Here is a 50601-nt window from a genome sequence, read left to right as displayed (position 1 = left end):
AATCGGCATTGACCGCGTGTTTAGGGTTAAGCCAGAGCATTAACTCATAGCCATCTTTTAACCGCCCGTAGCCCATATGGGTTTTTGCAACAATGACGGATATTTCACACTCTTGCCATGGAATACGATAGAGCACTTTATCGTGCCAAACGTAAACCTCTTGGTTTTGTTTATGAAAGCGTACCGGCATGGCGATGGGCTTGAAAAGTCCTACCGCTATAGTGACTCCGATCAATGCCAAATAAATTAAGTCAATAACATAGGTATCTGACCATGACAGTCCATCAATAAATCCCCAACCTTTTAACCCGATCCATATCAGGGTAAATAGAAACACCAGCCCCATAAACTCCCCCATATCTTCAGCGTCTTTTCTTCGGTGAACGATGGGGATTTTTTTATTGCCGGGGTTTAATGGTTCTTGCTGAATTAAATGACCATTAGGGTAATGTTCCACACCGTGTTGGGTAATATGGAAGTTGGGAGTAATACCAAAGTCTTCTGGCCCGACCCAATGATTGGGGCCGACTTGTCTAATCTCACTCATGATGGGTTATTCCTCCGCGAACAGCTCGACTGCCGCTCGATTGAGCGCCAGTGCGGATAAACTGTCGTGAAAAACGTCTAATGCCAATTGCATCGTTTACCTGTCCACTCATGGACCTGTTCTGGCCATTTGTCTTTCAGAGGATTACACCAAAGTGCAAAATCAGCGGGTCTGAGCAGAAAACTAAGTGGCAAAACAAGAATAAAGGTAACAATTGCAAACAGCCGACTCCGACCTTCTTCTTCAGCGAGTTCAAAGTTAACACCCATCTGTCTTGGCTCTTTACTGATTTGGTACCACAGTGGCTGTTCATCAGCCATATAACGGCGAACGTATTCCCAATAGCCATACATAGGCGCATGACTGCCCATATGGCGAAGTAAACTGAGATATTGATGGCGTTGACCAGTTAAATCGGCATTGACCGCGTGTTTAGGGTTAAGCCAGAGCATTAACTCATAGCCATCTTTTAACCGCCCGTAGCCCATATGGGTTTTTGCCACAATGACGGATATTTCACACTCTTGCCATGGAATGCGATAGAGCACTTTATTGTGCCAAACGTAAACCTCTTGGTTTTGTTTATGAAAGCGTACCGGCATGGCGATGGGCTTGAATAAACTTAAGCCCATACAAATGGCGAGAATTGCCAGAACGGTGATATCGACGTAACTGAGTGACCATGTATCTCCAGCGGTGTAAACCATCGAAGTCTTGACAAGCAGCCAGAACAAGGCAAAGAAAATTACTGCAAATATATTTGCTCCTCTGCCATGGACAGACTGAACACGCATATCAAGAAAATCTTTATGGCCACCAGCAGAAAACAGTTCAAAGAATTCACCTAAGTCTTCTTTTTCTCCGGGTTCAGTTGTTTCATGCACCAAAGTTATTTTCTTATTCCCTGGATGAAGCGGCTCTTGTTGCATTAAATGGCCATTAGGGTAGTGATCCACGCCGTGTTGGGTAATATGGAAGTTGGGGGTAAAGCCAAACTCCTCTGGCCCAACCCAATGATTGGGACCAACTTGTCTAATCTCACTCATGATTTAGTTTTCTCGATTTCAAAAGACTCCAACTCAGTGCTGCTGCGCCAGAATTCAAACAAATGTTTGTCATCACTGATGGTTATTTTCGGATACTTTAACGAAACAGGATAACCAGCGGGGTTATGATAAGCGAGCGCCAGTTGATAAAAACGATAGTCTGTTTCCAGTTCTGTTTCATCGACCTCAAAGCTCAGCGCGGCAGTGGTGTCATTAAGCAGAGTGATCTTGCCGTTAAGCTGATTGGTTTGCCAGCGATTTTCTCGACTGTGGCTCACCAGTAGATCCTTAGTGTCCTTCTGCGCATAACCCTGCAGATACACACTGACATCGCTGGTTAATGGCACAAAACCCGGCAGTAAGATATGCAGCGTAAAACGGCTCAGACCATCGGTTTGACTAACATTGAGTAGCTGTGGGATGGGTTTAAATAAATAGTCGCCAAACGCGGTCAGCTCTTGTTGCATCACTCTAATCGCATCCTCTAGCTTGGCATCTTGGTCAAAAAGCTTCAGTCGTTGTTCCAAGGTGTTGAATTTGGACTTACCGTAAGCATAATTGCCACGGCCCCAGAAAGAGCCTTTTAAAAACAGTTGGGTTTTATCGTCCATTACAGAGGCTCTGATTATCTCTAGCGTCAGCGCTGTGACACCCAGTACCACAGCAGCGACCGCCATAACCGGCGCCGCCGCAGGCACCAGTGCCACCCAGGCGCAATACGCCGCCATGCCATTGACCAACAATGTTACCCCTGACACCACCGTGGCTAAGGCATTTTGGTTACCAACCAGATCAGTGCCAAGTTGATACCCGCTGCCCAGGGCGGCAACAACGCCCCCGATAACCGGCAACCAACGAAAAGTCACTTCAGTAACAATGGTGGCCCAGTGTCCTATGCGCTCTGCGAATTTTGTCGAATTTAAAAAGGTAAGTTTGGTTCGTTTTATCTGTGAGACTAATTTACTAGAGATGGACTTACCAAGCAGTTTAGCACCATCTTCCTTCATAAACTCAGTAAAGACTTGCTTACCGCCGACTTGGCCAAAGCGTGCCCCAGCAAAGTGATCGAGCGCGGCAAAAGAACTGGTGATCAATCCTAAATACCCATTTGACTGTTCTAGAAAGACTTTTAAGTGGCCATCTTTTTCTGCCGTGCTGTTCATCTGTGTGGTGTTGTAAACCTGAACTAAAAAGAACAGGCCGACGGCACTGCTTTGCACATTGGGGGTAAATACCTGCTCTGTTTGGCGATAGAGCTTCATCAAGGCGGTTTTTTCACTTAAGAAATCATTGCCGTTAACCTGTTTAAGCCAATATTTCGCGTGCTTTTCAACCGTAGTGAGCTTTTTACCCGGGGCAGACGTCTGGTTGACCGCATACAGGTTGAGCGTTTGAGTGCTGGTTTGTTGTCGTGGAGCGTTGGTGATATGCCCGGTTGCCGCAAAGACCATCACGGCATACGAAGCCTCAATATCAAACATCACATCAGCCAGATTGCTGGTTACCAATGGGAATTGATAGTTATAGCGGTAAGTAAGCAGGCTATAGGTCTCCTGCCAAAGCACAACCGTCTTGCCTTCATGACTTAATTGAACCAAAGGGCTGGCGATAGACTGTATCAGTCCATCGGTGGCCACCGTTGCAGGCATATCACCCGATTCAATCAGCCCACTTCTTACACTGGCAATCGCTTCAATACTAGAATTGCTGTTGGTTGTTCCGTTAAGCTCTTTTAGCCATTTAGAGCCTTCTAACACCAATGGCTTGGCAAAGCCTAGCGCGGCTAAGAAGTGCGCCCCAGCCCCTTTTTCCTGTTGTGGTTGCTCAGAGACCACGGCAAGCAAGGTTTTACTCCAGCGTTGAGCCAGTGCAACGCCTTGATCGGTTGCCTCAAGATTGTTGGTCATCGCGAACAAGAGGCTTTCTTTAAGCGCGATTTGTTCTTTATCACTGTCATCTAACCAGGCGAGCGCGATATCTAGCTGTTCATGATCTAACCAAGTCAACCAATCTTCAGACAAGGTTTCAAGCTGCTGCTTGAGTTTGGGCATCGCATCTTGGTATTCCTTTAGGTAGCCTTCCATCTCATCAACGTGCAAGCACTTTTCTAACTCTTGCTTTCTTGAAGAACCTGCTGCCGCTTGGCGTTGTTCCATTTCTTGATCACTGCGCTTACGGGCAGAGAGTGCGGCAGCGTAATGACCCGTTGGTTGATATTGTGAGACTTTCGACGCGGCCTGTGTCATCTCGTTGTCGATGATGTGCTTGGTTAATTTTGCCATCTGGAGAGGATGTTGCGACGTGCTCAAACTCGACATGGTGAGCTCGTAAGCAATAGAGAACTCACGGCACAGATCGGTAGCGATACCAATCGCATCAACCAGACAGACCGCGTAGTTATTTTTAGGCGTTTGTGCTTCGTATGGTACGCGTATCCCATTGATATCAGAGACCGGCTCTAATGCAGGAAACGTCCATTTTAGAACACTCTCTACCACTTGCGTATTGGCGAACAAGTTCTCAATATCATAAAGCGGTCTGGTATCTGGCGCGTTGCCTGCCGCAGCTTGTGCAAAGTCGATACGCTGACCGAGTTTGATAATGGTATCTGGGTTGGCTTGTAAGTTTGATAATCTTAACTCTGATAGTGGCGTAATGCTAAGCCACATGGTGGCTTTTGTTTTCTGTTTTTGCTTAAGGATCGGTAAAGCGGATTTCACTTCTGGAGGCATCTCGCCAAACACACAACGAGCATCTTGTGCGATACCCTCTTGATAAAGCACTTCGATAAGGTACTGATCGTCCTCGTTATAAAAGTAGACGGTATGATCGATGAGCTCTCGAGCAATATAATGATGCTCTTGCATATTGGCTAAGTCGACGCCAACTGACAAGGTCTCAGGGAGTTTTGCTGAGCTATCCTTATCTGCCACCGCATAACGCATCGGTTTTACTGTGAACCATTCATCTCTGAGTGGACACTCTTCGACGACATTGTCTAACGGTTTTGAACTGGTGACGATGGCCGCATTGGTTGCGGGATCTGAAGTACCAGAAACAAGTACCGCATCCTGTGGGATATGAATGACATCACCGGCACGAATGTTATTCGGATCAGAAATGTTAGGATTCGCGTTCTGTATCGCTTTTAAGGTTATGCCGTTTGCGCGCGCGATACCGGTTAAGGTATCTCCTGATTGAATGGTATAGTTCATGGATAGTTCTCCACTGAGTCTCGTGGATTTTGAGCAAGTGAGACAGATAATTGATTGGCGAGTTTTAAACGTTGCTCTAAGGGAGCTTTAACGTCATGCAGACAAGCCGTTACTTCAGGATAAAGTGAGCTTTTACCTAACACATCGCCAAGTCGGCAAACGATATTGAGGTAATATGTGGCTAATTGTTCGTTGACTTGACCAAGCGGTTGTAAGTCAGCCAGTTGCTGCAAAACAAACGCGTGCGTTTCTAGTTTGCTTGCTTGCAGTCTGTCAGGAAAATATGCCTCTATGTGCTGGATAAGTCGCCATGCTGTGTATGCTGTGCTCGCATCACTCAGGCCCTGCCACTCTTCATCGGTAAAGAAGGCTTCTTTTAACGCTTGGGGTGTTTCCAAACACGATTTCGCTTCACCGTATTGCTGGTTAAAAAGGTTTGGTAGCCATATGTTTTTCATTGGCCCCATCCAAGACTCAAAGCGTGTTTCATCTGCCGCTTTGAGTAAATAAAGCATAATAATGGGGTCATATAAACGAGCTAAATTATTTTCTAACCCACCATGCTGACACAAAATGAGTTTCTTCCAGTGTGTTTCGAGATCATCTATAGAAGCGTTGGATTCGAAAATAACCCCATACCGATAAGGCGCAGTGTCATGAGCCCAATCTTGAATTTGTTTTGACCATGTAACAAGGTATGGACCAATATCCGATACGTTTTGCCAACGTGTATTACGCAATAGAGCTCGATACTCGATGGGAGTCGTCAGCTCTCTGCCTAACGTTGCGATGTTAAACTCAAGTTTCGGCAGCAGTGCACCATCGAGAACCATCCAACGGGCTAGCCTTGATACTGGTGGAAGCTCGGTAGAGTATTGGAAAGTTTTCATGACTGAGCCTCCTCACAAGCTCGGCAAATTGGACTGCCGTTTATTGCTGCCTCAAGAACCGTATTTCGTTGTTGCTCTGTGACCAGTGGTGGTTCCATCTCTTGCGGTGCTTGCTGCAACTCTAACCCATTCGGTAGTGCGGCTTGCTGGCCTCCATACCCGCTGCCGCTACCCGGGCTACCGCCCGAGTTTATATTGATTTTTGGCCCAACCAGACTGACGCCAGACGCGTCCAGTTTTACAAAGCTGCCGCCGGCTTTGAGGGTGGTTTCAGAGCCAGCATCTATCACCACTTTATGACCAACCTTGATGTGAATTTCATCACCTGATTGAATGGCGTGGAGCGCACCGACCTTTTGGTGCAAGCTGCCCTCAATAATCGAGGTGGCATCTTGTTTGACTAGAGTTCGGCTTTCGCCCTCCACGGTGAGGTTGTGGCTGTTTTTAATCTGAGTGAAGTGGTCGTTATCGATTGTGATATGTTGGTCGTGCTTGACATGAGTGGTCATGTCATTCAGCACTATCGAGTCAAAATCCTTCTGTGCATGAAGATAGATTTGCTCTTGGTCTGCTTGGTCTTCAAAACTCAGTTCGTTAAAGCCTTGCCCTTGGTGGGTCTCACTGCGCAGGACGGTTTTGGTTTTGTTGTTGGGCAGAACATAGGGCGGCTTATTGACCGCATGATAGGTGCGCCCCGTGATGATGGGCTGATCAGGGTCACCATTGAGAAATGAGACAATCACTTCGTGGCCAATACGAGGTAAAGCGACCATGCCGTACTGGCTGCCCGCCCAACCTTGAGAGACTCGCACCCAACATGAACGATGTTCAGGGTTTCTCTCTTCGCGATCCCAGTGGAAATGGACTTTTACGCGACCATGTTCGTCACAGAAGATTTCTTCTCCCTCTGGGCCGACGACCGTCGCGATCATGGGGCCATCGACTCTAGGTTTGGTCTCGGGCTGCGCTTGCCAATTGAGATGAGCGGGGATGGCTTGCCATTGGTTGGCGTAGGTCGTCTTGCCTTGAGTGCCCTCTTCCTCGAGTGCTTGAGCCTGTTCGCCTTGGTGATTGACTTGAACCAGCAGCCAAGCGCGATTAAAGGATGTGTTGAGGTGGTCACTCAAGGTAAATTTATACCCTGAGCGGAGCAAAAATTCGTTGCTTTTGCCTTTGGCTAACTGGGCGTCACGGCGCAGATAACTCAAGCGAGTGCGGGTGAAGGCGATGCCATTTGGGTCATCTTTGTAGCGACCTGGCGCATCAAAGTGCACGTAAGTGGGTTGTTGATAATCCATCTCCGTGCCGTGAGCCAATTGGCTAAAGGAATAAGCCGGGTTTTTAAAGCTGTAGTCTTTGAGTTCTACCTCACTGACGTGGGCCTCGGATTGATAAGAAAAATCTTGGATATACGGCACATCGCTGACACCACCCGCTAGCCCGTTGTACGGAATAGGCTGAGGTAAGGAGGGCAGCAGCACAGTGGCATCACTGAACAGCAAGGTGTGTTTTCCGGCTTCATGAATAAAGCTGTAGACCATGCCTTCTTCCGCGGCGAGGCGGTGGAGAAAGTCGAGGTCACTTTCACGGTATTGGACACAAAACTCACGTTGAGCCGGCTCGCGTTGCAGTGAAAAGGCATAGTCATGAATGCCCATCTCCTGCAATAGCGTCTCGATGATGTCAGGCGTGGTCTTATGTTGGAAAATCCGGCTGTTGTGGCGCAGCGAGAGACGTTCCAGCGCAGGTACCAGCGTCAAGGCATAGCGAGTATGGTGATGACCAATGTCGCCCTGGGTGAACGCGCGCGCTATCCCATGTACGCGTTGCACCAACACTTGGTTGCGGTACATGCGCAGCTCGACCTGTCGATCCACTACTTGGTCTGCGGTTAAGTCATGCCGACGGCTGGCTAAGGTGATTTGATAACAAAAACCGTAACAAGGTCGATGATGAAACACGCTGGCAGACAAGGACTCTTGCCCATCGAACTGAGTCACAACCAAGGCATCATCGCCGAGTCCTTCTATATCTATGGTGTACGCCAATGTCGCCATACGTCTCTCCTATCGTTAACCCTAAACACAAAAAACCTTCACCACAAATCACCGTGAAAAGGATGGTCTGAGGTTAAGGTTTTCAGGTGGCCCCATGGGGAGCCACCGAAAATCAAAGTGATTAAGCTTCGATAGGTTTACGCCAATCGTCTGAACCTGACGTACCTGCGTTGACGTGATCCCAAGTGATCTTACGGTACGACATTGAGACCGTTAGATTTTGCGTGAAGTCGGACATCGACGGATCTTGACAGTGTGGCATCTCACACTGGATATCGACGATAGACGCGTTTTCTAGCTTAGTGGTGAAGAAGTTCTCTTGTTTGCCTTCGATAGAGGTGCGGTACCATTTAAGCTCTACGTTCTTCATCTTCTCACCAGAAGAAAGCGCGTTGTACAGCAGTGGTACGGCTTTGTTGAGAGTGACGGTAAACTTGAAGGGTTTATGGACGCGTTGACCAGAAGGTTGACCAGATTGTGGATCGGTCGGAACCGAAATGACGTGGTCAAACTTCTGAACCAGCATCTCGTCTTCGTGACCTTCTACATAAGAGTCACCGATAGAGTCAGCCGTACAAGCGCCCGCCGTGATCAGACCCTGAGTTTCACCGTCGATAGAAATATAACATGGAGTTGGCATAGTAAAATCCTTAGAGGTTGTGTGTAATAACACTTACTCTTAATCAAAAAGCGTGCCAAAATGAAAATGTATATATTTCAACAATTTAAGCGTTTATTAATATACAAGCTGAGCAACTTTTTGCTCGAATCGAGCAAGATCTTGCTCAGGTCGAGCAAAAAGTTGCCCGGAAGCAAGAAATGCACCGAGGAGACTGTGAACAATCACAAATGATGAAAAATCAGAAAATACCCCACTGCTACAGAGGGGTCGTTCGCAACAGTATGGTTTGCTATCCAGTACGTTGCGAACACGTTAAGTGATAGGAGTTAAGCTTTAACGCTGGCTTTTCAGATTCAACATCGTCCAATCGAATAATGGCTAGATGACTCGAGAGAATTGTTGCTGCCTTGCCTTAGCTCTTAGGTACTTATCGAAACACATACAGATGTTACGGATAAGCAAACGGCCACGCAGTGTGACGCGAATTTCTTGGTCATTCACTTCAACCAATTCATCATTGATAAAGGTCTGAAGTAACCCTAAGTCTTCTTTGAAGTACGTATTAAAGTTCACACCGAATTCTGACTCTATCTGCGTTTTATCAAGTTTGAAGTTACAGATAAGCTGTTTAATGACTTCACGGCGTAGTAAGTCATCACTATCAAGAGCTACGCCTTTCCATAGAGCATGGCGCTGATCGTTGACTTGCGCATAGTATTTCTTGAGCTCTTTCTGGTTCTGAGCGTAAGCATCACCAATCATTGAGATAGCAGAAACACCAAATCCGACCAAATCCGCTTCACCTTGTGTGGTGTAACCCTGGAAGTTGCGGTGCAACACACCATTTCGCTGAGCAACCGCTAGCTCATCATCCGGCTGGGCAAAATGATCCATACCGATAAACTGATAGCCTGCGTTAGTGAGCGTCGCAATGGTATCTTGCAAGATAGCCATCTTCTCTTCAGCTACCGGTAGATCTTCATCTTTGATTTTACGTTGAGCAGCAAAGAGTTGTGGCATGTGAGCGTAGTTAAATACAGAAAGACGTCCTGGGGTCATCTCCAGTACTTGCTTCAGAGTCGCCGCAAATGACTCTTTTGTCTGCTTAGGCAAACCGTAAATAAGGTCTAAATTTGTCGAACGGAAGCCAAGCTCTTTCGCTCGCTCAACCATAGCAAAGATAAACTCCTCATCCTGCTCTCGGTTAACTAGCTTCTGAACTTCTTTATTGAAATCCTGAACACCGATACTCAGACGGTTAAACCCTTCGCTACGCAAGTGATCCAGCATATCCAGTTCAATTTCTCTTGGATCAACTTCGATACTGATTTCTGCTTCAACCTCAAAGAAGAACTCACCACGGAGAATGGCCATTAAACGGCTAATCTGCGCTTTGGTTAAGAAGGTTGGTGTACCCCCACCAAAGTGAAGCTGAGTCACTTTTCGCCCTTGCAGTAGTGCCGCACGCGTTCTAATTTCCAGTTCCAGTACATCAAGGTACTCATCCGCTTTATGAGCATGACGAGTAATCACCTTGTTGCAACCACAGTAGTAACAAAGCTTGTGGCAGAAAGGGATATGAATGTATAGCGACAAAGGACGCTCAGGATACTGCGTACAAGCCATATCATAGTCAGCGACAGTGAAGGCCTCGTGAAACTCCAACGCGGTTGGGTATGAGGTATAACGAGGACCAGAGTAGTTGTACTTATCTAGAACGGCTTGATCCCAGACAATTTGTTGGCTTGCGACGACAGGCTGCGACATGATGGTAGTTCCGTTTGGGCTGTAAGACTTAATTTGGCTTAAGAAGCCATTGTAGTTAGCAGGCTATTTTGCCACACCTAGATGATAGTCGTCGGGGGACTGGCTGCATTTTGAGTGGCAATACTCAGAATTGATAACTCGATCACTACCCTTTTAGGATAGGTGATCGAGCTATAATACCAATCTAGATCATTTGAATATTGATCTGATTATTCAGCGGTTGAACCTTTTTCTGCAGTTGCTTCAATTCTTCAACAATCGCATCCTGAAGACGAGACTCTGCTTTGTGACGTTCTAGGTTTTGTTTCATGCGATCTTGCTTAGCAAGTTTCTGGCGTTCTTCTCCACGCGCCATATCTTTAACGATATGGAACAGTTCCGATGTCGCCGGATACTCTTTATCAAAATCAACCCTATCTTCACCCTGAACATAATCCATGATGTTGTATAGGCGGATACTCACCTCAGATAGGTCACACTGCTCTTGGATGCCCGCTAAGCAAAGGACGTGGACGCTTTCAAAAATGTTGGCATTACGTTTTTCAATTGCAAGCTTTTGATGCTGCAATTGCAATTCCTTTTGCTTTTTAAGCTTGAGCAGAAGGTAACCCGCATATGATGCTAAGCCGAGAATAATCACTCCGCCCGCGATGGCTAATAAGGTTACATTCATTGGCTCACTTATCCTTTAAATTGGTTCAAATCCAGATCTTCAAACTGAGAGAGTAAATCGTCATCCGATTGTGCTTTCTTGTAGCTTGCTTCCACCATTGGTGATTCATCCGCTGGTTGCTCTGAATCATCTTCATCATAGATGCCCAATTGCTTCATCAACACTTCAATGCGCGCAAGTTTCTCATCAACGTATTTCTGTAGGCCTGCACCTAGGTTTTCACCTTCATCAATACGGTCAAGCAACACGTTCAGTTGAGCGTCATTTTCTAGCATCTCTAGCTCTTGTTCAGCATTGAGACGTCGCTCTGATTTGGTTAGCTTCTTCTGCGGCTCGGCAATCAAAGGAATCTTTTTCTTGCTGCCTAAACGCGGATCACGCTGCTGACCAGCTGTTTGTGACTTGTGCTGTTTTTCGTCAGAGTTGCGGCTGCCAGTCTTTAGGCCTTTGCGCTTTTTATCTCTTTTACGTAGACGTCCTTCAACGTCTGATTGTGTGCGGTTACGTACAACGATAACGTCGTTGTGACCACCAGATCTCTTTTTCTTACTACGGCTCATTACTGGGCTTTCCTTAGTAAAATTACATCATTACCAATAAATTCAAGCTCGAGCTGATCCCGCTCTGCCAGATAGCGAAACGTATTGCGACTAAAAAAGACCACATGCGTAGGATCATTTTTATAGTGCCATGAGGCAAACGCTTCAAAATCAATGACCATTTTGGTCATTAGACCAATCCAGCCACCTGGCTTAACTAAATTCAACCATTGCTGCCACACTTGGTTAGGCTGATATAAGTGCTCTATTACTTCAGTGGCAGTCATAAAGTCATACGTTTTACTCAACACCTCAGTATCAGGGTGATAGTAAATATCGTACAAACTCATGGTATGTCCCTGCTCTTGCAACATTAATGATAATGTTGGTCCCGGGCCACAACCAAAATCAATTCCGTGAGAACTTGGCTCAATACGCTCTAATATGGGGTCACAGACCCTAGATAAAAAGCGTCGATACCCTTCATCGGCTGGATCATTCTCATGCAAATCGTAGTGGGCTTTTTCTTCTTTTGCATCTAAACGATGATCAGGATTAACGAAAACAAGCTCACACTGCTGACAGCGAAGATACTCTCGTCGCTTATCTGCATAGTAGTGTTCAATCTCCAAGCTTTGGCAAAGGGGGCAGTTATGCATTGTTCCATCCTCAAACGGGGATGCGAAACATACCAGAAAGTCTCCTTAGAGTGGAGCACTATTGTGCAAATATTCATCGATTCATGAAAATTAGGAATAAAAAAAGCGATAGAGCTACTCTATCGCTTTCTAAATGCCTTTCGGCCAAACTGTGTTGCACTTATTTTAGTGCATCAATATTCCATTTGTTTTAGGTGCTTTCCCTGCCAAAAGTGTTGTTTGCCACCATCCTGGTGAGTTTTGGCTTTCCTTTTGACTTCCTGCTACCTGAGCTATTCCTTAGCCTGATCCCTTCCATTGTCTTTAACCATTAGACAAGGTGACCATCCTTATCAAGTAGGTGTCCTACCTACCCTGTATCCATTCTTCAACTACCAAGCGTCCATTACTTGCTTCCATGGAGACTTCCTAGTCTGGTATCCGATATCAACGTCCTGCTGATGAACACACTTTAGCGTTTTACTCTCATTGAACAATCCACTAACAAGAAAAAATACGATTATTTTCTTGTAATTTTTTTATTCATTTATTTTTCAGTTACTTATAAAAACATATGAGAGAAATGAAGTGCAACATATGGTCGATCTCTCACAAACAATAGGGATAGATCATCCATTGCTCCGCGAAGCCGGATGTGATCTGACGCAAACGAAAAAGCCCAGACTCAAGTCTGGGCTTTTTCTTTACAACTATATGCTCGAACGAATAAGTAGGGCTTAGTGTAGGCCACCAACATATTTAGAAAGTGTATCGATATCTTCATCCGTTAGCTTCTTCGCGATATCACGCATCATAGCGTTCATATCGTTAGCGCGATTGCCATCACGGAACTTCTCAAGCTGGGCTTTGATGTAATCTGCATGCTGACCAGAGATCTTAGGGAAGCCAGACAACTCAGTACCATTACCACGAGGGCCATGACACGCAATACATGCAGTTAGACCACGCTCAGCATCGCCAGCGGCGTAAAGCACCTTACCTTTCTCTACAACATTTTCAGGTGTTGAGTTCGATGAGATAGGTAGTGATGCGTAGTAAGCAGACAGATCTTTCATATCTTGCTCTGACAGCGGCATAGCCATGCCACTCATGACAGGGTCGTAACGACCTTGCTTACCACCACTAGTCATACCCAGTTTCAGATCTTTAAGCTGCTTTTCAATATATTTAGCATGCTGACCTGCTAGCTTAGGGTACATTGCGAGTTGACTGTTGCCGTCAGCACCATGGCAGGCAACACATGTTTGGGATTTTGCTTTACCAGCTTCAATGCTGCCTTGGGCCCACACAGAGCAGCTGGCTAAAAGACTCAAGATTAGCGCTAATTTCTTCATGACATTCCATTATAATTATCAAGCTTCCGGTACCACTCATGGTACAATAGGCGACCTTATGCCGAGCACGGTTATTTTACACAATTTCACAAAAAAGTAATCAATCGACTACACAAAGTCGAGATGGAGTTAACAGTGAGCGTAAAAATTCATTATCAAAACACGCATTTCATCACTAGTGCACCTGATATTCGTCACTTGCCGGAGGATGAAGGTATAGAAGTTGCGTTTGCTGGACGCTCCAATGCGGGCAAGTCGAGCTCTTTAAATCGCCTGACTAACCAACGTAGCCTCGCAAAGACCAGTAAAACACCAGGTCGTACGCAACTTATTAACTTATTTAAAGTTACTGACGGCTGCCACATCGTCGATCTTCCAGGATATGGCTTTGCACAAGTTCCTCTGGAAATGAAAAAGAAGTGGCAAAAGTCTCTGGGTGAGTACCTACAGAAACGCCAATGTTTGAAAGGCCTTGTGGTGCTGATGGATATTCGTCACCCAATGAAAGATCTCGACCAACAGCTGATTTTCTGGGCGGTAGACAGTGGCATTCCTGTTCAAGTCCTGCTTACTAAAGCTGACAAGTTAAAAAGCGGTGCTCGCAAAGCCCAAGTGTTGAAAATAAAGAAAGACGCTGTCGGCTTTGGCGGAGATGTTAGTGTCGCTGCTTTCTCATCGCTTAAAGGCATTGGTGTTGACGTATTACGTAACAAACTTGATGAATGGTTTGCACCAGCACTAGCAGAAGCTCTGATTGATGAGATTGTTGACGAAGAAAATAGTGACAACGAAATCGAATAAGCCCGGATTGTCGTGATATCTAGCCCTGCCTCACTGGTGGGGCTTTTTTATTTGGGCTATCTGAATCCGATAATAAAAGCCCCACCTTGTCAGATGGGGCAACGGGAGAGAATAGGTATTATTAGTTATTATTCGCTAAGGATCTGTTATCTGCCGTTGCAAATCAACTTAATCTCTCCAACTAGGATCCTTCATCAATCAAAAGACAATCAACAACAAATCATTGATTTAATTAACTTTATTCAAGGTAGATCTACATTTCACGACGCAGCAAGGTTTTGGTTTTCGAGTCAAAATAACCAAAGTGTGACTGGTAATAAGTTACATATTTTCTTTTAGTTACAAAACTGAAGATAGAGATGGTTTGCTTTGATGATATAAGACAGGAATAAAGGCAGCAGAAATGTTACTTGGATAGAGCCACAAAGTTTTACTTGGCCCAATAAAAAACGCCCCAGTCAAAAGCTGACTGGGGCGGCTGAATCAGCCTAATCCAATAACGTGAAACAAAAGGTCTGAAAGATAGAACATCTTACCTCTGTACCCTACGTCGATTAATGTACAACAATTGGTCAGAAATGAAAACTACTTTTGTAAGTTTTTTTCATTAAAATTTTGTTTAGCAACATTTAGGCAGAATGACTCGATACTTTATTCATGCCAAAAAAAAGCCAGCGTTTGTGCGCTAGCTCATATTAATTCCATTGAAATGGCTATTTTTTGTCTAGTGGGCTTGTTCCCAGTTATCACCATGACCCGCTTCAGCCACAAGAGGCACTGCAAGTTCAGCTGCTGATTCCATTAATTCCTGTACTTTACTTTCAATTTCGGTCAAAGCTGACTCTTGAACTTCAAAAACCAGTTCATCGTGAACTTGCATCAGGAGTTTTACTCGACCATCACCTTCAGCTTGAATCCACTGATCGACTAACAACATTGCTTTCTTGATGATATCGGCCGCAGTTCCCTGCATTGGAGCGTTGATTGCCGCTCGCTCTGCAGCTTTGCGACGCATGCCATTACGAGACTGAATTTCAGGTAAATGCAAACGGCGACCAAAAATGGTTTCAACATAGCCCTGCTCTGCTGCTGCGCTACGAGTATCTTCCATGTACTGCATGACACCTGGGTAACGTTCGAAGTATTTGTTCATGTAGTCTTGCGCTTCGCCACGAGGGATACCAAGTTGCTTCGCCAAACCAAAAGCACTCATGCCGTAAATCAGACCAAAGTTAACCGCTTTAGCGCGACGACGTTGTTCAGAACTCACTTGGTCTATTGTGATGCCCATGATCTCCGCAGCCGTAGCAGCGTGGATATCTTTACCTTGCTGGAACGCGTCCAGTAGTGCTTTATCACCAGATAAGTGAGCCATAATACGCAGTTCGATTTGCGAGTAGTCGACTGCCATGATCTTGTACCCGTGAGGCGCCACAAATGCCTGACGAATTCGACGACCTTCTTCATTACGAATCGGGATGTTCTGTAAGTTAGGATCCGTTGATGACAAGCGACCTGTCGCAGTGACAGCTTGATGATAGGAAGTATGCACACGGCCTGTCACCGGATTAATCATCTTCGGTAGCTTATCCGTGTAGGTCGACTTCAACTTCGCTAAGCCACGATATTCTAGGATTACTTTAGGTAACGGATAATCTAGAGCCAGCTCTTGCAGTACTTCTTCATTAGTTGATGGCGTACCAGATGGCGTCTTCTTAATAACAGGCAGAGCCATTTTTTCAAATAATAGAACCTGCAACTGTTTAGGAGAGTTCATGTTGAACTCTTGCTCAGCGATCTCATACGCCTTCTGCTCTAGTTCATCTAAGCGTAGGGCGATTTCCTGAGACTGGGCTGCGAGTTTCATATCATCAATGAGAACACCAGTACGCTCAATACGAGAAAGAACAGGCACCAACGGAACTTCTATCTCTTGGTAGATCGATTTAAGCTTAGCGTCTTGTTCGATGTTTTCCATCAAGCGGTTGTGAAGACGAAGTGTGACATCGGCATCTTCGGCTGCATATGGTGAGGCTTGATCAAGCTCAATCTGGTTGAAGGTAAGTTGCTTTTTACCCTTACCAGCAATCTGTTCAAATGAGATACAGCTATGCTGAAGGAAACGAAGTGCCAAGCTATCCATATCGTGCTTGCCGCCAACGCTGTTATAAACGTATGACGCTAACATGGTGTCATGCTTGATGCCTTTCATCTCGATACCATAACGAGCGAGCACGCTAGCATCGTATTTCAGGTTTTGTCCCACTTTCGCTTGGTTATCGTCTTCTAGTATTGGCTTCAACTGCTCCAACACCCAATCACGGTCTAGCTGCTGAGGTGCGTCAAGGTAATCATGGGCAACAGGAACATAAGCAGCTACGCCCTCTTCTGTCGCAAACGACACACCGACTAAATTTGCGACCATGTAATCTAGGCTGTCAGTTTCTGTGTCGAAAGCAAAGACTTCCGCTGATGTTAGTTTCTCTAGCCAAACGTTGAATGTCGCTTCATCCAGAATCGTCTCATACTGACTACGATCTATGGTCACTGCCGATGTATTCATATCTGGCACTGAGCTTGCTGATGCACTATTAATCTGAGCACCTGACTTTTCGTCGGCTGCTACGACACCCGTACCACCATCAAGCAGCTCATTTAACCATGATTTAAACACTAACTGACCGTAGAGCTTAATCAATTCATCTTTATTCGGTTCCGCCTTGAGAAGTGATTCAGGCGTGCAATCTAACTCAACATCCAGTTTGATGGTTGCCAATTGGTAAGAAAGCTCAGCATTCTCTTTGTTATCAATTAGCTTCTGCGCCATGGTCTTAGAACCACGGAACCCTAAGCCTGCGATATCATCAAGGTTTTCATAAAGTTTATCGATACCACCGATCCCTTGTAGCAGTGCCGTGGCCGTTTTATCACCAACACCAGGAACCCCAGGAATGTTATCCACTTTGTCGCCCATTAGAGCGAGGTAGTCGATGATCAACTCAGGTGGAATACCAAACTTCTCAACCACTCCTTCACGATCCATTACCACATTAGTCATGGTATTGATCAAAGTGATGTTGTCATCCACCAGCTGAGCCATATCTTTATCACCAGTACTGATAAGTACAGGCATGCCCGCTTGTGATGCTTGGTAAGCCAAAGTACCGATGACATCATCAGCCTCAACACCAGGGATACAGATCAACGGTAGGCCCATTGCTCGAATAACGTTGTGCAGAGGTTCAATCTGGCAACGCAGATCGTCTGGCATTGGTGGTCGGTTTGCCTTGTACTCTGGATACATGTCATCACGGAAAGTTTTACCTTTCGCATCAAAAACCACAGCAATACGGTCAGAAGCAAATTGACGCATCATGCTGCGCAACATATTCACCACACCATAGACAGCGTTGGTAGGAATATCACCATTGCTCATCGTGCCTGGATAAGCATGGAATGCGCGATAAAGGTAAGAAGAACCGTCGATTAGGATTAACGGATTATCAGGAATATGAGCCATAGCTTGTACGTATCCAAAGAGAATGCAAATAAGATCTGCCTAGGATGCCATGACTGCGAGAGTGAATCCATTTTAACTCTTTGCGACCGACTCACACATTTGCACATTCCTTTTTCAACACAACGCCAAAATTGTGGATAACTCTGTTTATATAATTTACCCACAGGATATAAATGGTTAGTAAAAAGACAACCGACACAACTTAACTTTATGTAATAAAAGAATATTTAATTAGATCGATCATTCCCAACTCGATCTAACAATGATCCTTGACTGTGGAAAAGACTATTGGTGTCCTTTTGTTCATCCAAAAATCTTAGCTATAAAAAAAGCGACATCTTTCGATGTCGCCTAGCAAAAAGGGGTCAAAGCATATTCAGGTGAATGTCTCTGCTTTGCCATAAAGCTATAAATTACACTGGAAGCAATGTGAGCAATGTCGTGTCAAAAAGAACTCGTGCAAGTTCGATTAAGTTCTGTGTCATCACCAATTCCAATGTTGAATTTGGCAACTCACCGTCCTTGTGAACTTCTCTCATTCCCTAAGACGAGATAAATAATAACCATTCTCATTTAATGAGTCAACATCTAAATGAGAAAAAATCTCATTTATTTTATTAACTCACTTGAGTACCTTCAAAAAGTGAATTCGGCTCTCGAGCAAAGGATTTTTTTGTTCAAATTTTTCAATGAGATAACCATTCCTAAGCAAGAGTCTTAACATCGCAGGAAATTGATTTCTCGATTTCACTTTTAGCTGCTTATAACCCTGCTCTGCTACCCACTGTTCTTGAATTTCCAACAGTTTTTGCGCCACACCTTTATTACGAGCCAGCGAAGAAACACCTCCGAACCAGCTGTAAAAGGTTTGCTCATCCAATTGATAGCCAATTTTAAAGCCAAGTAGCTTGTCCCCTTCTTGCGCGACCTGAATCAGAGATCGAGCTTTACCTTCCAAGCGCGCCGATAAGCTTTCGAGCGTCTCTTTATGAGCAAACTCTTGGATCTGCTCTACAACTTGGACACACTCTGCGAGCGTTCCCTGACGATAAACTACACTCACTATCAAACTCCTAAACGAAAAAGGGCTGACAACTGCCAGCCTTTCGAAATTACAAACTCATCACAACTATTCTTGCTCTTCTCGTAAGAAAGTCGCTGCTTGAGCATTTTCTTCCGCTAGCCACTCTGCTACGTCTTTGGCAAAGTAGGTCAGAATGCCATCAGCACCTGCGCGCTTAAAGCACAACAGAGATTCCATCACCGTCTCACGCTCTTTCAACCAACCATTGGCAAAGGCCGCTTTGTGCATCGCATACTCACCAGAAACCTGATAAGCAAATGTTGGAACTTGTAGTTCAGACTTAACACGACGAACAATATCAAGATAAGGCATGCCTGGCTTAACCATAACCATATCGGCGCCTTCGTTGACGTCCATCGCGACTTCGTGAATCGCTTCATCACTGTTCGCCGGATCCATTTGGTAGTTCTTCTTATTGCCACCTTTAAGGTTGCTCGCACTACCAACCGCATCGCGGAATGGGCCGTAGTAACATGATGCATACTTCGCAGAGTAAGCCATGATCTGAGTATTGATGTGACCTGCCTGCTCAAGCGCTTCTCGAATTGCGCCGATACGACCATCCATCATGTCAGAAGGCGCGACGACATCTGCGCCTGCCTCTGCGTGTGATAGCGCCTGTTTAATCAGAACTTGAGTGGTTTCATCGTTAAGTACGTAACCCTCTTCATCGATGATGCCGTCCTGACCATGTGTGGTGAACGGATCAAGAGCCACATCTGTGATAACACCGATTTCTGGGATGTGCTCTTTTAGAGAGCGTACTGCACGTTGCACCAAACCTTCTGGGTTGTACGCTTCCGCTGCGCACACACTTTTTGCGTCTTGATTCACAACAGGAAATAGAGCAATCGCAGGCACACCCAACTGAGCAAGGTATTGAGCTTCTTCTAACATCAAATCAATAGAAAGACGTTCAATGCCTGGCATAGATTCCACGGTTTCGCGGCGATCTTTACCCATTAAAATAAACATTGGGTAAATCAAATCATTTACAGACAGTTGGTTTTCAGCCATTAGACGGCGGCTAAAGTCATGCTTGCGCAGACGGCGCATGCGACGGCCAGGGAACTGACCTTGAATCGAAACTGACACTCTATTCTCCTTGTCTGGTGAAAGTGCTTGGATTGCATAATATCACTCCTTGGTAGTGACGCTAGCAACAAAGCAGAAAAATGCAAAAAATGACCAAATGCTCACACTGCCGTATACTGGCATCCATTCAATGAGTTCCAGAGACAGACCATGATCGATACCCATGCGCATATCTATGCCAGTGAATTTGATGCAGACCGTGATGACGTAGTTAAACGGGCCCTAGCCCAAGGCATTGATAGAATATTGTTACCTAATATCGACTTAGATTCGATAGAGCCAATGCTCGCCACTGAAGCGCAATACCCACAGATTTGCCGTTCGATGATGGGACTCCACCCTTGCTATGTCGATGGTAATGTCAAACAGACGCTAGATATCATCTATTCATGGTTTGAGAAACATCGCTTTATTGCCGTAGGCGAGATCGGTATTGACCTTTACTGGGATAAAACCTTTAGAGCAGAGCAAGAGATGGCCTTCATCACACAGCTCAATTGGGCTAAAGAGATGAAACTGCCGGTTGTCATCCATACGCGAGATTCGATCAAGGAAACCCTGGCCTTACTAAGTCAGGAACAAGACGGTTCCCTATCAGGCGTGTTCCACTGCTTTGGTGGCAGCCTCGAAGAGGCTAAAGCAATCAATGGCCTCGGATTCCACCTCGGCCTTGGAGGCGTGTCTACTTTCAAAAATGGCGGAATGGACAAGGTGATACCTCATCTTGATATGAACTATGTCATCCTTGAAACAGACTGCCCTTATTTAGCACCCGTTCCTCATCGTGGTAAGCGTAATGAGCCCGCTTATACCGCTTTGGTTGTCCAACGCATCGCTGAGCTACGTCAAATCAGTGTCGAGCAGGTAGACCAGTTAACCACACAAAACGCAACAACCCTGTTTGCCCTTTGAATCAACATCTCTTAAACGAAAAAGGCTTGCCGATTGGCAAGCCTTTTATGTCTTTGGCAGAAGATTAGACTTCTTCTTCCTGTTCATCAGTCTCGTCCTTGCGAACATAGAAACGAGCAAAGAATAAACCCACCTCGAAAAGCAAACACATCGGTATTGCCAGCAAGGTTTGTGAAATCATATCTGGTGGCGTTAGCATCATACCAACGACAAATGCGCCGACCACAATATATGGACGTTTTTCACTCAAGCTTTTCGGTGTGGTTGCACCTGTCCAACACAACAAAATAATTGCGACTGGAACTTCAAATGCAATACCAAATGCGAGGAATAGAGCCAGTACAAAATCGAGATAACTCGAAATGTCTGTCGCAAACTCCACCCCACCCAACGAGATAGCGGTGAAGAATCCAAACACTAACGGAAATACCACAAAGTAGGCAAAAGCAACACCACAGTAAAACAGTAGTGAACTTGAAAACATAAGTGGCATGATGAGTCTACGTTCATGTTTATATAAGCCCGGTGCAACGAAAGCCCAAACTTGATAAAGAATAAACGGTACCGCGAGAAAAATAGACGCTATTAATGTCAGCTTTAACGGGGTAAAGAACGGAGATGCAACATCAGTTGCAATCATCGTTGCCCCTTCTGGTAAACGCTCTACCAAAGGTGCAGAGATAAACTCATAGATATCATTGGAGAAATAGATCAGCCCTATGAACACCACCAACACGGCTAGAATTGCACGTAATAAGCGATTTCGTAGCTCCAATAGGTGACTGATCAAAGGCTGTGTCTGCTCAACAGAAGACATGGAAACCTCTACTCAAAAAAATCGAAAAGGAGCTGCAATTAAACAGCTCCTCCTAATGCGAGACTATTCGGCTTTTTTATCTGCCTGTGGTGATGGTTGAGGAGATAAACTCTCAACCTTCTCCCTGGAGTCATTGGCGCTTGGAACGGATTCAATACTCTCATTCACTGTCTCAGACTTATTCAATGCTGAGTCGCTTTTGCTCGCATATGGGCGCTGTACATCTTGCGCAGCTTGCTTCAATTGCTCTACCGAAGCCTTCAGATCTGGGGAAAGGTCTTCCATCCCCATTTGTTCCGCTTTACGCAAGTTTTCTTGCAGTTCTTGTACCTTAAGCTCGTGAGAAAGCTCGTCTTTCACACTGTTCGCCATATTCTTTGCTGCGCCTATAAACTTAGAGACACTGCGAATTGCATGAGGCAAACGCTCCGGACCAAGAACCACCAGCCCAACGACAGATATTAATACCAGTTCCCAAAAACCGATATCAAACACGAGTTACGCCTGCTCTTTGTCTTTCTTAGTTTCAGCAGTCGCGTCCGTTTTCTGCTGCTCTAGGTTCTTTTGTTCGAAGTCAGCGTCTTTCTTAGCTGCATCATCTTCACTCATCGCTTTCTTAAAGCCTTTTACTGCGCTACCAAGATCGCCACCAATGCCACGTAGTTTCTTAGTACCAAACAGTAGAACAACGATGACAGCAATAATTAGAAGTTGCCAAATACTAATACCACCCATTCTTTTTACCTCGGGTCTTATTAAACAAAATTATTTCAAGAGTTTAACGTCTATCGACGATAAGCTCGCCAACTAAGCAACCAAAATGTGACGCCACCTAGTGCACTCACCATTGAAAGTTGCTCATATGTGCTGTTGACCAATATTGCCGAGCATACGACTAATGTGGCACCAACACCAAATAAAAATTTTCCTGTCGCTTGCTGACGCTTGCTGGAACGATAACCTTGATATAGCTGATCGATACGCTGATTCATCATCTTGCCCTGACGCAAGCTGTCATACAGAAGCTCAGGCAGCTCTGGCAATTTTTCTGCCCAGAACGGCGCTCTATCTTTCACCGCATTAATCACCGCCTGAGGCCCTACTTGGTTCATCATCCACTCTTCGAGGAATGGTTTAGCGGTTTCCCACAAATCCAATTGAGGGTATAGCTGTCGACCTAGGCCTTCCACATAGAGCAAGGTTTTTTGTAGCAAAACCAACTGAGGCTGAACTTCCATATTAAATCGTCGTGCTGTATTGAAGAGATTCAATAGCACATGACCAAATGAAATTTCGCACAAAGGCTTTGCAAATATAGGTTCACATACAATACGGATAGCAAATTCAAACTCATCCACATTGGTTTCACGTGGAACCCAACCTGACTCAACATGCAGTTCAGCAACTCGGCGATAGTCTCGGTTAAAGAAAGCTAAAAAATTCTCTGCTAAATAGCGTTTATCTTCACTATTAAGCGTACCGACAATGCCACAGTCTAAGCCTATCCAACGAGGATTCTCAGGGTGCTCCGGCTCAACAAACACATTGCCCGGATGCATATCAGCATGAAAAAAGCTGTCTCGAAATACCTGAGTAAAAAACACGCTCACACCACGTTCCGCTAGCAGCTTCATGTTGGTGCCATTCGCTTTCAGACCTTCGATGTCCGATACTTGAATGCCGTATATTCGCTCAGAAACCATGACAGTTTTATTACTGAAATCAGTAATCACTTCTGGAACGTAAAGTTCTTCACTTCCTTCAAAGTTTCGTCGCAGCTGAATCGCGTTCGCCGCTTCACGTCTTAGATCAAGCTCATCAAGTAAGGTTTTCTCGTACTCACGCACGACCTCGACCGGTTTTAAACGACGTGCTTCAGGAAGTGCTTTTGCGACTATACGCGCCATGCGGTACATCAGTTTTAGATCTGCATCAATGACCGGGCGAATATCTGGCCTAATGACCTTTAATACCACTTCTTGGTTAGTCGACTTAAGCTTAGCCGTGTGAACCTGAGCAATGGAGGCCGAAGCCAGCGGTTTGATATCAAAATCATCAAACCAAGTGTCAAGTGCACCGCCTAGCGCCTGCTCTATTTGCTGTTTAGCTAGCTGACCATCAAATGGGGAAACCTGGTCCTGCAATAAGGCAAGTGGATCGGCAATCTGAGGAGGAAAAAGATCGCGACGTGTCGACATCATCTGACCAAACTTGATCCATACGGGGCCAAGCTCTTGCAGCGCTAGTCGCAGTCTATCGCCAAGTGGCTTGTCTGGATGTTGATTCTTAATCCAGAACAGACTTTTTCGTGCTAACAGAGGCGCTTTAGTTAATTGATGATTGGGTAGCAACTCATCAAGACCATATTCCAATTGGACTCGGATGATTCGGTATAAGCGACGCAGCTCAGTTAAGGTCATGCACGCTCCAATAGCTGATTAAGTTTCGCTTCCACACGTGCAGCTTGGCTTCTGACATCATCAACTTGATCACAGAAGTGAGCAATTTCAAGTGGCGCAGGAGCTATTTTCCATTCTTCAGTTAAGACTTGAGCAAGGTGGTTTTGATGCTTAGTCGCTTGTGACTTAATCATTTGACCCACGTTGGCAGCGCCTTTCACGACAGTGTGAGCAACCACATCACCAGTCACTCTAGACAACCACTCTTCAATGTCAGGTTTGCAATCCGTCATAAGCTGAGAGAACTTCTGTGCCAGTTGGATATCACCTTCAAGAATCAACTTATCTTGTTTGATCAAACGAGTAATGTTGGATTGCTCACGCAATTCTGGAAGCACAGATAGATTGAGGGATAAGTAACAATCTGGCTCGCCTTCATAGTTTGCCAACACATCAATTTGCTGGCTAAAGATAAAGGTTAGTGTTTTATTCAGCTCTTTGAGATGAACTTGAATAACCTGACCTTTTAAACGGGCAAGACGACGACCCAATTCTGGGTCATCCTTAATTAGAATGTTGAGCGATGTTTCAATCACTGCCGTTACAAGTGGTTCAAATGGCATAGCGGATAACCTTAGAATTTGTAACCACGGTGCAGCGCAACGATGCCACCAGTCAGATTGTAGTAACTGGTTTGCTCAAAACCGGCTTCGTCCATCATCCCTTTTAGCGTCTCTTGATCTGGGTGCATACGGATAGACTCTGCAAGGTAACGGTAACTCTCTGCATCGTTGGCCACCAGTTCACCCATTTTCGGCAATAAATGGAAAGAGTAACTGTCATAAACCTTTGATAGAGGTTCAAATACTGGCTTAGAGAACTCAAGCACAAGCAGACGACCACCCGGCTTTAATACACGGTACATGGAACGCAGTGCTTTATCTTTGTCCGTTACATTACGTAAACAGAAGCTGATTGTAATTGCATCAAAATAGTCGTCAGGGAAAGGGAGTTCTTCCGCGTTAGCCTGAACATAATGAACATTACCAACAATGCCATTGTCACGTAACTTATCACGACCCACGTTAAGCATTGAGTTATTGATATCCGCTAGAATGACATGACCCTTTTCGCCGACGATACGTGAGAATTTAGCCGTCAGATCACCTGTACCACCACCAAGGTCAAGAACACGCTGACCAGGACGAACACCACTGCAGTCGATCGTAAAACGTTTCCATAAGCGATGGATACCACCTGACATCAGGTCATTCATGATGTCGTACTTAGCTGCCACAGAGTGGAAAACTTCAGCAACTTTTGCGACTTTCTCTTCTTTCGCTACGGTGGTGAAACCAAAATGCGTGGTTTCATTAGATTCTAAAGCTGTATTCGATTGCACGCTTGTATCCGTCATTGTGATTCCTCTTCGTACAGTGCATTGAATTAATACGACCTAAGCACTGCGGGCGATTAGTTTACTTTATCCTCATCCGTATGTCTTTCAGCGAACGAGTCATTTTTATCCAAGCTTGCATTTTCTGTGAATTGATCATGATGTGCGAGCTGAGCTAAGTCATTTGAGATGGATTTTTTCACCTCCACTCCGAGCTGCTTAAAGCTTTCTGCCTGACGAATCACATTACCTCGTCCGGTAACAAGCTTATTCATCGCCCCTTGATAATTCTGATTCGCTTTGTCGAGCGCACCACCTAAACTCTCCATGTCGTCAACAAACAAACGCAGCTTGTCATAGAGCTTACTAGCCCGTTCAGCAATGATTTGTGCATTTTGGTTTTGACGCTCATTACGCCATAAATTATCAATGGTGCGTAAAGCAACCAACAAGGTCGTCGGACTGACTAAAATGATGTTCTGCTCCATTGCATCTTTGACTAGGCTTGGGTCTGCCTGAATCGCAACTTGGAAAGCAGGTTCGACGGGAATGAACATCAATACGTAATCTAAGCTCTGGATACCTTTTAGTTGATGGTAGTCTTTCTGGGATAACCCTTTGATATGAGCACGAATTGCAAGTAAGTGGTCACTTAAAGCACGCTCCCTATCATGGTTAGTTTCCGAGTTGAAGTAACGCTCGTAGGCGACCAGTGCCATCTTCGAATCCACCACGACTTGCTTATTCTGCGGTAAATGAACAATGACATCTGGCTGATAGCGTTTTCCAGCCTCGTTCTGTAAGCTGACTTGAGTCTGATACTCATGTCCTTCACGTAATCCCGATTCCGCTAACACCCTTGCAAGTACCACCTCACCCCAGTTGCCCTGCTGCTTGTTATCACCTTTCAAGGCTTGAGTGAGATTCAACGCTTCCTTACTCATCTGTTCATTGAGACGTTGTAGATTCTTAAGCTCATGAACTAAGGTATGGCGCTCTTTCGCTTCTTGATTGAAGCTATCACTAACCTGTTTCTTAAACCCTTCGAGTTGCTCTCTTAGCGGCGTCAGCAAACCATCGAGGCTTTGACGATTTTGCTGATCAACCTTTGCGGTTTTGGCGTCAAACAACTGGTTAGCAAGATATTCAAATTGCTGCTTTAAACGTTCTTCTGCTTGTTCCAGTAACTGTAGCTTCTCATGATTAGATTTATTCTCTTGTTCATGACGTGCTTCCTGCTCTCGCAACTGTGCTTCAAGCTGAGATTTTTGTTCACGAAGACGATCTAAATCATCAGCGTACTGCTGGCGTTCTTGTTTCACCGCTTCAAAGTAACGCAGCTTCTCAAGCACCGCCATCAACTTTCCGTGAGATTGTTTAATTTCAAGAGCCGCTCTATCACGCTCACCATCGAGTTCATCAAGATCTTGCTGAGCTTCTGCCAGCTCCTTCTCTAGTTGTGCTATTTGCGTACTCGCCAACTGTTGATTCGATTCTACTTGTTGTTCAAGGAGCTGTTGGTTAAAACGCATTTTTTGTTTGACCCACCAGCCAACGTCCAACCCACTGGTTATTGCACTGATCATTCCACTAACCAGCACGCCTTGATGCTCAAGAATCCATTGCATAATAATGATTTAACTCTTCATATTTCGATAGTTTCAATGGTATTTGACCACTGGATAAATGTCCAGTTTGTCGGCTAGATATCGAACAGCTAGACTAGGCGCTCCGCACTCTGTACCACACCAATGGCTAACGATATACAAGTCATTGGTTTTATTAAGGAACATCATGAACGAGCGTCGCGCTTTAGGATTAGGTTTATCGGCTGTATTACTCTGGTCAACGGTAGCCACTGCTTTCAAACTCACTCTGGCAGAGTTCTCTCCAATTCAAATGCTTACCATCGCAAGCATTGTCTCTGCCATTGCGCTTTTGGTTATATGTACCGTTCAAGGCAAGCTCAAACTATTACCAAGCACGTTCCTCTCTAACCCTTGGTACTACATACTACTTGGCCTGATAAACCCTCTTGCCTACTACATTATTTTGTTCAAGGCCTATGATTTGTTGCCCGCATCTCAAGCACAGGCTATCAATTACAGCTGGGCGATTACTCTTACTCTGATGGCCGCTGCTTTTTTAGGGCAAAAGATTCGTAAGCAAGATTGGCTTGCCTGTACCTTTAGCTATCTTGGAGTCATTGTGATTGCCACTCAAGGCGATGTTCTCGGTTTGAATTTTGACAGCCCACTTGGCGTTGGTTTAGCACTACTTTCGACTCTGTTGTGGGCAAGCTACTGGATTCTCAATACCAAAAACAAAGCGGATCCAATTGTTGGCGTGCTATTAGGTTTCCTAGTCGCAATCCCTTGTGCTATTGGTTTAACCCTGTATGAAGGCCTTTCCTTTGCACAGATATCGACTCAAGGCTGGTTTGCGGTGACCTATGTGGGGCTTTTTGAAATGGGTGTTACTTTCGTCTTATGGCTAAGTGCATTGAAACTCACGCAAAATACGGCGCGTATTAGCAACCTAATTTTCGCCTCACCTTTTATCTCATTGATGCTACTGGCAAGCATTATCGGAGAGCAGATTCATCCATCCACTCTTATCGGGTTGGTCTTAATTATAGTGGGCTTGGTGATCCAGCAGATAAGATTTGGCAAAAAGGATGTTAGCAAACAAGCCATCTAACAAATTCACAACCAATCACTGGCCTATCTATTTAGAACAATTGATAGGCCAGTTCGCTTCCCTGACCACGCACTTTATCAATTTTGGACGCCAGTTCTGGCGATACATGTAGAGCTTGAGCCGCTTTGCTATTGGCTAAATAGCGTTGCTTTTCATGTTCGTCAAACATCGCGTCCCAACTCTGATGAGCATCACGAGCTAAGTACATCAGACAAGCGAGTCGTTTGGATTCAACCGCTTTGGCAGGGTGATTAACATTGGCTATCGCGTCCACCAGCTCATTAGGAAACTTCCAACTTTCTGCCAATACTGCGCCAAGCTGCTGAGCATCAACACCAAGCACTTCCCTCTGCACCAAAGCCGCATTTTCTCCATTTGCGACACGCTGACTAATCGCAACCGCTTTTTCCGGTTCTAATGTGTGAATCATTAACTCGCCGATGTTATGCAAAATACCCGTTGTGAACGCTTCATTGGGATCGAGTTTGATATCTTTTGCGATGGTACTGGCGATAGTGGCCACTTCAAACGTGCCAGCCCAGTAGTCTTTGATATTGAGAGTTTCTATTTTTGGAAAGCTACAAGCCAAAATAGAGGATGAGATAAGATTGCGAATGGCTCCGATACCGATACGAACAATGGCATCATTAATATTGGAGGTACCTTTAACGCCTCCAAACTGAGCTGAGTTTGCCATCCTCAACACACGAGCCAGCAGCACCTGATCCATAGCCATTTTATGTGCAAGCTCACTAAAGTCGATTGAGTCACGGTTAACCATCTCGAGCAGTTCTTGCAAAACACTTTCGATACGAGGTAATTCATTTATACGAGATATCAGTGCTTCTTGGCTCATAGAGTTCACTCCTTCGCTACCCTTCACTTTTTTATAGGATAAGTGTAGTACCTACGAGTGAACTCTATTCATATTTACTTCACGAAAATCACACCCACTGACCCGCCACAAAGCCCGAGCTCCAGCACCACTGGAAGTTATAGCCGCCGAGCCACCCTGTTACATCCATTACTTCGCCAATAAAGTACAAGCCTTTGATTTGCTTACACTCCATTGTTTTTGAAGAAAGATGATTAGTGTCCACGCCACCCAGAGTCACTTCTGCGGTTCGATAGCCTTCAGTTCCATTAGGCATTACCTGCCAGTTTTCCAAGGTATGGGTGATCTCACCAAGTTGCTTGGTGTTAAATTGTTTAAGCGGCTTATCTTGCAGTACTTTTCTATCGATGAGTACTTCAACTAAGCGCTTAGGTAACACCTTCGCCAGAGTATTCTTCAGTGTCTGATTTGGGTGCTTCTCAAGTGAGCGTTGTAGCAGTTCATCAATATCAGCTTCAGGCACTAGGTTAATCGTCACCTTTTCTCCTGCCTTCCAGAATGACGAGATCTGTAGTACCGAAGGACCTGACAATCCACGGTGAGTAAATAGCAGCGCTTCCTTGAACATTGTGCCATCTTGAGCAGTGATCTCAGCAGGAACAGCAATTCCAGATAACTCAGCAAATGCTTCTTTATCTTCTTTGTGCAGAGTAAACGGCACAAGACCTGCTGTGGTTGAGATGACCTCTAGACCAAACTGTTCCGCAATCTTGTATCCAAATGGTGTCGCGCCCAGCTTAGGCATAGAAAGTCCGCCCGTTGCAATAACTAACGATTGGCACTCAATCACATTGGTGTTGGCATGCAATACAAAACCATGCTCGGTTTTCTCAATTTGGTGAACATCTTGCTGATAACGTTGTGTAATCGATGGTAAATCGCATTCAGCAAGCAGCATTTTCACTATGTCTTTTGACGTGTAGTCACCAACGCAAAATAGCTGACCATGATCGCGCTCTTCAAACTCAATACCATGTTTGCTGACCATGGAAATAAAATCCCAATTGGTATATTGAGATAATGCCGATTTAACGAAGTGAGGGTTTTGGCACAGGTAGTTATTCGCTGACACATCGTAATTAGTAAAATTACATCGACCACCACCAGCAATAAGAATTTTACGACCTGGCTTTTTAGCATGATCGAGCACTAGTGTCTTACGGCCACGTTTCCCAGCTTCCGCCGCACACATTAGCCCCGCAGCGCCAGCTCCGATGATGACAACGTCAAACTTTTCCGTCATGAATAACTACTCATTAAAACCAATAAAAAAGGATGTGCGTAATGCACATCCTTAGCAATTTTAACGGTTATTCTAGCGGTATTTACATTGAATGCCAATTCAACACTCAGAGAATCATCGCCGCCAATAGTGTCACAGCAAGTAAAGAGGTCGACAGGATAAACAGCTCTCTGACGCGGTCACACTTGCCAGTAAACACTTCATCATGGTGATGATGATACTCTTTACTCTTAAGGTAGTGAAATAAGCGAACTTGCTTAGTGACATTACCGTGGGTAGTAAAGAAGCCGTTGCCATCCACTTGCTGGTAAAGCAAAGGATGAGCCTCTCGCATAATGTAAATGAGTGAGCGCAGCGCGGTAAGATAGCGAACCATGTTCACCAGCGTCACCATCAATAATGCAAATAGAATTGTGTCTGCATTGATCATCTTTTCCTCCCTACATCTTCTAAAATGCCCAGAGAAAAAGACGACCTAAACTAGAGTGTCTTTCGCCGATTACTCAGCAGGGGCATCCATTATTGAAGATGAACCTTCTTTTGCCAAAGCCGCTAAATCTTTATCAATAAAGAACAGCGCTTTACCATCTTCACCAACAAGATCTAACTTATCTAAAATCCCTTTAAATAACTTCTCTTCCTCGTGCTGCTCAGCCACGTACCACTGCAAGAAGTTGAACGTTGAATAGTCTTGTGATGTAAACGCAAGATGAGCGAGCTTATTGATTTTTTCAGTAATCATTTGCTCATGCTCAAAAGTCTCGCGGAATACATCTCCTAGGCTATTGAACTCGTGCTTAGGTGCTTCAATAGCACCCAGAATCGGCATTGATCCTGTTTCACTTACGTAAGTGAAAAGACGTTGCATGTGCTCCATTTCTTCTACAGCGTGCTTACGTAAAAATTCAGCCGCACCTTCGAATCCTTTGTCTTCACACCAAGCACTCATTTGTAAGTATAGATTGGATGAGAAAAATTCGAGATTAATTTGCTCATTCAATTGATCAACCATTGCTTGAGAAAGCATGTACCACTCCTACTAAGTCTATGAAGTTAAATTGACTATATCATGTTCATCACCTTAACACTTTGCTTAGCAAATGTGGATCTGAGATCACTCCTACAAAATTTATCAATCTGAGGTGCTAATCTTTAATCAACACCCTTACAAGGAGATAGCACTATGAGTTATCAACATATTTTGGTCGCTATTGATCTCTCGGAAGATAGCAAGCTTTTGGTCGATAAAGCGGTATCTCTGGCCAAGTCTCTTGATGCTGTAGTTTCATTTATCCATATCGATGTGAACTACGCAGAGCTCTACACAGGCTTAATTGATATCAACCTAGCAGAGACTCAACATCAGGCAATCGAAGCGTCTCAAAAACAACTTCAAGAGCTGGCAGAACACGCCAATTACCCGATTAAGCATACCTTGGTCGGCAGTGGTGATTTGAGTAATGAGCTGTGCGATACAATCAATGAGTTTAATATTGACCTAGTGGTCTGTGGTCATCACCAAGACTTCTGGAGCAAACTGCTCTCTTCAACTCGTCAGCTAATCAACTGTTCTCCTGTTGATATGTTGGTAGTACCACTTAAAGACTGATTGATAGTAAATATTGGTATAAACTGCTCGATAATTTTTGATAATGAGTCTTAGTTATGGGGTATTTATCCGCGGTCACTTTATTGTGGGCTTTCTCTTTTAGCCTGATCGGCGTCTATCTTGCTGGTCAGGTTGATTCTTGGTTTTCTGTATTGATGCGAGTGGCACTGGCCAGTCTCGTCTTCTTGCCATTCTTACGATTTAGAGGTGTCGACAAAGGCCTAATCGTTCGTCTAATGGTCATCGGCGGCTTCCAGCTCGGCCTGATGTATTGCTTCTACTATCAATCTTTCTTGTTACTCTCTGTACCAGAAGTACTGCTGTTTACTGTCTTCACTCCTATTTACGTGACTATCATTTACGATCTCCTGAAGAGACGCTTCTCTCCATGGTATCTCGTGACTGCCGTTATCGCCGTTGCTGGAGCTGCTTTTATTAAGTTTGCTGGCGTAAATGAGAATTTTGTTGTTGGTTTCTTGGTCGTGCAAGGGGCGAATATCTGTTTCGCCATTGGACAGGTTGGCTACAAGTACCTAATGGAAAAATATCAGGTAGAACTTCCTCAACACACCATCTTTGGTTACTTCTATCTAGGGGCATTATGCGTTGCAACTGTCGCTTTTGCTCTTATGGGTAATATCGAAAAAATGCCGACAACTAACACGCAGTGGGGAGTCTTGATTTACTTGGGTCTTATTGCTTCAGGTCTTGGCTATTTTGCTTGGAATAAAGGCGCAACCATGGTCAATGCTGGCGCTCTTGCGATCATGAATAATGCCCTCGTACCGGCAGGTCTTATCGTTAACATCGTTATTTGGAACAGAGATGTTGATGTCACTCAACTCACTATTGGCGGTGCGATCATTTTGCTTTCATTGTGGGTCAATGAAACTTGGGTAAAGAGAAAAGTGCAGCAAAGTCATCAAGCGCTAGAGTGATCTCTTTATAATGCCTCGTACATAAAAAACGCTCTCCTTGTTGGAGAGCGTTTTTTATTGTTCATTTAGTGGATGTTAGAGCCACTTACGACATCCCGCATTTCCGAAATGGTTGCCGCTAAGACCAACGTATTCGGCAATTTTGTCTCAAGCTTTTGCTGCTTTTTGAGCAGTTTTTGTTGCTTCTTGGCCAACTTAAGCAGCTTCTTTTGTTGCTTGTAGTATTTTTTGAGTGTTTTCTTCGCGCGTTTAATTACTCGCTTACTAGGTAAATCACCCAGTTTGGGCAACATAACTTCCGTTTGCTGATTGAGTATTGATGGTTGAGGTTGTGCTACCTTCTCTTTGACACGCTCAACAACCTTTCTAATCGCTTGAGCCTTGTCTGGTGAAGGGATAACTTTAGGTGTCTTCGGCAAAGCTTCGGCAAGTAAAGCACAGTTTTTTTGTTGCTCAACTGGCTGATTTTGACAAGATTTCGGAGGAATTGCCGCTGGTTTACAAAGCGAGGCTTTCGATGATGAAGATCGAGCACATGAACGGCAGACATACTTGGTATCGCTTACCAAGCGGTGAATTTCACCTAAGCTATCAGCGATTTGTTTACGGTTCATCTTACAAAGACGTTTAGTCACGCCACCACCCCAGCTAATAATACGAATAATTCTTAGTAAGATATAACCATTTAATCAATAATAAGCAAGCGCAAACATCGCAGAATTAAAACAGCGTTCGCTAAGTCATTGATGCATTGACATAAACATCAAATCGGTTCTTTTTCGTTTCAATCGCCATCGCTGGTTTCTTATCATTCAGCCAGTTTGCGTAGTCCGGTCTTTTCACTACAACCCTTTTAGCTGCAAGGGCTAAGGCAGGTTCTAATAAACCATCAGCGTCGAGGTCTGCCCCAACTAGAGACTGAAAAACTCTCATCTCTTTTTTTACCAGTGCACTCTTTTTTTTGTTTTCTGGGTGAGGATACATGGGATCCAAATACACCACGTCAGGTTTAACAAAGTTAGGATCAGCCGCCAATTGTTCAAGAGCATCATGGCTCGAAGCATGAAGTAATGACATACGTTCACTGACCCAATCGCCGATTTCCGAGTCTTGCTTAGCTCGCTCAAGGCCATCATCTAGGAGCGCTGCGACAACCGGATGACGCTCAACCATTTGAACCTTACAGCCTAATGACGCCAATACAAACGCATCGCGGCCAAGGCCAGCGGTACCATCAAGTACGGTTGGTGTACTGCCTTTGTTTAATCCTGCGGCTTTAGCAATAGCTTGCCCCTTACCACCACCAAACTTACGTCGGTGTGCCACTGCACCACCCGCTAAATCCACATATATCGCACCAAGTTTGGGCTCATCGAGTTTACGCAACTCAAGCCGATGCTCAGTCAGAACTAAAGCAAACGGACAGTCATCACTGTGAGTCAATCCCCAGCGTTGAGTAAGCTCTACAAACCGCTCAGTTTGAGTCTGGTCTTCGCATTGAAGTTGTAGTTGCACGAAGTGCTCCAAAATGTTGTTACGATAAGAGTGCGCAGTGTACTGGATTTTCAATAACGGTACTAAGTTTTCTCTATCGCCATTAGCTCTTCCACTAACTCCCGCAGTGGCTTAGGTTTGCCAATGATGTATCCCTGAGCATAATCTACGCCCAACTCCATAAGTTGTTCAATGATGTGGGTATTCTCGACAAATTCAGCAACCGTTTTTTTGCCCATCTGACGCGCCAAATCATTGATCGAACGCACCATTAGGTGGTCCATTTCATTCACATCGATATCTCGAACAAATATTCCGTCAATCTTGACGATATCGACGGGTAGCTTCTTCAGATATCCGAATGACGATAGACCTGAGCCAAAGTCATCGAGAGCGATTTGGCAACCCAAAGCTTTTAACTGCGTAAAAAACTCTATCGCTTGATTCATATTACTCATGGCGGCGGTTTCGGTGATCTCTAAGCAGATTTTGTCGCAAGGCACATCTGATTGCGTCAGTTTATCCAGCAAGAAAGCGATAAACTCTTTGTTGCCCATTGAGTGACCAGAAAGATTGATCGCACAGGTACCGAGTTCCTTGAGTGCTTCAGGGTGCGCTGACAGCCAATCTAGTGCTTGTGTCACAACCTGTTTATCAAGTATTCGCTGGGCAAACAGTTCGATGCGCTGGTTCGCCAACGCTTCATGAACCAGATTGACGCTCTCCATTTCCTGCTCCCGACGACGCAATTCCTTAGCAAGATAGCAAACTCATCTCCTCCCATACGAGCCAAGATGCTGTTGTATGGTAATACCTCTTCCAACATGCTGGCACAAAACTGAATTGCTGCGTCACCAGCCTCATGTCCAGCAGTATCATTGAGAACTTTGAGCTGATCGAGATCGATGTACAGCATGGCATGAGTGCGGGTATAACTTGCTACTTCACTCAGAGCCCTAGTTCTCTCTCAAAATAGTTGCGGCTGTAGGTTCCAGTAAGCAAATCATGTTGCGCTTGATACTGAAGCTGTTCTGACAATGTGCGCGTTTCAGTTACATCTTCCCCGACAATCAGAATGTGTCCAGATTCAACCAAGGGTCTAATATTTTCCCTAACCCAGACGGTATGACCGTCGGCATGTCGATATTCGATATCACGTCGCCACACGCCCTTTATCGCCTGCTTAGGTTGCAATAATACTTGTCTAGGAATGAGTTCATCCTGATTAAAATAGAATTCTCTTAGACGATGACCCAAAATCTGATCCGACTTATAGCCAAGCAGTTGTTCGGCAAATTGGTTAACTTGTTGAACACGATTCTGCTCATCCAACGTCAACATCATTACTGGTTGCTGATCATAGTAGTGACTTAGATTCGCTTCTCTTTGATAAAGACGTTCTTCGGTGATTTTCCTTGTCGTTATATCACGAGCTTCAAGTAAAAATTGTTTGCCTCCTTGGGGAGAAGGAATAGGTTTAAGCGCGACTTCCAAAACCATAGAACCATGTTCAGCATGCCAAATCTCAGCTTCAAACTGCGCAACAGAGTCATTGGATGTTTGCCTGAAAAACTGCTGTAACTGCTTTGCTGCCTCTGCTTCCCAATGTCGGTGCTGCCAAATAGGTCTATCGACACTAAAGTCCTGATGGTATAGAAGCTCCTGAAGCTTACTATTGCTCGATGTAATGCAACCGTCAGCGTCTAAAACACCGATAAAATGATAACTTTGGTCAAACCCCATTTCATCATCGCTTGGTAGTCAAGCTTGATGTCAGGAGTACCCAATTTGACGCTTGGCAAAGGCTCAGCAGGGCTATTTAAGGCGCCAACTAAAAGGTTGGCCGCTTGTTGTCCATGCAGAAAGCCACTTTGAACCACGCCCCCAACGGCACCATAGCCCAGTGCAAGATCGTGCACCATATAAATTGGCGCTTTTGATACCTCATTAAGTCGTTTCCATTTGTCGTGCTCTGCGACAAGTCGGCCGTCAATCTCACGATCATATATCGAGAAGAGAATGCTATCTCGGCGATTTAACTTAGACACATGTTCAAGAAGCTGCTCATAAGTGTCTGGAATGTAGGAAACAATTCGATCTCGATAATGGGGGTAATTAGCAAGAAACATCCCAACCTGTTTTCGAATCCCAGCGCCGCTGACCGAGTGATCACTAACGATATGAATGAGCTTTACTTGTGGTTGAATTCGCTCGATGAGAGAGATGTTGCTATAGATGTCGATATCTTCAGCAATCCCTGTCGCATTTAGGTTCTCATGGAGATTCGGGGTGTAGTTGTTGATACCACCAAAAATAACCGGTATATCGCCTAATTCACTGGCTAGTCGATTCATTAATGCTAATGCGTTGTTATCACTAACAATGATCGCTCTAAATGTCTTTGTTCGAATTTGGTTTTGTACAGTTGGTACAAACGTTCAAAGTAAGTATCACTTTGTATACGCTTGCTATCGAGGTAGAGAACCCGTATTGGGATGCTAGAGCCCTTCAATTGGCTGTCTAAACCACTTTGAAAAGCGTCAGTCCAAAAAAAGCCCTGGTGGTATGAATGCACAACCAGCACGTCTTGATCATGCGCTTGGGAAAACGAACTCAAAATTATCGCTAGAAGGAATAGACAAAAACGCACTAAAATGTGTCTCAGAACCAAAAAATTATATCTACTATTGTATCACCACTGGTGATGGTTTGTACTAAGGTCGTAACATTTACGTGAATTACAAGGAGTTACATGCAGGCTAACAACATCAAACTGGATGATCTAGATAAGGCAATCCTAAAAACCCTTATGGAAGATGCACGTACTCCTTATGCGGAAATGGCCAAGCAGTTTGAAGTAAGCCCTGCAACCATTCACGTGCGTATCGAGAAGATGAAATCGGCTGATATCATACAAGGAACCGAAGTAATCGTTGATACCAAAAAGTTGGGGTATGACGTGTGTTGTTTTATCGGTATCAATCTTAATGCGGCTCGAGATTATCACTCCGCACTTGAAAAACTGAATGCGTTAGAAGAAGTGGTTGAAGCGTACTACACCACAGGTGCCTACAACATTTTCGTAAAATTAATGTGCCGCTCTATTGAAGAGTTGCAGTATGTTCTGATTGATAAGCTACAAGCCATTGATGAAGTTCAATCTACCGAGACTTTGATCTCGCTACAAAACCCAATCAATCGAAACGTTAACCCATAAAAAAACTCGCCGAAGCGAGTTTTATCAATTTTTGATCTTATTACTTTGAGGCAAGGTAACTTTTAAGGTCTTCAACAGAAATACCTTGATCTGCAATCTGTTTAGCCAGTGATTCGACCTGCTCACCTTTGCGTGATTCAATCACCTGTTGAAACTGGTACACCATATCTCGAAGAATAGGAAGCGGAACCTGTTTCGCCGCACTACGGATGCGCTCGCCACTTTGGTTGCCCAATTCACTCAACAATTTACCAAACATTATTTTTTCTGGAGAATCTTCCAATTGTTCCAGAACTCGAGCCATCTCATAGGTTGTCATTGACATCGTAGCGATTTATCCACACATACCGATATAAAGAAGCACAAATATACAACGTTTCATTTAATTATCAAAGCGCATCTCGTAAGATTACGCCACCGCATGGTGCCAGTAACGGCCAGTTCTAGACCATAGAATAGCAAGTGCAGGTGTGACTATAAGCATTAAGGTTGCGATCATAATTTGTGGTTCCATACCTAGGCGCTGTACGGTACCGACGACTAAACCCGAACCACTCATTTGAAAAAGCCCTAGCAGTGCTGCTGCTGTACCCGCTTTATCGCCAAATGGGGCAAGCGCTTTACCAGCGGCCGCGCCAAGAATCCATGCAAAACCAATCGAAGACATAAAGATTGGTAGCATAAACGCCATCGCTGTCGCTTGACCTTGCAGAAGCATCACCACCACACCAGCAATTGCCAAAGTTACAATGCCGACTGTCAGTGCCATATGCGTTCCAAATCTATCCATGAATTTTGGCGCACTCATACAGGCCACAATATTGATTGCCGCATTAATACCAAACCACATGGTGAACTCATTCATACTAAGGCCAAGATTCTCCATCAGTACTACGGGTGCCGATGTTACATAGCCGAGAATGACCGCCATCGCTAACATACACAGAGTTGCGTGAAACAAGAATGACGGTGAACGCACAACATCAAGATAGCGATTGAGTTTGAATACCGGCTCTTTACTTATTTGCGGGTTCGTCTCTTTTAACCCAATCCATAGCATCACCAATACGACTGCCGCAAAGCCGGCCATAAAGCTAAAATTCGATCGCCAACCAAACTGCTGTGTTAACCAACTACCGAGTATCGGGGCAAGCGCAGGGATAAAGCAGATTGCACCATTTAAGTAACTAATCATTTTGCCACTTTTTTGTGGACCAAAGATGTCGCGAACTGTTGCAAAGGCTGCTACCGATGTCGCACACGCGCCTAAGCCTTGTAGCAAACGAGAGACCAGCATCCACTCGATATTTTGAGCGCTCCACGCCAATAAAGCACTGACCGCATAGATGCTTACTCCTCCCAATGCAACAGTTCGACGTCCTAGTTTGTCCGCTAAGGGACCTGCAAATAGCTGACCGACGCCCATAGCAAACAAGAACCAAGTAATCGTATCTTGCGCTAACGCATGTTCCACGTGGAACGTTGACGAAATTAATGGCAGTGCAGGCAGATAAATATCAATAGCCAAGGGGCTAAACAGAACAAGTAATGTAAGAAGCATTAGCTGTTGCTTGGTTGGGTTGGTTGAGGTTGCCGTCTGCACTTGTATCTCCGCTGCGCATGATGAAATTGCCTTTATAGTAGGCTAAACTAGATATGCCTGCTAATGACGTATTGTCATCAAAGTTATTCCTCCTGAGAATTTCTAATGAATATAGAGAAACTTGCTCGTCTTGATCTGAATTTACTGGTCTGTTTACGTGTTTTAATTGAAGAACTTAACGTTACTCGCGCAGCACACCGATTGTGTCTTAGCCAATCTGCTGTCAGTAAGAATCTTGCCAAGCTTAGGGCACAGTTTGATGACCCTCTGTTCGTGCGTCACGCCCATGGCCTAAAACCAACACCTAAAGCGCTGTTTCTTAAACCCAAACTCGAGATACTAATAAATCAATTAGAACAGCTAACACAACCTGAAGAGTTTTCGCCTAGCTCGAGTGATTATCGCTACCAGATTGCCGCTGTCGAAAGTGTTTACCCACTGATCTTACCCCACTTCCTTCCCCAGATATTTAACCGCGCACCGGGCGTCACTATCAGTACTCATGCTTGGTCTGACGACACATTTCGTCAAATACAGCGGGGAGAAATTGACTTAGGCATTACAGGGAAAGATATCGACATCAATGACGCAAAACTCACTATGCTGCCACCTAGCGATATTTGCGAGCAGGAAATATACCGTGATAACCAAATGTGTTTAGTCCGAAAAGAGCATCCTGCTCTGGGGCAAGTTTGGAATCTCGATAACTTTTTGGCTCAGCGCCACGTTCAAGTTCGCTGTGATGGCAACGAAAGATGGTTACTCGACTATCGATTAGCCGACATCGGCAAAGAGCGCGATATCGCGATTACCGTACCTGACTTTAACAGTGCGGCAAGCTTATGTTCTTACACAGACTTCGTATTTACCGCACCGAGTCATTTTGTAAAGCTAGCCTCAAAGCAGCTAGACTTGACTGTCCTACCTTTACCGATGGAATTTCCTCCAATGGCATATACGCTGTTCTGGCACCGTGATAGAGAAAATGACCCTGCATTATCTTGGCTACGACAAATCATTCGGGATAAAACCACTGCTCTTAGATAATTTGCAGCCTGACGGTAAAAAGAGTAGCTTATTCTCATCGTCCAACTGCACGCTTAAACGTTGACACGGACAACTAGACAATAATGAAGGATTACCACAGATGCTTATGACTACAGAACAGCGTTTGGCTGCTATTCGCGATTGGCTCGCACAGAATAATTTAGACGCCCTGCTTGTCCCACATGAAGACGAATACCTTGGCGAATACGTCCCCGCTCACAATGAGCGTCTCCACTGGCTGACTGGATTTACAGGTTCTGCCGGTGTTGCTGTCATTACTCAACACAATGCCGCTATTTTCGTTGATGGTCGCTACACGGTTCAAGTAACTAAACAGGTCCCATCAACGTTGTTCGAATATCGCCACTTAATTGAAGAGCCTGCTCTTGATTGGATCCTCGAACATCTTGAAACAGGATGTTCAGTCGCGATCGACCCACGTATGCATAACTCAGCTTGGTTAGATTCAGCTCAAGCAAAACTTGCAGGAAAGCTGGAGCTCAATATTTTGCAAAGCAACCCGATTGACCAGTTGTGGCATGATCGTCCAGCCCCCGTCATTTCGGATGTAAGACTGATGGCGACAGAAGCTGTTGGTCAATCTAGTGAGAGTAAGCGTCAAGAGATCGCTCATTTGGTTGCAAAGGCAGGAGGTCACGCCGCTGTGATAACCGCATTGGACTCAATTTGCTGGTTATTAAACGTACGTGGTCTTGATGTCTCACGCTTGCCTGTTTTGCTATCTCACGCGATTCTCCATGACGATGCGAGTGTCGAATTCTTCCTTGACCCAGCACGTCTGCCTAGCAACTTCTCTGAACACGTTGGTAATGGTGTAACCGTCCATCACCCAGATTCACTCAAGGCACAGATCGAAGCGCTTGCGGGTAAAAAAGTGCTACTCGATCCAGCGACCAGCAATGCTTGGTTCAAACTGGTTCTGCAAAATAGCGGTGCGTCAGTCATCAATGCTGCCGATCCTTGTCTAATGCCTAAAGCATCGAAGAACGACGTCGAAATTTCAGGCATGAAAGCTTGCCACGTTAGAGATGGCGTTGCGATGTGTAAGTTCTTGAGTTGGCTAGATTCAGAAGTAGCGACGGGAAATCTTCACAATGAGGCGCTACTGTCTGACAAACTTGAGCAATTTAGAAAACAAGACCCGACACTCATGGATCTTAGCTTTGACACTATTTCCGCAGCCGGCAGTAATGCCGCAATGTGTCACTACAACCATGAGAATCAACCTGAGCCTGGAGTACTTCAACTAGACAGTCTTTACTTGGTTGATTCTGGCGGTCAATATCTAGATGGCACCACAGACATCACGCGTACCATTGCTATCGGAAAACCTAGCGACGAAATGATTAAGCAGTTCACGCTTGCATTAAAAGGTCACATTGGTGTCGCTCGCGCTCGTTTCCCTAAAGGTACTCGAGGATACCAGATTGATACTCTAGCTCGTCAGCACTTATGGGCCGAAGGCTACGACTATGACCACGGTACCGGACACGGCGTGGGGCATTTCCTCAGTGTTCATGAAGGACCCGCTAGCATATCTAAAAAGCAAATTGATGTGCCTCTCACTCAAGGTATGGTTTTGTCTAATGAGCCAGGTTACTACCGCGCTGATGCATTCGGTATCCGAATTGAGAACCTAGAGCTTGTTGTCGAAACACCGACTAAAGGCGACTTCCCTGTACTCAGCTTTGAATCGCTAACACGTTGCCCAATTGATATCAGAAACATCAATGTTGATATGCTGACACGTCCAGAACTCGCGTGGCTGAATGACTACCATCAGAAAGTATGGGATGAGATCAGCCCGCTAGTTGAAGGTGATGTGAAAGAGTGGCTTCGTCAAGCAACGGCACCTGTAGCACACAGCTAGAAGCTAGAAGCTAGAAGCTAGAAGCTAGAAGCTAGAAGCTAGAAAAAAGTAGAGGGTTGATGTTTTGCATCAACCCTCTTTTCTTTACCTATGTTTCACGTGAAACACTCTAACCAGAATATGCACAATGCCAATCTCGCCACACCGGATCTAAACCTTTCGACCTAATCATTGCTTCAATTGAATCCGCGCCTCTCTCATCACTGATCTCAAACTGTTCAAGCTCCGCGTCATTTGAAGCGTATCCCCCAGGCTGAGTTTTTGACGCCGCTGACATACTCGTAATACCTAGTGATAAAACATTATCTCTAAACTGAGGTGACTCTCTGGTAGAAAGTGACAACTCAACTTCTGGATTGAGCAATCGATATGCGCAAATAAGCTGGACTAACTGTTTATCGCTCATAACAGATTTCGGTACAACGGAGCTTTCTCCCCCCTCACATGGTCTCAGCCGAGGAAAAGAAATTGAGTAACGTGATTGCCAATACGTCCGTTCGAGATAGTCGAGATGTGCTGCAACGTAAAAACAATCAGTGCGCCACTCATCCAAACCAATTAGAGCTCCGATACCAATTTTGTCGATACCAGCCTTAGCTAATCTATCTGGCGTATCCAACCTAAAATCAAAATCCATTTTATTGCCACGCAAATGATGTTTGGCATAAGTGGAAGCGTTATAAGTTTCCTGATAGACCATGACCGCATCCAAACCGAGCGTTTTAAGCTCTGCGTATTGATGCTCCTGTAATGGCTGAACCTCCATAGCTAAGTAGTTAAAGCGCTGCTTTATTAGGGGAACCATCTCCCTAAAGTAGTTCATGCCTACCTTAGTCTCATGCTCACCAGTTACCAGCAGCACATTGTCAAACTTCATACGCTTTATCGCCTCGATTTCTGCCTCGATTTCTGACTTATTCAATGTGCGACGTTTAATGCGATTCTCCATAGAAAATCCACAATAGGTACAAGCGTTGGCACATAAGTTTGAAAGATAGAGCGGTATATAGAGCGACATCGTGTTACCAAAGCGTGTACGTGTCGCTGAATATGACAGTTGGGCCATTTGCTCAAGATAGGGCTCTGCTGCTGGAGAGATTAGCGCTTTAAAATCTTCCAAGTCTCGCCGGCTCTTAGCCAAAGCATTCTCAACGTCTTTGGCGGTTTTGGCATAGATCGACATCGAAATATCATGCCAATTGTATTTTTTGTACTGTTCAACAAAACTCATTCGATCTCCTCACTGCTGTTTACGACAGTTGATCGAGAAATGATGTGAGAGGACTAGATGCAATCGCATGATTTGCTTTTCCTGCGAGTCCTGCTTCAAATGCCATGCGACCAGATTCGACGGCCAATTTGAATGCTATCGCCATCTCTACAGGATGAGTAGATGCCGCAATCGCTGTGTTGACAAGCACGGCATCTGCACCCATTTCCATCGCGAGTGCAGCATGAGATGGCGCACCAATACCAGCATCGACAACAACAGGGACATTCGCTTGGTCAATAATGATCTCAAGAAAGTCGCGCGACACAACACCTTTGTTGCTGCCGATTGGCGCTCCAAGAGGCATAACAGCAGCGCACCCTACTTCCTCTAAGCGTTTACATAACACCGGATCAGCATGGCAATAAGGTAGAACGATAAAACCATCTTTAACCAGTTGTTCTGCTGCAAGCAGCGTCTCTATTGGGTCTGGCATTAGGTACTTAGGATCAGGATGGATTTCCAACTTAAGCCAGTTGGTTGCTAACGCTTCCCTCGCTAAATGAGCTGCGAAGATTGCGTCCTTTGCGGTTTTTGCACCAGAGGTGTTCGGAAGTAAGTTAACACCTGCATTGATAAGTGGCTGCAAGATATTATCTTGCTTATCGTTAACATCAACACGCTTAAGAGCCATAGTGGCTAACTCAGAGCCAGATGCCTCAATGGCTTTTACCATCAACTCACTATTGGCGAACTTCCCTGTTCCGGTAAACAGACGAGAGTTAAATTGTTTGTCGGCAATTTTAAGCATTGATTCAGCCCCCTGCTATAGCTTGAAATAGAGAGATGCTGTCTCCCTCAATGAGAATGGTATTGCTCCAGTCACTGCGTGGCACAACCTGATTATTGATCGCAAATACGTACCCAGAATCCGTAATGGCAAACTGGGTCACTATGTTTTCTAGGTTACAGCCAAAAGGTACAAGCTGTGGAATTGAATTGATCTCAATGGTTATCGTCGAACTACTGGTACTATCTAGCGAATCAGACGACACCGAAACTTTATTTGATGTACTCATATTTGCACCTCTGGAAATTTAGTCTGACTTAACGACCCACAAGCAGAACATTGACTATCTCTGTTTATCGATAAGGTTTGCCAAGCAAGCTTTAACCCATCAAATAGATGTAAGGTAGCGGGCTGAAAGTGAAACTTGCCGGTAACTAAAAGCTGAATTGCCGCGATGGCTTGATAGTTACCCATTGTGCCAACTACAGGACCCAGCACTCCGCTATCGCTGCATCTAACCGGATGTGTTAGCTCATCGAACGGGAACAAACAGCGATAACAGCCATTTTCGGAGTCGGAATTACGATAATCGAATACGGAAAACTGACCTTTCCATCCTATTGCCGCGGCCGTGATCAGAGGTTTGCGCTGTTCAATACAAGCTTGATTGGTCATCTGTCGAGTCGTCATGTTGTCGCTACAATCCAAAACGACATCAGCAAGCATGACCTCGAGACTCAATTGCCGACTATCTAGTCGTCTATTGATCGCCCTAATAGCAACGTTAGAATTCAACGCTCTAATTTGCGTTTGAGTCGCAATGACCTTTGGTCTATTGACGTCCTGCTCCCGATATATGACTTGACGATGCAAGTTACTCGGATCAACCACATCATCATCGACAATCACTATCTTTCCTACCCCTGCGCCGGATAGGTATAGACTCGCAGCACTGCCTAATCCACCACAACCAATGATTAATACGTGTGCTTCTGATAACGCCAGCTGCCCTCGTTCAGCAAACTCAGGTAAGGCGATTTGGCGCTGATATCTAACAAATTCTTCATCACTTAGCATGTGTAAGTTCCTCTGAATTGTTTTTGTCTCGAATGCTGTGCTTACTCATTACTTGTTGAAAAAACTCTATAGCCTGCTCTATTGAGTCAGCTTCAGTGATTGCTCTGACTACCGCGAGACTGGAAACCCCACACTGCCAAACTTGATGCGCATTTGTTTGATCAATACCACCAATCGCTACGGTAGGAAGTCCTTGGTTCCCACGATAAGGAATGGTATCGATCAATTGCTGGTATAGAGCCAACCGAACCAATCCTTGTGGTAATGAAGGCATTTGCTTTGTGGTGGTTGGGAATATATGCCCTAAGGCGATGTAACTCGGATAAATCTGCGCTATACGTAGCAACTCGTAATACCCATGTGTCGACAGCCCAAGACATAGTCCAGCTTCTCTCAGTAGATCGAGGTTGGACTGCTCTATATCTTCTTGTCCAAGATGAACACCGAAGGCACCGTGCTTTATCGCCAGCTGCCAATAGTCATTGATAAACACCTGAGCGTGGTACTGGCGACCAAGCGCTACAGCTCTTTCTATTTGCTGCTCTAAATCATGCCGATGTGGATCTTTAATTCGCAGCTGAATCGTCTTCACGCCTAACTCAAGTAAACGCTCGATCCATTCAACACTGTTAACAACAGGATATAGACCCAACGCTAACTTCGATAACGATGGAAAAGATAAGGCTTGATTTGCAGTCGACCAATTCACATCAATACCAAGTCGTGAATCATTTAAAACAGGTACAGGAAAATGAGCATAGGAACTTGGCCATGTTTTGTTGAACCCCATTCTTGGATTGGAAAGTGTTTCACGTGAAACATCATCACAGGAAGCCAACATTGCTCGGGCTAATGTCAGTGCATCTTCAATAGGAAAGTCCAGAGCAAGTAGTGTCACCACCCACACAAAATGCGCTTTGGGATGAAACAAGAGCGAAGGCGCAGCGGAAAGTGCTCGCACCTCCCCTGTGTCTGGATGCCTCCAGATATCGAACTGCGACAGAATGCAACTTACATCGCCTTGCTCAGCATCTTCTACATCGATATAAATAGAATTCTTGGGTTGCTCTAGATATCTCTCAATATCAATCGAACCATGATAGTAAAGCACGTAATCTAGAAGCACTTGACCATCATGCTTAGATATTAAGTCTGTACTGATGTGAGTGATATGTTGGTCGCGAACAAGTTGGAAATGTAGAGTTGGGCTAACGCCCAACTCAATACACTCGATATCAAATCCTTGTTCTCTAGCCAACAACAGACATTGCTGAACATTCCCCGTCATTGCAATCCATGACGCAGGTATAAGGATTCTCATCACTACTCGGCTACCTCTGGCTGAACAGCAGGATGGTACAACTCTGAACCGGTAGAACGAAATTCTGCCGATTTTTGACGCATTCCTTCCAGCGGGTCATCAAGCATTTTTATTGATATAGCTTGATCTGCTGCCACCTGTTCGGTGTCTTTAGCATACTCACGAACTTCCTGTGAGATCTTCATAGAACAGAACTTAGGACCACACATTGAACAGAAATGAGCAACTTTGCCCGACTCTTGTGGCAGAGTCTCATCGTGGAAAGCACGCGCTGTATCTGGGTCTAGCGCTAGGTTAAATTGATCCTCCCAACGGAACTCAAAGCGAGCTTTTGACAAAGCATTATCACGAACTTGGGCACCAGGATGCCCTTTCGCTAAATCTGCCGCATGTGCAGCAAGCTTGTAGGTAATCATCCCCGTTTTAACGTCTTCTTTGTTAGGCAAACCAAGATGCTCTTTTGGCGTCACATAACAAAGCATTGCACAGCCATACCAACCTATCATCGCAGCTCCAATACCAGAGGTAATGTGGTCGTAGCCTGGAGCAATATCAGTTGTAAGCGGACCAAGTGTATAAAAAGGGGCTTCATGACAGTGTTCTAGCTGCTGAACCATATTCTCCTTGATCATATGCATTGGGACATGACCTGGCCCCTCAATAATGACCTGAACATCGTATTCCCAAGCTATCTTGGTGAGTTCACCAAGCGTGCGTAGCTCAGCAAACTGAGCTTCATCATTTGCATCAGCAACTGAGCCTGGGCGAAGACCATCACCTAACGATAGTGCGACATCATACTTCGCACAGATCTCGCATATCTCTCTAAAGTTCGTGTAAAGGAAACTTTCTTGATGATGAGCTAGACACCATTTGGCAATAATGGAACCGCCCCGCGAAACGATACCTGTAACTCGTTTGGCCGTCATTGGCACATATCGAAGAAGAAGTCCGGCATGAATAGTAAAGTAATCAACACCTTGCTCCGCTTGTTCGATTAGCGTATCACGCATCACCTCCCAGTTAAGGTTTTCGGCAATACCGTTCACTTTTTCAAGAGCCTGATACATAGGAACCGTACCAATTGGCACTGGACTGTTACGCAATATCCACTCTCGTGTTTCGTGTATATTGCGCCCTGTTGAGAGATCCATAACCGTATCGCCCCCCCAACGAGTGGCCCACACCAACTTCTCAACCTCCTCCTCGATAGACGATGTAACCGATGAATTGCCGATATTAGCGTTGACCTTAACAAGAAAGTTTCGGCCAATAATCATAGGTTCAGACTCTGGATGGTTGATATTAGATGGGATTATTGCGCGTCCATGAGCAACTTCATTACGAACAAACTCAGCGGTAATGTCTTTGGGCAAGTTGGCACCGAAACTTTGACCAGGATGTTGTTGATTAAGCACTTCATCACGATACTTGGCGCGTCCCATATTCTCGCGCAAAGCGATGTACTCCATCTCAGGAGTAATTAATCCTTTACGGGCGTAGTGCAGTTGAGTCACACAGTGACCGACTTTAGCGCGTCGAATTCTTGGTAGATTCCCGTAACGAAGGTCATCTAACGTTTCGTCTGCCAATCGCTGCTTAGTGTAAATCGAACTGACATCGTCAAGAATTTCAGTATCGCTACGCTCTTCAATCCAAGTTTCTCTAAGCTTGGGGAGTCCGTTATACAGATCTATTTTGTGGTTTGGATCGGTATAGACACCGGAAGTGTCATAGACGCGTACAGGTTCATTAGGCTCAAAGATGGGGGATTCTTTAGTGCCACCGATTAGACTATCAGACAGCGTGATTTCTCGCATAGGGACCTGAATGTCAGGACGAGTGCCCTCTACGTACACTTTTTGTGAATTAGGATACGGTTGAACAGACAACGTATCGATGAATTGTTTAGCTTCCAGTCTCGCTTGTTTGCGACTCGACATAGCATTTTTCCTTGCTTGTTATTCTAGATAAAAAGATTTTGGATAAAAATGCTTGGCGGAAAGATGCGACAAGAGGTATCGAAAACAGTTCTAAAAGTATGACTATTTACAGAATCGATATTTGATATTAACCAGTTTGATACTGGTTAAGGTACCTTCTCTTGTTCCCTTCGCAGATACTAATCTGATCAGGTTCAACGGATCCCGAATTAACGGTCTCAGCCTTATGGCACTCCGACAAGTAAAGCGAGTATATAAAATCGGCTTGGTTAAACCAAGCCGACCTGTACAAAAATTGTTAAAAAAATGAACAAAAAATCACTACGAACTTTTGACCAGTAGATGAAATCCTACCCAAGCAGCAGAGATACTCAACGCGACATTGAGCAATACGTTCAGTCCCATCTTGAAAAATGCGCCTTGCTGCATGAGTAAAACGTTATCCATCGAAAAGGTAGAAAACGTAGTCAAGGCACCTAAGAAGCCAAGACCGATAATCTGTCTCCATGGCTCTGGTGCAAGAAGCTCGTTCTCAAACGCTGCAATCAGCAAGCCCATTATAAAAGAACCCACCACATTAACGGTTAACGTACCGTATGGAAAGCCTCGACCAAACAGCATGATACATAACTCAGATATCAAATAACGCGAACAAGCACCAAAGGCACCCCCCACTGCGATAAAACCAAGAATAGAAAGCTGACCCATAACTCCCCCAAAAACTATTTTCTGGTTGATATTGTATCGATCATCGATAAATAATCGACCAAAATTCATAGCATCTTACATCAAACAAAGTTTGAAATTTAAAAGGTTACAGGTGTCACTAATGGAGCTGGAATATTATCTTTGCTCATACCCTCCCACTCAAATACAAAATCAATTAACTCTGCATTATTAAGATCAAGCTTAGGAATTGCATTCAAGGGAATAACGGGAATCACTGACTGATCAGGCAGATCAGATTCGATCACCGAAGAGGAACAGAGAGGAAATGGAAAAGGCCCTTTCATCTGACGCACAAAAATGCGCTCTCCAGCCGCTGGAGCGATAAAGGTGACATCAACCCCTCATTCCGGGTCTAATCTTATGCTGAGATAGCTTATAGGGCGTTCTAATCATAGACATAATTACCCTGCTCACTCCGAAACCCAATTAGCGTATAAGCCGGAAGAACAGAAAGGGCTGAGAATGCAAAAAGGCTCTAGTCTTTCGACTAGAGCCTTCTTAATTATGGCAGGGGTGGAGAGATTCGAACTCCCAACACGCGGATTTGGAATCCGCTGCTCTGCCAATTGGAGCTACACCCCTGTAGAATCTTTTCAGATTTTAGATTCGAAAAAACCTCGCCATTAGCGAGGTTTTCGGAATAAGTGGCGGAGCGGACGGGACTCGAACCCGCGACCCCCGGCGTGACAGGCCGGTATTCTAACCAACTGAACTACCGCTCCGCACTGGTTAGACTCTTGAGTCTAAGTTTTTGCCTTTAGATTTTCCCTTAATAAAAAGGTCTAAAATCTAAAAACGAAATGTAAGCCTGGCGATGTCCTACTCTCACATGGGGAAACCCCACACTACCATCGGCGCTAATTCGTTTCACTTCTGAGTTCGGAATGGAAATCAGGTGGGTCCAAATCGCTATGGTCGCCAAGCAAATTCTTTAATCTGGAAAGCTGTCAGTTCTTACACATTCAATGTTCTTACATTGAGTCCACAAAACCCTTTGGGTGTTGTATGGTTAAGCCTCACGGGCAATTAGTACAGGTTAGCTCAATGCCTCACAGCGCTTACACACCCTGCCTATCAACGTTCTAGTCTCGAACAACCCTTTAGGACCCTCAAGGGGTCAGGGAAGACTCATCTCAGGGCTCGCTTCCCACTTAGATGCTTTCAGCGGTTATCGATTCCGAACTTAGCTACCGGGCAATGCGTCTGGCGACACAACCCGAACACCAGAGGTTCGTCCACTCCGGTCCTCTCGTACTAGGAGCAGCCCCCTTCAATCTTCCAACGCCCACGGCAGATAGGGACCGAACTGTCTCACGACGTTCTAAACCCAGCTCGCGTACCACTTTAAATGGCGAACAGCCATACCCTTGGGACCGACTTCAGCCCCAGGATGTGATGAGCCGACATCGAGGTGCCAAACACCGCCGTCGATATGAACTCTTGGGCGGTATCAGCCTGTTATCCCCGGAGTACCTTTTATCCGTTGAGCGATGGCCCTTCCATTCAGAACCACCGGATCAC

43 protein-coding genes, 2 tRNA genes, 2 rRNA genes, 3 pseudogenes and 1 riboswitch are annotated in these 50601 nt (G+C 45.0%); of the genes and pseudogenes, 8 read left to right on the top strand and 42 right to left on the bottom strand.

The window, feature by feature from the left end; all coding sequences use genetic code 11:
* From DA100_RS19865 to DA100_RS19815, 11 genes and pseudogenes are all read right to left on the bottom strand, one after another.
* A pseudogene (locus DA100_RS19865) lies at nucleotides 1-547 on the bottom strand (hypothetical protein); the annotation flags it as partial.
* A gap of 77 nt (nucleotides 548-624) precedes the next feature.
* Complete coding sequence (locus tag DA100_RS19860; protein WP_138973712.1) at nucleotides 625-1593, bottom strand: DUF6708 domain-containing protein; 969 nt, start codon at nucleotides 1591-1593, stop codon at nucleotides 625-627.
* Nucleotides 1590-4808: a LysM domain-containing protein gene (locus DA100_RS19855; RefSeq protein WP_138973711.1), complete on the bottom strand. Its 3219-nt coding sequence runs from the start codon at nucleotides 4806-4808 to the stop codon at nucleotides 1590-1592. Before DA100_RS19855 ends, DA100_RS19860 begins: the two co-directional genes overlap by 4 nt.
* The gene (locus tag DA100_RS19850) at nucleotides 4805-5698 is read right to left on the bottom strand and encodes a DUF4123 domain-containing protein (RefSeq protein ID WP_138973710.1); all 894 of its coding nucleotides are present in this window, start codon (nucleotides 5696-5698) and stop codon (nucleotides 4805-4807) included. Before DA100_RS19850 ends, DA100_RS19855 begins: the two co-directional genes overlap by 4 nt.
* The gene (gene tssI / locus DA100_RS19845) at nucleotides 5695-7755 is read right to left on the bottom strand and encodes a type VI secretion system tip protein VgrG (protein WP_138973709.1); all 2061 of its coding nucleotides are present in this window, start codon (nucleotides 7753-7755) and stop codon (nucleotides 5695-5697) included. Before tssI ends, DA100_RS19850 begins: the two co-directional genes overlap by 4 nt.
* Nucleotides 7756-7876: 121 nt before the next feature.
* Nucleotides 7877-8395 (bottom strand): Hcp family type VI secretion system effector, encoded by a 519-nt coding sequence (locus DA100_RS19840; protein ID WP_138972011.1) that lies wholly within the window; start codon nucleotides 8393-8395, stop codon nucleotides 7877-7879.
* 360 nt (nucleotides 8396-8755) lie between these two features.
* The gene (gene hemN / locus DA100_RS19835; RefSeq protein WP_138973708.1) at nucleotides 8756-10144 is read right to left on the bottom strand and encodes an oxygen-independent coproporphyrinogen III oxidase; all 1389 of its coding nucleotides are present in this window, start codon (nucleotides 10142-10144) and stop codon (nucleotides 8756-8758) included.
* Nucleotides 10145-10328: 184 nt separating this feature from the next.
* Entirely contained in the window at nucleotides 10329-10817 is a 489-nt protein-coding gene (locus DA100_RS19830) for a DUF2489 domain-containing protein (RefSeq protein ID WP_138973707.1), read from the bottom strand.
* A gap of 8 nt (nucleotides 10818-10825) precedes the next feature.
* A complete protein-coding gene (gene yihI / locus DA100_RS19825) occupies nucleotides 10826-11377 on the bottom strand; it encodes a Der GTPase-activating protein YihI (RefSeq protein WP_138973706.1) in 552 nt (183 codons plus the stop codon).
* Nucleotides 11377-12015, bottom strand: coding sequence for a class I SAM-dependent methyltransferase (locus DA100_RS19820; protein ID WP_171052264.1), 639 nt, complete (start codon nucleotides 12013-12015; stop codon nucleotides 11377-11379). Before DA100_RS19820 ends, yihI begins: the two co-directional genes overlap by 1 nt.
* Before the next feature lie 716 nt (nucleotides 12016-12731).
* Nucleotides 12732-13349, bottom strand: a complete 618-nt coding sequence (locus tag DA100_RS19815) for a c-type cytochrome (protein ID WP_138973704.1) — start codon at nucleotides 13347-13349, stop codon at nucleotides 12732-12734.
* Nucleotides 13350-13484: 135 nt separating this feature from the next.
* Between DA100_RS19815 and yihA the strand changes: the two genes are divergently transcribed.
* Nucleotides 13485-14150 carry a ribosome biogenesis GTP-binding protein YihA/YsxC gene (gene yihA, locus DA100_RS19810; RefSeq protein WP_138973703.1) on the top strand — a complete coding sequence of 222 codons (666 nt, stop codon included), beginning with the start codon at nucleotides 13485-13487 and terminating at the stop codon, nucleotides 14148-14150.
* A gap of 724 nt (nucleotides 14151-14874) precedes the next feature.
* On the opposite strand, the gene polA is transcribed toward yihA, so the two are convergent.
* The 3 genes from polA to hemB all read right to left on the bottom strand — a co-directional run bounded on the left by polA (nucleotide 14875) and on the right by hemB (nucleotide 19849).
* The gene (gene polA, locus DA100_RS19805) at nucleotides 14875-17670 is read right to left on the bottom strand and encodes a DNA polymerase I (RefSeq protein WP_138973702.1); all 2796 of its coding nucleotides are present in this window, start codon (nucleotides 17668-17670) and stop codon (nucleotides 14875-14877) included.
* A 622-nt stretch (nucleotides 17671-18292) separates the two neighbouring features.
* Nucleotides 18293-18733 carry a GNAT family N-acetyltransferase gene (locus DA100_RS19795; protein WP_138973701.1) on the bottom strand — a complete coding sequence of 147 codons (441 nt, stop codon included), beginning with the start codon at nucleotides 18731-18733 and terminating at the stop codon, nucleotides 18293-18295.
* 66 nt (nucleotides 18734-18799) lie between these two features.
* On the bottom strand, nucleotides 18800-19849 hold the full coding sequence (gene hemB / locus DA100_RS19790) for a porphobilinogen synthase (protein ID WP_138973700.1): 1050 nt from the start codon (nucleotides 19847-19849) through the stop codon (nucleotides 18800-18802).
* 150 nt (nucleotides 19850-19999) lie between these two features.
* Between hemB and DA100_RS19785 the strand changes: the two genes are divergently transcribed.
* Entirely contained in the window at nucleotides 20000-20761 is a 762-nt protein-coding gene (locus DA100_RS19785; protein ID WP_138973699.1) for a TatD family hydrolase, read from the top strand.
* 64 nt (nucleotides 20762-20825) lie between these two features.
* On the opposite strand, the gene tatC is transcribed toward DA100_RS19785, so the two are convergent.
* The 7 genes from tatC to rmuC form a co-directional block, all read right to left on the bottom strand.
* Complete coding sequence (gene tatC, locus DA100_RS19780; RefSeq protein WP_138973698.1) at nucleotides 20826-21578, bottom strand: twin-arginine translocase subunit TatC; 753 nt, start codon at nucleotides 21576-21578, stop codon at nucleotides 20826-20828.
* 63 nt (nucleotides 21579-21641) lie between these two features.
* Nucleotides 21642-22073, bottom strand: a complete 432-nt coding sequence (gene tatB / locus DA100_RS19775; RefSeq protein WP_138973697.1) for a Sec-independent protein translocase protein TatB — start codon at nucleotides 22071-22073, stop codon at nucleotides 21642-21644.
* A 3-nt stretch (nucleotides 22074-22076) separates the two neighbouring features.
* Complete coding sequence (tatA, locus tag DA100_RS19770) at nucleotides 22077-22313, bottom strand: Sec-independent protein translocase subunit TatA (protein ID WP_138973696.1); 237 nt, start codon at nucleotides 22311-22313, stop codon at nucleotides 22077-22079.
* A 50-nt stretch (nucleotides 22314-22363) separates the two neighbouring features.
* Nucleotides 22364-23998, bottom strand: a complete 1635-nt coding sequence (gene ubiB / locus DA100_RS19765) for a ubiquinone biosynthesis regulatory protein kinase UbiB (RefSeq protein WP_138973695.1) — start codon at nucleotides 23996-23998, stop codon at nucleotides 22364-22366.
* Nucleotides 23995-24600, bottom strand: a complete 606-nt coding sequence (locus tag DA100_RS19760; RefSeq protein ID WP_138973694.1) for an SCP2 domain-containing protein — start codon at nucleotides 24598-24600, stop codon at nucleotides 23995-23997. Before DA100_RS19760 ends, ubiB begins: the two co-directional genes overlap by 4 nt.
* A gap of 11 nt (nucleotides 24601-24611) precedes the next feature.
* A complete protein-coding gene (ubiE, locus tag DA100_RS19755) occupies nucleotides 24612-25394 on the bottom strand; it encodes a bifunctional demethylmenaquinone methyltransferase/2-methoxy-6-polyprenyl-1,4-benzoquinol methylase UbiE (protein ID WP_138973693.1) in 783 nt (260 codons plus the stop codon).
* A gap of 56 nt (nucleotides 25395-25450) precedes the next feature.
* Nucleotides 25451-27001, bottom strand: a complete 1551-nt coding sequence (gene rmuC / locus DA100_RS19750; RefSeq protein ID WP_138973692.1) for a DNA recombination protein RmuC — start codon at nucleotides 26999-27001, stop codon at nucleotides 25451-25453.
* A gap of 166 nt (nucleotides 27002-27167) precedes the next feature.
* Between rmuC and DA100_RS19745 the strand changes: the two genes are divergently transcribed.
* Nucleotides 27168-28073, top strand: a complete 906-nt coding sequence (locus tag DA100_RS19745) for a DMT family transporter (protein ID WP_138973691.1) — start codon at nucleotides 27168-27170, stop codon at nucleotides 28071-28073.
* A 31-nt stretch (nucleotides 28074-28104) separates the two neighbouring features.
* On the opposite strand, the gene DA100_RS19740 is transcribed toward DA100_RS19745, so the two are convergent.
* The 4 genes from DA100_RS19740 to ftnA form a co-directional block, all read right to left on the bottom strand.
* Complete coding sequence (locus DA100_RS19740) at nucleotides 28105-28929, bottom strand: HDOD domain-containing protein (RefSeq protein WP_138973690.1); 825 nt, start codon at nucleotides 28927-28929, stop codon at nucleotides 28105-28107.
* A gap of 88 nt (nucleotides 28930-29017) precedes the next feature.
* Entirely contained in the window at nucleotides 29018-30211 is a 1194-nt protein-coding gene (locus DA100_RS19735) for an NAD(P)/FAD-dependent oxidoreductase (RefSeq protein WP_138973689.1), read from the bottom strand.
* Between the two features lie 106 nt (nucleotides 30212-30317).
* The gene (uspB, locus tag DA100_RS19730; RefSeq protein ID WP_138973688.1) at nucleotides 30318-30641 is read right to left on the bottom strand and encodes a universal stress protein UspB; all 324 of its coding nucleotides are present in this window, start codon (nucleotides 30639-30641) and stop codon (nucleotides 30318-30320) included.
* A gap of 69 nt (nucleotides 30642-30710) precedes the next feature.
* Nucleotides 30711-31238 carry a non-heme ferritin gene (gene ftnA, locus DA100_RS19725; protein ID WP_138973687.1) on the bottom strand — a complete coding sequence of 176 codons (528 nt, stop codon included), beginning with the start codon at nucleotides 31236-31238 and terminating at the stop codon, nucleotides 30711-30713.
* A 156-nt stretch (nucleotides 31239-31394) separates the two neighbouring features.
* Between ftnA and uspA the strand changes: the two genes are divergently transcribed.
* The gene (gene uspA, locus DA100_RS19720; protein WP_138973686.1) at nucleotides 31395-31820 is read left to right on the top strand and encodes a universal stress protein UspA; all 426 of its coding nucleotides are present in this window, start codon (nucleotides 31395-31397) and stop codon (nucleotides 31818-31820) included.
* Nucleotides 31821-31876: 56 nt separating this feature from the next.
* Nucleotides 31877-32758, top strand: a complete 882-nt coding sequence (locus DA100_RS19715; RefSeq protein ID WP_138973685.1) for a carboxylate/amino acid/amine transporter — start codon at nucleotides 31877-31879, stop codon at nucleotides 32756-32758.
* A gap of 65 nt (nucleotides 32759-32823) precedes the next feature.
* Here DA100_RS19715 and DA100_RS19710 read toward each other — a convergent pair whose 3' ends face one another.
* The 3 genes and pseudogenes from DA100_RS19710 to DA100_RS19700 form a co-directional block, all read right to left on the bottom strand.
* Nucleotides 32824-33393: a hypothetical protein gene (locus tag DA100_RS19710; RefSeq protein WP_138973684.1), complete on the bottom strand. Its 570-nt coding sequence runs from the start codon at nucleotides 33391-33393 to the stop codon at nucleotides 32824-32826.
* A gap of 100 nt (nucleotides 33394-33493) precedes the next feature.
* Nucleotides 33494-34273 (bottom strand): class I SAM-dependent methyltransferase, encoded by a 780-nt coding sequence (locus DA100_RS19705; protein ID WP_138973683.1) that lies wholly within the window; start codon nucleotides 34271-34273, stop codon nucleotides 33494-33496.
* A 62-nt stretch (nucleotides 34274-34335) separates the two neighbouring features.
* Nucleotides 34336-36902, bottom strand: a pseudogene (locus DA100_RS19700) (EAL domain-containing protein).
* A gap of 102 nt (nucleotides 36903-37004) precedes the next feature.
* On the opposite strand from DA100_RS19700, the gene asnC reads away from it, so the two are divergent.
* Entirely contained in the window at nucleotides 37005-37469 is a 465-nt protein-coding gene (gene asnC, locus DA100_RS19695) for a transcriptional regulator AsnC (protein WP_138973682.1), read from the top strand.
* Nucleotides 37470-37509: 40 nt separating this feature from the next.
* Here the strand turns inward: asnC and DA100_RS19690 are convergent, their stop codons facing one another.
* Both DA100_RS19690 and DA100_RS19685 read right to left on the bottom strand, forming a co-directional pair.
* Nucleotides 37510-37794 (bottom strand): hypothetical protein, encoded by a 285-nt coding sequence (locus DA100_RS19690; RefSeq protein ID WP_138973681.1) that lies wholly within the window; start codon nucleotides 37792-37794, stop codon nucleotides 37510-37512.
* 84 nt (nucleotides 37795-37878) lie between these two features.
* Nucleotides 37879-39072 carry a multidrug effflux MFS transporter gene (locus DA100_RS19685; protein ID WP_138973680.1) on the bottom strand — a complete coding sequence of 398 codons (1194 nt, stop codon included), beginning with the start codon at nucleotides 39070-39072 and terminating at the stop codon, nucleotides 37879-37881.
* 105 nt (nucleotides 39073-39177) lie between these two features.
* Here DA100_RS19685 and DA100_RS19680 point away from each other — a divergent pair, with 105 nt between their 5' ends.
* Both DA100_RS19680 and DA100_RS19675 read left to right on the top strand, forming a co-directional pair.
* Nucleotides 39178-40119, top strand: coding sequence for a LysR substrate-binding domain-containing protein (locus DA100_RS19680; RefSeq protein WP_138973679.1), 942 nt, complete (start codon nucleotides 39178-39180; stop codon nucleotides 40117-40119).
* A 100-nt stretch (nucleotides 40120-40219) separates the two neighbouring features.
* Nucleotides 40220-42010 carry an aminopeptidase P family protein gene (locus DA100_RS19675; protein ID WP_138973678.1) on the top strand — a complete coding sequence of 597 codons (1791 nt, stop codon included), beginning with the start codon at nucleotides 40220-40222 and terminating at the stop codon, nucleotides 42008-42010.
* Between the two features lie 109 nt (nucleotides 42011-42119).
* On the opposite strand, the gene thiH is transcribed toward DA100_RS19675, so the two are convergent.
* From thiH to DA100_RS19615, 12 genes and pseudogenes are all read right to left on the bottom strand, one after another.
* Nucleotides 42120-43241, bottom strand: a complete 1122-nt coding sequence (gene thiH, locus DA100_RS19670) for a 2-iminoacetate synthase ThiH (protein ID WP_138973677.1) — start codon at nucleotides 43239-43241, stop codon at nucleotides 42120-42122.
* Between the two features lie 19 nt (nucleotides 43242-43260).
* On the bottom strand, nucleotides 43261-44031 hold the full coding sequence (locus DA100_RS19665; RefSeq protein WP_138973676.1) for a thiazole synthase: 771 nt from the start codon (nucleotides 44029-44031) through the stop codon (nucleotides 43261-43263).
* A 4-nt stretch (nucleotides 44032-44035) separates the two neighbouring features.
* Nucleotides 44036-44299 (bottom strand): sulfur carrier protein ThiS, encoded by a 264-nt coding sequence (gene thiS, locus DA100_RS19660; protein WP_138973675.1) that lies wholly within the window; start codon nucleotides 44297-44299, stop codon nucleotides 44036-44038.
* Nucleotides 44296-45087, bottom strand: a complete 792-nt coding sequence (locus tag DA100_RS19655) for a HesA/MoeB/ThiF family protein (RefSeq protein ID WP_138973674.1) — start codon at nucleotides 45085-45087, stop codon at nucleotides 44296-44298. The genes thiS and DA100_RS19655 overlap by 4 nt, the downstream gene beginning before the upstream one ends.
* The gene (locus DA100_RS19650; protein ID WP_138973673.1) at nucleotides 45077-46411 is read right to left on the bottom strand and encodes a thiamine phosphate synthase; all 1335 of its coding nucleotides are present in this window, start codon (nucleotides 46409-46411) and stop codon (nucleotides 45077-45079) included. Before DA100_RS19650 ends, DA100_RS19655 begins: the two co-directional genes overlap by 11 nt.
* Nucleotides 46411-48351: a phosphomethylpyrimidine synthase ThiC gene (gene thiC / locus DA100_RS19645; protein WP_138973672.1), complete on the bottom strand. Its 1941-nt coding sequence runs from the start codon at nucleotides 48349-48351 to the stop codon at nucleotides 46411-46413. Before thiC ends, DA100_RS19650 begins: the two co-directional genes overlap by 1 nt.
* Before the next feature lie 148 nt (nucleotides 48352-48499).
* Nucleotides 48500-48598, bottom strand: a riboswitch (TPP riboswitch).
* Nucleotides 48599-48672: 74 nt separating this feature from the next.
* On the bottom strand, nucleotides 48673-49059 hold the full coding sequence (crcB, locus tag DA100_RS19640; RefSeq protein ID WP_138973671.1) for a fluoride efflux transporter CrcB: 387 nt from the start codon (nucleotides 49057-49059) through the stop codon (nucleotides 48673-48675).
* A gap of 113 nt (nucleotides 49060-49172) precedes the next feature.
* Nucleotides 49173-49476, bottom strand: a pseudogene (locus DA100_RS19635) (multicopper oxidase family protein); the annotation flags it as partial.
* A 109-nt stretch (nucleotides 49477-49585) separates the two neighbouring features.
* Nucleotides 49586-49662, bottom strand: a tRNA-Trp gene (locus tag DA100_RS19630).
* 63 nt (nucleotides 49663-49725) lie between these two features.
* Nucleotides 49726-49802 (bottom strand) — tRNA-Asp (locus DA100_RS19625).
* An 84-nt stretch (nucleotides 49803-49886) separates the two neighbouring features.
* Nucleotides 49887-50003, bottom strand: a 5S ribosomal RNA gene (gene rrf, locus DA100_RS19620).
* 82 nt (nucleotides 50004-50085) lie between these two features.
* A 23S ribosomal RNA gene (locus DA100_RS19615) occupies nucleotides 50086-50601 on the bottom strand; the annotation flags it as partial.

Origin of the sequence: Vibrio sp. Hep-1b-8, from assembly GCF_006124995.1 — a bacterium.
Classification (GTDB): Bacteria; Pseudomonadota; Gammaproteobacteria; order Enterobacterales; family Vibrionaceae; genus Vibrio.
The sequence above is the reverse complement of the archived record's forward strand: the minus strand, read 5'-3'. Positions and strand labels throughout refer to the sequence as shown.

Coding starts and splice junctions, on each gene's coding strand:
- DA100_RS19860 (WP_138973712.1), bottom strand. CDS start 1,593: ATGAGTGAGATTAGACAAGTTGGTCCCAATCATTGGGTTGGGCCAGAG.
- DA100_RS19855 (WP_138973711.1), bottom strand. CDS start 4,808: ATGAACTATACCATTCAATCAGGAGATACCTTAACCGGTATCGCGCGC.
- DA100_RS19850 (WP_138973710.1), bottom strand. CDS start 5,698: ATGAAAACTTTCCAATACTCTACCGAGCTTCCACCAGTATCAAGGCTA.
- tssI (WP_138973709.1), bottom strand. CDS start 7,755: ATGGCGACATTGGCGTACACCATAGATATAGAAGGACTCGGCGATGAT.
- DA100_RS19840 (WP_138972011.1), bottom strand. CDS start 8,395: ATGCCAACTCCATGTTATATTTCTATCGACGGTGAAACTCAGGGTCTG.
- hemN (WP_138973708.1), bottom strand. CDS start 10,144: ATGTCGCAGCCTGTCGTCGCAAGCCAACAAATTGTCTGGGATCAAGCC.
- DA100_RS19830 (WP_138973707.1), bottom strand. CDS start 10,817: ATGAATGTAACCTTATTAGCCATCGCGGGCGGAGTGATTATTCTCGGC.
- yihI (WP_138973706.1), bottom strand. CDS start 11,377: ATGAGCCGTAGTAAGAAAAAGAGATCTGGTGGTCACAACGACGTTATC.
- DA100_RS19820 (WP_171052264.1), bottom strand. CDS start 12,015: ATGCATAACTGCCCCCTTTGCCAAAGCTTGGAGATTGAACACTACTAT.
- DA100_RS19815 (WP_138973704.1), bottom strand. CDS start 13,349: ATGAAGAAATTAGCGCTAATCTTGAGTCTTTTAGCCAGCTGCTCTGTG.
- polA (WP_138973702.1), bottom strand. CDS start 17,670: ATGGCTCATATTCCTGATAATCCGTTAATCCTAATCGACGGTTCTTCT.
- DA100_RS19785 (WP_138973699.1), top strand. CDS start 20,000: ATGATCGATACCCATGCGCATATCTATGCCAGTGAATTTGATGCAGAC.
- tatC (WP_138973698.1), bottom strand. CDS start 21,578: ATGTCTTCTGTTGAGCAGACACAGCCTTTGATCAGTCACCTATTGGAG.
- tatA (WP_138973696.1), bottom strand. CDS start 22,313: ATGGGTGGTATTAGTATTTGGCAACTTCTAATTATTGCTGTCATCGTT.
- ubiB (WP_138973695.1), bottom strand. CDS start 23,998: ATGACCTTAACTGAGCTGCGTCGCTTATACCGAATCATCCGAGTCCAA.
- DA100_RS19760 (WP_138973694.1), bottom strand. CDS start 24,600: ATGCCATTTGAACCACTTGTAACGGCAGTGATTGAAACATCGCTCAAC.
- ubiE (WP_138973693.1), bottom strand. CDS start 25,394: ATGACGGATACAAGCGTGCAATCGAATACAGCTTTAGAATCTAATGAA.
- rmuC (WP_138973692.1), bottom strand. CDS start 27,001: ATGCAATGGATTCTTGAGCATCAAGGCGTGCTGGTTAGTGGAATGATC.
- DA100_RS19745 (WP_138973691.1), top strand. CDS start 27,168: ATGAACGAGCGTCGCGCTTTAGGATTAGGTTTATCGGCTGTATTACTC.
- DA100_RS19740 (WP_138973690.1), bottom strand. CDS start 28,929: ATGAGCCAAGAAGCACTGATATCTCGTATAAATGAATTACCTCGTATC.
- DA100_RS19735 (WP_138973689.1), bottom strand. CDS start 30,211: ATGACGGAAAAGTTTGACGTTGTCATCATCGGAGCTGGCGCTGCGGGG.
- uspB (WP_138973688.1), bottom strand. CDS start 30,641: ATGATCAATGCAGACACAATTCTATTTGCATTATTGATGGTGACGCTG.
- ftnA (WP_138973687.1), bottom strand. CDS start 31,238: ATGCTTTCTCAAGCAATGGTTGATCAATTGAATGAGCAAATTAATCTC.
- uspA (WP_138973686.1), top strand. CDS start 31,395: ATGAGTTATCAACATATTTTGGTCGCTATTGATCTCTCGGAAGATAGC.
- DA100_RS19715 (WP_138973685.1), top strand. CDS start 31,877: ATGGGGTATTTATCCGCGGTCACTTTATTGTGGGCTTTCTCTTTTAGC.
- asnC (WP_138973682.1), top strand. CDS start 37,005: ATGCAGGCTAACAACATCAAACTGGATGATCTAGATAAGGCAATCCTA.
- DA100_RS19690 (WP_138973681.1), bottom strand. CDS start 37,794: ATGTCAATGACAACCTATGAGATGGCTCGAGTTCTGGAACAATTGGAA.
- DA100_RS19680 (WP_138973679.1), top strand. CDS start 39,178: ATGAATATAGAGAAACTTGCTCGTCTTGATCTGAATTTACTGGTCTGT.
- DA100_RS19675 (WP_138973678.1), top strand. CDS start 40,220: ATGCTTATGACTACAGAACAGCGTTTGGCTGCTATTCGCGATTGGCTC.
- thiH (WP_138973677.1), bottom strand. CDS start 43,241: ATGAGTTTTGTTGAACAGTACAAAAAATACAATTGGCATGATATTTCG.
- DA100_RS19665 (WP_138973676.1), bottom strand. CDS start 44,031: ATGCTTAAAATTGCCGACAAACAATTTAACTCTCGTCTGTTTACCGGA.
- thiS (WP_138973675.1), bottom strand. CDS start 44,299: ATGAGTACATCAAATAAAGTTTCGGTGTCGTCTGATTCGCTAGATAGT.
- DA100_RS19655 (WP_138973674.1), bottom strand. CDS start 45,087: ATGCTAAGTGATGAAGAATTTGTTAGATATCAGCGCCAAATCGCCTTA.
- thiC (WP_138973672.1), bottom strand. CDS start 48,351: ATGTCGAGTCGCAAACAAGCGAGACTGGAAGCTAAACAATTCATCGAT.
- crcB (WP_138973671.1), bottom strand. CDS start 49,059: ATGGGTCAGCTTTCTATTCTTGGTTTTATCGCAGTGGGGGGTGCCTTT.